The sequence below is a fragment of the Nitrosospira multiformis genome (assembly GCF_003050865.1).
In the GTDB taxonomy this organism is placed as follows: domain Bacteria; phylum Pseudomonadota; class Gammaproteobacteria; order Burkholderiales; family Nitrosomonadaceae; genus Nitrosospira; species Nitrosospira multiformis_E.
This window is the reverse complement of the sequence record NZ_QAOK01000010.1, coordinates 57,672-104,533: the sequence shown is the minus strand read 5'-3', so window position 1 is coordinate 104,533 and position 46,862 is coordinate 57,672. Positions and strand designations below refer to the sequence as shown.

Here is a 46,862-nt window from a genome sequence, read left to right as displayed (position 1 = left end):
AAAAAATGGAGAGGTATCTTGCTGATGCCATAGGCTTCGGGGCTCCGGTTAGTGCATGAGGATCATGCAGGCTGCTTATAACAAAATAAAATGAATGGAATGTGACGGACGCCGGAATGCCCGATAAGGCAATGGAGTGGGTGCTCCCTTGGAGTCCCAGTATGTCAATCAGCATCTGTCAGCATCTGGGAAGCGAAGCGTTTTTTGCGGGAAAAGTTGTTTCAGCGGTTCCTTAGGTTACTCGTGCGGTTCGGCCAATGCCATAAACTCGGCACGCTGCGCCGCATTTGTTTTCAGGTCGCCGAGCATGGCTGACGTTACCGTTTCTTCCCCGGCAACGGCGATCCCTCTCGATTCCATGCACATGTGGCGGCAGCGGATAATGACGCCGACCGCTTTGGGTTGCAGGTGCTCGATCAGGGATTGTGCAATCTGTTGGGTCAGGCGTTCCTGTACCTGCAGGCGAGCGGCAAAACAATTGACCAGTCGCGTCAATTTGGACAACCCGACGATATGACCGCTCGGTAGATACCCGATGGTTGCATGGCCAAAAAAGGGGGCGAGGTGGTGTTCGCAGTGCGAGTAGACGGGTATCTGTCTCACCACAATCAATTCGTCGTAGCTTTCACCGCCATCTGCGAACGTCTTGAGGATCGTCGCGGGATCCTGCTTGTACCCGCGCGTCCAGTGAGTCCACGCACGTGCCACACGCCCCGGCGTTTCGCGCAGACCCTGGCGACTGGGGTCTTCGCCGAGGGAGCGCAACAGTCGCTGCCAATCGCCGATCCCGAATTCTGAATCACTTGAGTCCATGTTCACCCTGCCTTTATTCTATCGAGAGGGGATATGTATAAACCAGATATCGATCCCATATCACTGTCGGCAAATCGAGCTGAAGTGCCCTGCGAGTGCCGGAAGAGCCGGACACGGGGTCTGGATTCACGTCAGAAATCGATACCGAAACGTTGAACCCGCGTTGCAACACGTTTTCATGATAGCACAAGGCGAATTGATAACTGTTCAGTATTTTGAATAATGGATATACTTCAGCCCAGCAGCTTCAGACCAAAGAACATGAAGATAGCCACCTGGAACGTAAATTCTCTTAAAGTTCGCCTTCCGCAGGTTCTGGAATGGCTGGCATTGAATCAGCCGGACGTGTTGTGCCTCCAGGAGACCAAGCTGCAGGATGAGCATTTCCCCGTAAGCGAGATTGCGGCTGCGGGCTATCAGACGATCTATTCCGGCCAGAAAACATACAATGGCGTCGCGTTGCTCAGCAGGCAGCCGGTGAGCGAAGTCATTACCGGCATGCCCGGCTTTGAGGATCCACAAAAACGTCTTCTTGGTGGCGTTCACGACGACGTTTGCATCGTTTGCATCTATGTTCCCAATGGGGAGCACGTTACGTCCGAGAAGTATCAATACAAGTTGAGATGGCTTGCAGCGCTGCGGGAATGGCTGCGCGAGATGCTGAGCAGGCACCGGAAGCTGGTGGTACTGGGGGATTTCAATATCGCTCCGGAAGACTGCGATGTACACGACAGCAAGTTATGGGAAGGAAAAGTCCTGTTCAGCGAGCTGGAGCGCGCGGCCTTCCAGGAAGTGCTGGATCTCGGCTTTATTGACAGCTTCCGCCTGTTCGATCAGCCTGAGAAATCATTTACCTGGTGGGATTATCGAATGATGGCTTTCCGCCGCAACATGGGTTTGCGGATAGATCACATCCTGCTGAGCCGCGAGCTTGTGAGCATGTGCACGGCTTGTGTCATAGATAAGGCTACGCGCAGACTGGAGCGGCCGTCCGATCATGCGCCCGTGATTGTGGAGCTTGGCGGGATCGGGCAGGAAAAGGAAAGAAGGCCGGGATCAGAAGCTCTCATCCGCGTCCTGGCAAACGAGTCATGACAAGCGCCAGTTCCAGCTCTTCGCAGATCATCTTCGATGAGAAGGGGAAGGCTGACTGTCAGGCGGCGTCAGCCAGTGTCAGGCAGCAACGCGCACTAGCGAATTGTACGGGGCTCGATCAGACCCATGGAAAGCGCACGCGATATGGCTTGCTGGCGATTGACAACGCCCAGTTTCTGGATGGCATTCTGCAGGTGAAAAGTTACTGTCCGCTCCGAAATCTTGACGATGTTGGCGATTTCCCATCCGGTTTTACCCTCGGCGGCCCAGAGCAGGCATTCCTGTTCCCTTTCCGTCAGGTTGGTCTTCTTCACGGGTAGCGGACCTTTACTGAGGACAATGCGCTGCACCGCCTCATGCAGATAGCAGGTTAACAGTTGTGCTTTACCCATTGTGGCGAGAATGTCATTCTGCGCCTCACGCGACTCCCTGGAGGTAGCCAGGCTCAACATGGCGGCTTCACCGCGTCCGCCATGAACCGAAAAACTCGCTCCGCTGACCAGCCCGCAATCCTTGGCCTCGTTTCTTACCCGTGTCTCTTTGCATCCCTTGAAAATCTCTTTCTTCCATACGATCGGAATAGACGTTCTGGCGCAATGCGAAACCGTAGGATCGAAATTGGCATAACCTTCCTTGTCATAATGTTTACGCCACTCCTCCGGATAACAACTGAGGATGAAGCGATAAGGACGGGTAAGAGAAGTGTTCACCTGAACACCATACAGAAAATGCTCGAATCCCATTGCGCGGGCAATGGTTGTGGTAGCGCTGTGCAATTCGTCCACCGAATCGCAATTCATCAATGATTCGAATAAGGCCAAATTATCCATGATTTCCCTCTCATGATACTCTGCGTTATGAGCTGAGATATTGTATGTGAAGCCTTTACCAACCGTTCCCGCTCATTCCTGCCCATGGCATGCCCGCTACCGGGTCTGGCAACGCTTCCGTTATCCCTGCACTTTCCTGTTTAATGGCAAATGGAACTGAGCCGGAGAAAATGCCCCTATGCGTAAATCATCTAACGTATCCTGACTTGACAATAATAGTATAGGGTGAGCTCGTTTCCAAACTATGACAACTATCTATGCTGAACGCTTGCCGTGTTGAACCTTCGCTGCAGGGCGAGGACTCTTCCAGGAACTTTCAGGAATATTGTGCAGAAAATCAGTATTTTATTTTCCGGCAGATTAAGACATTATGCGTGATACTGGCTTTTTCGAAAGGAGGAAAAGAGGGTAAAAAGAGGCACATTTCGGCGTATTCCGTGTCACTTTCCATAAGCCAGTATGGGTCTGGGCCTGCGCCAGAATTTCCGCGAATCGCTGCGCTTCGCGGTGAAACTTTTGTCGCTGCTCTCACCAGGCGCCGTCAGCGTTATCTCATCGAATTGTCCGCGCCTGAGCATCCTCCATAGTGGATCAAACCACCGCCGCTCCATTTCTTTGATGCTTTCGCGCCAGCCGTACGCGTCCCGATATTGGGCTCTTCCCTGCAATTCATCCAGCACCACCAGATGCCTCCCCGTCCTGACAGAGGTCTCCCACACCGTTGCATCGACAGGAAGGGGCGCGTAATCGATATTACACGCCGAGGCCAGCGAAACTGCAAGAACCTCGTTGCTCCAGACATGCGTATACGGCGAAACTAGCGATTCAGGCAGCGTCCCCCCTCCCCAGAACCAGACGCTGTTGATTGCAAGTTCTCCACGCGCCTCGCGAGTCTGATTCAGAGGGTGCTCGTGCAGCAACATCTGAACTTCATTGATCAGGCTGCGCCAGAAGGTATTGTTCGCGCCGAAGGGCAGCTTGTTCCGGATATCCCGATTTACAGCTTCACTGAGTAAATGGGTATGCGGCAAGGCCGGTTCCAGCAGGCGAAGATACCAGCGGTCCGGTCTTAGCGGGAAGAGGTTTATCCCCTGATTTGCGGAGAAATGGCGGTTCAACAGCCCGGTGAATTGCCTGGCTTCTTCCAGTGAAATGTGAAAAACATGGCTGTCGGCTAACAGGATATGGTCGCGCTCAAGGCGTAAATGCACCGGATCAGCTCGGATCCAGTGATTTTTTTCCGTTTTTATCGCTTCTCCGTCCTCTCCGCCATCGGTTTGCAGGGTAATGGGTGCAACCGGCCAATCCTGCTGTTTTGTGGCGCCGAAAGCGCGGCAAAGCCACGCCTCCATCCCCTCCGGTTTATCTTCTGTGACGGAACATTTTGCCAGCAGGTTCTCCAGGCCGGGCAGGGGTAGATCGCGGTAGATTTCAGGAAGCGCCGGGTCCGGCCAGAAGAGCGCCGGTACCAGCAAATGCAGATTCATTATTCAGGCAATTCAGGGCAACTTAGGTGAATAATATCAAACGTGCGGAAAGCGTCGCAGAAACAGCACAGAAACAGCACATAGAAAGGCGAAAAAGAGGCAGGCAGCAGCATTCGACCGAAACCAAGGGATGGAAGGCCAATCAGGAGCCCCCGTTCAACTTGAACGCCTAGCCGCCGGCAATCATCATCCGATCTATGAGCAATGAACCACATTGCTTGGAACCCCGCACGATTACATCGTTCCCTACTGCGGAGATGCCAGGCAACATGTCTTTCAGATTTCCTGCAATCGTTATTTCCTCAACCGGATAGCGGATTTCTCCGTCTTCCACCCAGTATCCCGCTGCCCCTCTGGAGTAATCGCCGGTAACGTTGTTTACACCGTGGCCGAGCAATTCGGTCACAAGCACGCCTTTATCCATTTTCCTGAGGAGTTCGGCAAAAGTCGCCCCAGCGCCATTGTCCAGCAGCAGGTTATGGCTGCCGCCGGCATTTCCGGTTGTGACAAGTCCCAGTTTGCGGGCGGAGTAACTGCCGAGAAAATAGCCCTGTACCACCCCATTTTCCACTATGTTACGGTCACGGGTCGCTACCCCTTCATTATCGAAAGGTCCGCTGCCCAGGCCTTTTTTCAGATGCGGCCGTTCGCGTATCTGGATGTCGGGCGCAAATACCTGTTTGCCGATACTGTCGAGGAGAAATGAGGACTTACGGTAAAGACTGCCTCCGCTCACTGCCCCGACGAAATGCCCGATCAGGCTGGGTGCAATCGGAGCCTCGAACAGGACGGGAACTTCGCAGGTAGCGATTTTCTTCGCACCCAGGCGCCCGACACTACGTGTTCCGGCTTTCTTCCCGACTGCATCGGCATGCTCCAGGTCGGAAGCATCACGTGCCACGCTGTACCAATAGTCACGCTGCATGCTGTCACCGTGGCTTGCAATCATCGCACAGCTGATGCTGTGGCGGGAAGAAGGATAGCCGCCCATGAATCCCAGGCTGTTTGCGTAGACAAACTGTGATTCGCCCAGCGAGACACTGGCCCCTTCAGAATTGGTAATGCGCTTGTCGATTGCAAATGCGGCCGCTTCGCAGGTTTGCGCCAGTTCTATTGCCTGTTCGACCGGCAAGTCCCAGGGAAAATACAATTCGAGATCAGGAAATTCTCGCGCCAGCAAGTCGGGATCGGCCAGTCCCGCGCAATCGTCCACCGCTGTATGTCGGGCAATCGAGAGCGCCGCCGTGACCGTATCACTTATCGCCTGCGGCGAAAAATCCGAGGTGCTGGCATTCCCGCGTTTCTGCCCGACATAAACTGTTACTGACAGTCCCTTGTCGCGGTTGTATTCTATCGTTTCCACCTCTCCCCGCCGCACCGTGACATTCTGGCCAAAACCATCTGAGACATCGGTTTCGCAGGCGCTGGCGCCCCCCTTGCGCGCATGGTTCAGGACATCCTGCGCGATTTGCTGAAGCATTGAAAACGAATAGGAAAAACGTTGTGAAGGCATGGCGTTATCATTCATAGGCGGCGACTTCAGGGAATTCAGGGAGTTCAGGGGTTATAGGGATTATATTGGGTAACTATCCTGTACTGTAACTTGCCCAGGAGCCGGGAGGACAGCCCATGAGGAGTCAGATGATGTGTCAGTGGCGTATGATAGCAGTTTATTAATTTGGGAAGCGCCTTGGAAGAGAATCTGGCAGATAATTCTGAACGGGAAGCGCGGCCGAGCAAGACCAAACGCAAGAAGGAAATGCACGCGCTCCAGGATATAGGTGAGTCGCTCGTTCAACTTGATTCAAAGCGTCTGATCGAACTCGGTCTGTCTGACACCTTGATGGAGGCGGTACTGGAGGCGAAGCGCATACGGAAGCATGGCGCCCTCCGCCGGCAGATGCAGCTTATCGGCAAACTGATGCGCGATGTCGATGCAGAACTCATTCGGAAGAAACTCGATCTATGGGGAAATCCAAGCGCCGAAAGTACGGCGCGCCTGCATCAGCTGGAACGCTGGCGCGAGCGCTTGATGGCGGACGAGCAGATGCAGGCCCTCAATGAACTGGGGCAGAAATACCCCACCGCGGATTTGCAGCAGTTGCGCACACTCGCTCGCAACGCTGCGAAGGAGAAGCTCGCAAACAAGGCTCCTAAAAGCTTTCGCGCATTATTCCACGAATTGCAGAAGATCATTCCTGCTACAGACGAAAGACGTAGCGAAGGAATCGACTAATTGCAGGTGCAATTTTCCGGGGGGCGGCGCGACAGATATTTTCGGAGCTAGAATTTGATCCCCGTACCCACCAAGCGGGATGAGGTTATCTTGTAAGCAAACTCCGCTGGTTCAAGGCTATCCCGCTCGTGCCCCGCTACTTCGGCCTGAGGGTACATGAAAAATGGCAGTTCGCCCAATACGCTGTCTCGCGCCAGCCTGATATCCCGGCTGTGGTTGAACGCCACCCAGTTCATTTCCCATGAGCCAAAAAGTTTTTCGCGTAATTCGACCACTCGCGGGTGTTCAATGGGGAGTCCCTCATCCAACGCAAGTTGACGCACATCCGCGGGATCCACAGGTACCCAGCCAAGGCCGGCCAGATAAAATTCAGGGCGGCAATGCTGGGCTGTAGTGATATCTTCTGCCTGGCCAAGCGTTTTGTGCGCAATCGATTCGTCAATGCGGATGCCATAATTATCTCTCGCGGGAATGCCCACCGCGCGCGCCAGTCCTACAAACAACGCGTTCAGATCGGCGCACTTGCCGCCAAGATGACCGCTTTCCAGCATGGCTTTGATGTTACCCCGGCCGCAGCCGCGTGTGGCCGGGTCGCGATAGGAATTTTCGACTACCCAGTCATATATCGCGCGCGCTTTCTGCAACTGCGATTGGGCTTTGGCCTCCTGGGTAATGGATAACGCAGTTTTGCGGACGATGCCGTCCAGCGGAATAAATCTGGTGGACTGCAGATAACGCTTCACGTCCGCGGAAAGTGCGCTCGATTTACCTTCCCTATAGCGCTCCAGGTTGACAGCGCGATCCGATGTTTTGATCACGCTGCTCACCGTTACGCTGCGGGGGCCGCCACGGTTCCATTCAGCGTAAAACATGGGCGAGGTTGTTCCAGGAACATTCTCGAATCTGGCCATGCTTGCGGTCCCGCTCCAGACACTTCCCTGGGAAAATTGGTGGGGAGAATCCTCCGTATCCGGCAGTGGTAGCCACAAACGTGCTTTTTTTCCATCCTCCGGAAGATCAATTTTATAAGTTACACGATAAGTGTAGCGTCGCGGCGGAAAAACCGGTTGACCAGTCTGCTGGCCGAATACTGATGGCGCGACGGGAAATAATGCGGCGCTCACCCCCGCCAGTTTGATAAAATCCCTGCGTTTCATAATCCTCTCCCTGCCATGGCCTTGCATATCAGAATCGAAAAGTACGAATCTAATCCGGTGTCCCACCCAAGTCAACGGGTCGGACTTCATTTTCTCTCATGATTTCCGGTTCCATCGATCTGCTTCCTTCCATCGAACTGGAAACGGCCGTTCATCCTGCTCGTACGATCATCTGGATGCATGGACTGGGGGCCGATGGCAGCGATTTTGTACCCATTGTGGATGAGCTTGCGCTGCCTTCCATTCCGGCCGTCCGTTTCGTGTTTCCCCATGCATCCATGAGACCGGTCAGCATCAACCGGGGAATGGTCATGCGCGCATGGTATGACTATGATATTGCCGATGGAAGCGCGGCGCTTCAGGAGAATATGGCAAGCCTGCGGGAGTCACAGCGGGCCATCGAAGCCTTGGTGAGCCACGAAGTGCAGCGGGGGGTCAAGCCAGAGAATATCGTTCTGGCGGGCTTCTCTCAGGGAGGTGCCCTTGCGCTGTTCGCCGGTTTGCGCTATCCGGAAAAACTGGCGGGAATCATGGCGCTTTCATGTTATCTGCCAGTACCGCAGACTCTTGCGGAGGAGGCGCACCATGCCAATTTCGCCGTGCCAATCTTCATGGCGCACGGTGTGGCCGACAATGTCATTCCGATAACCCTGGCTGCTGCCTCGCGCGAGCAACTGCTGGAATCGGGTTATCCAGTAGAATGGCGCGAGTATGGAATGGCGCACACTGTCTGCAGGGAAGAGATACAGGATATCCGTAACTGGCTGCAACGCGTGCTGGCCTGAGCAGAATTACTTTCCGTAATCCATCCAGGTACAGCAAGTGCAGCAAGTGCAATTGCAGGCGATGTCTCCCGCTTTATCCTCCTGGCCTTTCGATGGCCAGGTTACCCTCTTCACAAAATTTTAACACCTACCTGAAACATTCTTCACACAGGCTTGCTCTATACTGAATAATGTGGGGCATCTGCAAGTATTTTAATTGTGACTGGAGGAAGTGCCATGCATGCGTCTATCCAACAACAGAACGCTGACAAACTCCCGGGCCAGGCACCGGGATCGGCATCAGCTCAAGGAAGCACAGGGGCGCAAAGGATCGCGCATATCGATGATGATCCGGATATTCGGGATACTGTCAGGCGAATCCTGGAAGCAAACGGGTATGCAGTCGAAAGTTACCAGACCATGAATGATTTCATGGTGTCGCTATGGAATTCAACCAATCCCCCTGATCTGGCAATTCTCGACGTGATGGTTGAAACAATGGATATAGGTCTGGAAGCGTATGTGGAAATACACAAACGTTTCCCCGAGCTTCACCTGATATTCATGACTTCACTCGGCGAGGAAATTCGCCCTTATTTCACTGGCCTCTCTGATGAATGGATTCTGATCATGGAAAAACCGGTCGAGCCGATCAGTTTTTTATCGATCATTCGTAGCCGGCTGGAGAATAACGAACCCTGAAGCAAAATTTTCCCGGAGACTTTAACCATGGCGGTTGTCAAGTTTTCCTGGAATCTGTCCGACAAAAATCGCTTCGCGCTTCCCGGAGTGGGGACAAACGGCGCCAAGCTCAGCGATGAAGTATTAATCAATAATGCCCGATGGTTTATTATCTTTCGGTGGGGCGTTATCGGAGTTCTTCTGCTTTTTCAGGTGCTCGCGCTCATTGCCTCGGACGAGCTTACGAAAATCGGCATTACCCACCAGCAAGGGTGGCCGCTTGCGGTAACGCTGGTATTATTCATTGCAAATGTCATCTACATTCAAGCTCTGGATTTTCAGCGGCACACAAAATATAACTCGCCCGTCATAAATATCTGGGCTCAGATCATTGTCGATCTTCTATGTCTGTCGGTAGTCGTGCATTTTATCGGCAGCATCGCGACTCCGGCTCCCTTCTTTTACGTGCTGCATATAACGCTGGCGTGCATCTTTTTCTCGACCCTGGAAAGCCTGGTGGTGACTGCTCTGGTATGCGTCATGTATGCCACTGTTTTGCTGGATGAACATCCGCTTATTTTTATGGCGCCGCAAGCGCTGACAATCGATCCTGGCATATCCGTTCTGAGTCCGCTCAAGATCAATATTTTCCTGTGGATGTTTACGCTCGATGTGCTCTTTATCATTGTCTGGTATGTCGTCTCAAGACTGGCGATTGTAGTGCGCATTCATGAGCACAATCTTGTCGATGCCTACGAAGTAATCAGGCGTGCGCAAGTGGAGAAAGACCGGTATGCGGTGCTGATGACACATCAGCTTAAAGCCCCGCTCGATGCTATCCGCAGCAAGATAAGCCTCATAAAAGGAGGATATTGCGGCGAGGTATCACCCGAAATAAGAGAAGTGATATCGAAGATCGATCATCGCGCTTCCGGCATGGCCGCCCTCATTCTGGATGTTCTCAAGCTGGAACGGTTGAAAGCCGCGGCGCGTGACAATAATGCAAGAGAGCAGGTCAGCATTGAAACAGTGATCCACAAATGCATCGATAAACTAGGGCCGATCGCCAGTTCCCGCCATATCGACGTAAAGGTATCGCTCCAGGACTTCGCCGTTGAAGGCATTCCCAATCAGCTTGAAATACTGCTTGAAAATGTCATTTCAAACGCTATCGCTTATTCATATGACAACACAACGGTAGAAATTGTAGCTGCCCTTGAAGGCGCAGGTTCATACGATACAGTAACCGTTACCGATCATGGGATAGGAATCGGCGAAAAAGACCTGCCGCATATTTTCGATGAATATTTTTACACTCCGCGAGCGGCACTGCATAACAGGACTTCGAGCGGAATAGGCTTATCGATCGTCAAGACCGTAGCCGAAAACAACAAACTACAGATCAGGATTTCCAGCGAACAGAATGTCGGGACAGCTTTTTCCGTTATTTTTCCCACGATAATATCGGTATCCATTCCCAAAACGGAGGTGCATCCGGGAGTACGAGGTTCGCATCTTGTAAGCTCACAAAGCCGCCCACTTGACTCGGACAAAGACGGAAACGAACTGGCCTCCACTCATTGAAACATGCCGAGAAGAAGCTTCGGATACCATCACGACACCGGCTCCGACACCCATTTCTTTCTCATGATCTTGATCTGGCCTTTGTGTGTCTTGCTATCCAGCCGCTTTTTCTGGGAGCTCGGCGTCGGTCTGGTCGGCTTGCGCTTTCGCGGCAACTCAACGATGCTGTCGACAAGTTCGTGCAGGCGTCTTAAGGCCTCCTCCCGGTTTTTCTCCTGGCTGCGATACTGCTGAGCCTTGATAATGATCACGCCTTCCCGGGTGATACGCTGATCGTGGAGCTTCAGCAAGCGCTCCTTATGAATATCGGATAGCGATGAAGCGGTAATGTCGAAGCGCAGATGAACGGCACTCGATACCTTGTTTACATTCTGCCCGCCTGCGCCCTGCGCGCGAATTGCCTTTATTTCGATCTCGTGGTCGGGAATATCTATTTTTCCTATTTTTCCGAGAGCTGCCATCACTTTTCCTGCCTGCTGCCCCATTCAGGTGAGAACGCTCTTGGCGCGAAACCGAAATCGCCGGTCGCTTCCGTATGGTCAAAACAGAGGTCGACATTCATTCGTGTTGCCATTTCGGTTGTGATCTCTTGCTTGCCGGGGAGCAGCATGGCTGAACGTATCGCCAGCCGGTAGAGCCACAGGGGGGCGATCAGGAAATGTGCGGGCTTGCCGAGTGAACTGAAAATTTTCTCCACCATCTGGCGGTAGCTTAAAGTCTCGCCGCCGCTCAGGTTGTAGGCTTTATTGAAAGTCAGAGGCTGGAAGAGCGCGGTCATGCACGCCTCCGCGAGATCTGCCGCATGGATCGGTTGCCGCAGCCCGGCAGCTTGTCCGATTAATGGAAAAAAGCCGTAACGACGGATAAAGCCTGCAATTCTCGTAATATTCTTGTCGCGAACACAATCATAAACCAGTGTTGGACGAAATATTGTCCATTCAATTCTGGACGCACTGCAAAAGTGGCGGACAGCCTCTTCCGCTTCCGCCAGCAGGATTGCCACCTTTCTTTCTGCCGCATGGGCGGAATGCGATTTGCTGAACACGCTGGTGGAACCAAAGCCGATCACGCGTTTGAGTTGAAGCGTATTCAGTACCGGCAGCAGCGGTGGAAGGAGCCAGAGCGGGGCGAGATGAATGAGAATTTGTGCGTTTACGTCAGGTATCTGTTCTGGCTGGCTAATGTCTGCCTGATGCCAGATCAATTTTTTATTGGAGGGCACTACTTTCGCCCCCCGACGACTGATCGCATGAACCTCATAGCCCGCATCCAGCAGGCTCGGCAGCAGGAATCCGCCGATGATACTGGTAGCGCCTGTGACCATGATTGTATGGTTGGAGCCCGGATCAGCCATTTGATTTGTCAGCGCGGGAAGCAATGCCGTGGATTCCACAGGATCGGAACCGGAGATCAGAAAAGGTCCCGGAAGCAGGCTGCTGATTTCACCTCGATTGCGCCAGCCTCCCCACATGCTGCATGCAATGAACTGTGGCTATCGCCCCGAAACGCAACCATATTCCCACTGCCACCAGCCACATCAGAGCGCCGGGATATTCCTGCCGGAAGAACTTGCGATAGAAGCGCATCATTCCCCTGTGCTTGTGCCATTCCACGAATATCGGCCGGGATTTGCTGCATGTTCCCTTATGATGCACTACCGGCGCATCAGGCACGAAAAGTATCTTCCAGCCTTTTTCCCGGAAGCGCATGCACCAGTCGAGATCCTCGCAGTGAAGAAAATAACCCTCATCCCAAGGGCCAACTTCCCGGATTGCCTCCTGCCGCACCAGCATGAGTGCGCCGGAAATAGCCTCCACTTCTAGTGGCCCCAGTGGTAAAGACTGCTTATGCAGATGAAAATCAAAAAACAGCCGGGGCCAGTAACGTTCAAGACGATACAAACCAAAAGCGCGCACAAGCGAGCGCCATGGTGTCGGCACGGCACGACGCCCTCCTGCCTGCTCGGTCCCATCCTGATTGATTAAAAGCCCACCCACCATGCCGGCTTGGGGGGTCATTTCCAATACATGGAGCAGGCGTGGCACCGAATTTTTACTCAGGATGCAATCGGGGTTGAGAAACAGAACATGAGGCTCGCAAGCAGTTTTGGCCCCGAGGTTGCAGGCTGCGGCAAAACCGAGATTGGCTGCGTTGCGCATGATTTTAAGCTTTACTTCGCTGGGAAAGCGCTCGGCGCAGAGCTCGAGGCTTCGATCCGAGGAGGCGTTGTCCACTATCAGCACTTCAGTCACCTGTGGCAGTGCTGATTCAATACAATCCACCAAGGTTTGCCCGGCATTGTAATTGACGATTACAACCGAGACGCAAAGGGGATTCGAATTATCATCCATCTCGCCTGACAGTTCTTCCGCGTAAAACGCTTCTTCTTCCAAAACATAAGCCGCACAAATCCTTTATCTGTTTTATTGAAGGGAAGTTATTATGTGTGCGACACAAGCAACCACGAGGGTGATTATGCTCCTGAAGTGCGGTTTTTGGATCGAGCTTCAAATGGGTTAATCACATCCACACCTGCCGGGACAAAATGTTGAACATTCCTGGTAGCAACCTTCAGACCATGAGTCAGCGCTGTCGCAGCAATCAATAAATCTGATCACCAGTCGTATTCGCTCCAGATCCACTCTGCGAATGCTGTTTTTGCGTCTACAACTCCTGGTCCCGGTGTTGGTGCGTGACATCGCGTAGTGGGAGGTCTGGGCATCCAAGCGTGAATTTGGGGAAGCTGGCGTTTTTCTTGTGGATGAGAATCTTTTCTTTCAATAACTGATTACTGGCTTTGATAAGATCAGTATAGTGGGTATTTTCAACGCCCCAGATCGTGGATTGCTGAGACTCCTTGTGCCCGACCAGAAACGGATCGACCGTCAGTATGTTGAGTGTCCCTTGCCTTTCAAGATAGCGATCTATCGTGTTCGTTGTCACGTCGTGGTTATTTTGATCCCACCGCGCAATCGTATCGTAGACGCGTTCACTGTAAACATTGAAAACCATGCTCATCAGCTTATTGATGACTGCCAACTGCTGACCCCGGAATTTGTATAGACCCAACACATCAACGTCCTTATCCAGATCGGCTATCAAACCTGCGAATATATCCCAGGTAATGTCAGCCTCATTCAGGCATTCTCGGATGTCTCGCCACCGCATCTCAAAATCGGATGGAAACTCGACATCGTCTTCACAGATCATGATTTGCCGCAGACCTTGCTCGCGCGCTAGCATGATGAGGTACTTGTAGCTCAGCGCGCAACCGATCCAGCTTTGGGTATGCCTTAGTCCAGGAAAACATGAAAACCCGAAACGATTTTCTTCGTTAAATGCTGCGGCGCGTTCTACATATTCAGGCAAGCTAAGACAGACGGTGTCACTTGGCAGTTCGGCTTTGTGCCCCGCCAAGTGCCAGAACTCCTCGAACGAAATATTATCCGTTGCCAACAGGAATCGGTAGAAGAAGTAATCCGTGTTGTCCGGGTAGCTATCCAGGGGAAGATAGAAAATCCGGCGTGGATCGAGGCCCTTGCGCGAAACAAAGGCAATGTTTGCGGTTGAGTAGTCGAGAATGGCAGACGCATTTTGCAGGATTTGCAGGTAGGCTTCAGTAAACATGTCCGCCTTGCTTGAATCCTCCACCTGGACGGCAATATAAGAAGCGGGAAGATGCACAAACGCTGGAGCGTTGATGACAAAATGGGTACGCTCATCATACCTCTCTATGGATGATCCTTGCACGATCCTCGAAGCGATTCCAGCGCGGGATAATGCATTCGCGATGCGGTTGGCTGCACTGAGTTGGCATGGCATGGCCAGGATAATGACGGGATCACTGGAACTTAGCCGCAACCGCAATTGCGTAGTTCCAACCTGCGGCGCAAGTATACGGCGAGCTCCACCTCGTCTGAGGCTCTTGCTAAAGCGCGATAAGGCGTTCAGCAGGCCCAGTTTTCGAGCGAACGAGAAATATCCCTTTAGAACTTCAGGATGCTGCCGAAAATATTTTGCTGCCGCGGCGATACGAGCGTAGCTATTCGCTAATTTTCGAATTTTAGTGCTTGGTGCGCGCAAAAGTTCTGCTTATCCTATGGATACAGTGACATCAAAAGTATTTCCAGAAATTGTAAAGGAATGCCTCTTTACGTCTCATTGCGTACGTCTCACTGCGCGTCGCGAACCTTCACCTATATCATGCAAGGTTTCTCTTGTTCACAATTCCTTTCAGCTTGCACGCCTTAAAGGCCGCCCAGTATCCCCGATAGACGAGATTGCGGGTTTCATCATCGAGATCGAAACCTGCCGCCAATTTCAGGTTGGCAATTGAATCGAGATGACGGGCTGATCTGACGATGGCGTCATAGTGCCTGTTTATCATCGCCCAGTTTTTATCCAGGTCGATGATTTCTGCCCATCGCTGGATTTCCGGTTCAGGGTGAAGCCTACTCATGACGTAATTGGAGGACCCCTGGCGTTCCAGCCGATGGCAGAAAGCATCGAAACTTATCTTCCTGACCATGATGGACACAGCGTTCTTGTTGTAAATCACCCGCAATCCGTGCTTCGAGAGCCGATAGCCCAGTTCGAGATCCTCTGCGCCAAAGCGGAAAACAGGATTGAATACGCCATGCTCCAGCAGGAAGGAGCGCTTGCAGGAGGAACGCCCACCCCAGAAATAAGAGTAATCGAGAATATCTCCATGCTTTAGAGACGGATAGGAGAATAAAAAAGAACCTACTTCGGTGACGAAATGCATGAGCGGATTCTCGCTGATTTCCGGGTCGAGAGCGGTGTAACCCAGTACTGCGTAATGTTCAGCTGGAAATTTCAGGTGCGTTTTGACATGCTCTTCCAGGAGGATTTCGGAAGCAATGTCGTCGTCATCCAGAAAAAATACGAGATCACCCCGGCTGGCAAAAAGGCCGTGATTCTTCGCACTAGCCAATCCGGCATTACGCTGATAGAGATAGCGCAGAGGGAGTTTTTTAGCATAGGCATCCGCCACAGCCTTCGTGTCGTCGGTTGATCCGTCGTTTATTATTACAACTTCGAAACGCTCTGCAGGCAGCGTTTGTTCGCACAAGCTCTCCAGCACCTGAGCCAATAGCGATGCACGGTTGTAGGTACAGATTACTACGCTCAGTAACGGTACTGCCAAACTATGTTCTGGGAAAAGGGAGCGGTCAGGCATAGGATTCGAGTATGAAGAACGCATCTTTTTTGGATAGATGCTGTTTCCTTGAGAGATAATCGTTCATGGTCTTTGCGGTTGACGCATAGTCGTAATACGCCACCGGTTTGCGCAAGCTGTGGGCAACCGGTACGGCATCGACAATTCCCATTTTAAGACTGTGTTTCTCAGCCAAAACTGGCCATACAAAATCATTGCCCCAGCCCATGGGACTTGCCTCATCAAAAGGCAGAATGTAATCAAAGGCACTACGATGTAAAGAGAATAAAGGCCCGATTTCGACAAAACGAGTCCAGCGGGCGTCGATTCCATCGAGTTGCTCCACAAATGGATGATCGATATAGCTTTCATGAGTTCTTGCAGGCTGCGCGATCGCGAAATTATGGTGCGATACCAGCGCAAGATAGGAATCGAGGAAATTAACTGGTAGAACGATGTCGTCATCACTGACAATGATGTATTCGAAATCGTACAGATTGATTGTTTTTAATAGTCGATTCAGCAACAGGAATTTGGGTGCGGGAGTCTCCAGTCTTTGTACGGTGAGAGATGTGATTTCCGGTTTTGGCAGGTTTTTTCCCAATGAGACCCATTGCTGCTCGACTGCCCAGTCCTTGCTGCCAGCAAATTCCTGGCTGATGTCAACAGCAAGGTTCTCCTTGTCGGCAAGACATATTCCGGCTATGAGTACCCGTAACATCTGCGGGGGCGTTTCTCCCGAACTGCTCATATTGCGCTTCCCGAAGGGGTGGAATTGTGCTCTCCATCCCTTGGAAAAACTGGAAATTTGGCTTCGTTGTTTTCAAGACTCCAATCAAGGAGCGGCGTATCGGGTGCTGAAAAGATATTGGCCCATTGTTTTCTGATTCTGTCATCAGAATGAAGAGTTGGGAAACCTGGCACCAAGGCGATTTTTGTTTCAGGTTGCACCGCAAAAAGATTATTTTTTTCCTTATCACCGGCTACGAGTACGAGGTCCGCGCACGTGGTGTTGAAAAGTTCGAGTCGATGAAGTTCGATGCTGTCATCGGGAAAAGAAGGATCGGCGGGACGAACGGCCGCTTGCGCATTGACCATCCAATAGATGACCCTTGAATAGGGCGCGTATGCCCGCACGTAGGGTAAGTGCCGGAACGCTGTCACAGGTCCATGTAACAGTACATGATGATATTTCCCCCCTTCGGTCCTCAGATGGAGGGGGACCGCATCGAGTCCGCGGAGAAGATGAATACCTTGTTTTTCAAGTGCTTCCTCGCGAAGCAGCTCGGTTGAATCCGGAACAAAGGTCATATGAAACCCCATCTCTCGCAGCAGATGAAGGAGCGTCAGCATGGGATGAGCGCCGTTATCCTCGTCGGTCGAAAGCACTGACGAATCCACCACCAATATCCACCGCTGCGCCGGATCATACTGGTATGTGCTCGCGGCTACAGAAGGCAGGGCATCAGGATTACGGTCAAACCGGGAAACATTTTTGATGAAGACCTTCCACGCACCGGGCCGACCCAGATATATGTCCTTAAGCCGATGCTTGAAATACCAGGGTAGCGGTAGATTCCTGTATATCTGGCGCAACAGTTTGTTAGACCAAATGGAATGAATTAATTCTGGCAGTCTCTGTTCTTTCACTGAGCTTCTTGATCTTAGAATACCTTAAGGACAGAATTCATATTACATACTAGACGAGTAACGGGTATTAGCTCAATGTCTTGCTAATGAAACTAATTACGCGTTCGGTGGGCAACTCCATCAGGGTGTGTGGACCCTGACTTAACTGGATTGCTTTATTAGTTGAAAATTTAACAAATCAAATAAGTGTCGTAGAGTCTTCAACGTTGTTTCACAAACTTGCGCTGCGTTAGGTTTGATTCAACCCAATTTTGATTTATCTTCCCGCTTCCATTTGTAACTGCGGATTCAGATGAGAGTACGATATCGATAAAGTCGCTAAGCGATTGCGTGTTGTGGCCGGAATACAGTCTGTCGTTAAACGACTTCTTCCCTTTTGGCATGGTTAGCGCTACTTCAATGATTTCTAAAAGATCTTCCCGAATAGGGTCATAGGGTAGGATATTTTCTGAGATTTGCTTCAATAGACTTGCATCTCTGTTTTCAAACACGTTTGTGATAGTAGGTATTCCAGATGCGGCAGATTGAAACGCTATTACGCCGGGGTGAGCAGAATAAATCATTGAGACCACTAGGTCACAGGAAGAAATTAGCTGAATATAATCTTTCCTCGGTAGTTTATTAATAACATACACTGGTGTTCCATTTATCTTATAGGAGTAGCGAGTGTCGACTGATCCCACCAAAAATATTTCATATCCAATATGTTTCCTGCAAAAGTTCTCGACAGCTTCCATAATAGTTTGTGGAAGATTTCTTCGATGAAAAGACTCGGGGCGAAAATAAAAGAACAGGCGCTTTGTTTTTTCTGCCCGCACGTCAAGAGGCTCAATTTTAGGACTAGTAGTGAAAACTCTTTGTTTGTCTAATAATTGTCTACTGATGAAAAAGCTCTTAAGGAGTTCTGTGGATACAATGATATTATGCGATGAGGCAATTGCTCTCTCAGCTTCTACATATTCTGCCCCATAGGGAAAAAATCCAGACTCGAAATCTTGGCAATAATAAACGGTTCTATTTGGATTATTGCAAATTTGCAACGCCTTAATGAAAAGTTGACTATTGAAAGCAATTATAAGATCGGGTTGATATTTAAGTCTCTCAAGTTCTTTTGCCTGAACTACTTCAATCTGGTCTGAATACCGCTTCGCAAGGCGAGGATCGAATCTATCACTTTCTACAGAAAGGACGACTTTAGAAAACTTTCCAAAAAGGGGCTTAAAATCCTGGAAAAATGCGGTGTAGCCTGCGAAAAAAAGATCGTCTTGTAAATGAGAAAAAAATATTAATAAAAATGTTCCTTGACTTCTAGGCAAATGGCTTAGGTCGATGTTGGACTGTGGAAGTGGACGAATATAGACGGGTGCAGTGAAGCCTTCGGGAAAATTCGGTGAGATGGAAAATCTCCGTTTTAACTGATTGTCACTCCAGATTCTTCCTTCATCTTGGCCTCTTAAGCAATAATGTATGAAACCGCAAGAGAAAACGCCATTAGCTACAGTCGCTGCCACGTCTAGATTGACGTTAAGGTAAAAATCATCGTCAAAATCAATTAAGCTGTCTTTTTTTTCCATATGGAGCTTCAGCTGACGTTGGAACTGTGGAAAATCTATAAATTTGTAACTAGACCTCTCGTAAGCGAGCAACTCCAAGTCTCTTTTCCTATCCAGAGAACTGTTTCTGGAGGTTATGAAGGGTAATTTAAGGACTTGTGACTTCCTGGATTTTAGAAGCCCGTACTGAGTGTCCTTGATAAAGTTTAATAGTTCCTTCTGATTTTGGACATTTTTCATTCCTTCTGTTCGGCCCATCAAAGATGGTTGAGCTATTTTTATCCAGCGGTAGCCTGCACGCTCGGACACAAAGAAATATAGACGTTCGATGATGTGACCTAGAGTTCCATCTTCTTGGTCGGCTTCACTTGGAAATTCGTCTAGGCAAAGATTACAATCTAGCAGAGGCTTTAGTGCAGCTGATCTAGCCCAAAACATTGAACCTGACGGAAAGTCTAGTCTTCCATTCAACGATATTTTTATATCTAATCTGCGAGCAAACCTTTCCGCGTTCTTGAAATTCCAGCCCCACCCGATTGAATGCCTTACCGGTTCAAAATGCTGTGGCGCCACCATTCCAAGCTTGGAATCGCTTCTGAACGCTTCAAATATGCTTTCCACGATTTTTTTCGATCCAAGAAGCGTTTCAAATAGATAAGAGCGCCATCCTCGCAATAGCTCATAATGCGGCGACTTTTTGGTGTGGATATGGAGAATAAATTCATATCTGTCATATACATCTCTACATGCAATCAATTTTGGTGCTATGTCTCTACCTCGATTTGGAGCAATCCGAATCTCGATTGCTCCTTTGTTCCAATCATTAAAATGGCTCTCAATTGCTAATTGCTTTTCTTGCGAATCAGTTGTGATGAATAAATCAAATGGAAACGGAATCTTTGTAAGATATCGCTTGATTTCCTCAGCCAATTCCACGTAGTACATATGACATATAACCGCTATGCTAGGTACAGCATCCCAATTACCTATGGAATAATCTAAAGGAACAACCAAACAATAATCATCAGTGGGAGGTGCAAGGTGGGGTGTTTCAGCACGTGTAATGGCGGGTGTATTCAATTCTCGCAGTTTCTTTCCTAGCTCCAGTTTTTTCGTCCACCAGATAAGCTCAGCAGCATGTCTTCCAAACTTTCTCAGGGTAGGCTTCCTCGTCAGCGCTCGTCGTAGGGGGGACGTCATCCTCCAAAACGTGCTATTTTCTATAGCCGTAATTCGTGCGTTAATTCGAAGATGAGCTTGACTGAGGTCCGCTAGCCGTCTATCGCGCTCGATTATAGATTGTTCAAGGTTAGCGATTTGCTCATCGCGATTAGTTACAGAGTTGGCAGGTAACGGCTGTTCTGACCACTGGTTCAAAAATTCTTGAGAGTTGCGTCCCGTTACCAGTCGATGAACAGTAAACTCTAGCTCTATGAATCTTCGGCACTCTTCGTTTTGTGAGGGGAAACCCCGCGGCTTCCAGCGCGGATTTAACAAAACCGCCTCGTGAAAAGGTTTGCCCTGTCGAATTCTCGGCAAAACGCACTGACTCTATTATCGGTAATAAGGAACGGAACAGGAGCCAGCCGAGTTCAATGCCTCCATTCATTGACCACTCGTCATCTATGATATTGGGTTGCCCATTATGATCGATGATAATATTCTGAGGGGTAATATCAAAAAATTCAGGAGGCAGCTTATCGGTCAATTGTGACATGCTCACTGCATATTTTTTTTGTTCGGCAATGAGGGAAAGCATATTAATATAGCGCTGAATAAATGCCGCCACTTCTTCAATTGACCAACCTTCTCTGGTAACTATTTTTACAAACTCCAGAGACAGAGTCGTGCCTCTCACATATGCTGCTTTCTGAGGATACTTAAAACGTATAAGTTGATCTACCGCCTCAATATGAGGTTTACTGCTTAACATATGATAATTAACAACTACCATATTTCCGTCAGTACGTTCAAATACCGTTTCTTTACAATATTGGGGAGCTCTGTCAGTAGTATAGTGATATGCAAGGACTCCCGGTTTAACAATGGGTTCTGGCAATAACGATGCGCCGACTAGGAAGGAGTTTGCCATATCGAGGGCCAGCCTATTCTTGAATATCTCTGGCCAAGCGATCTCAAGTGAGAAGTTCGTGCTTAACGGGAGTTGGGGGTCGCGCCTTACGCTCTGACAAGCTAACGCAGCACCGTCAAACCGTTTATCGCCAATACCCTCGGTTGTAAGTATCGAAACAGGAAGCTTGTAATCGGGGAATGGGGCTAGAAATTCAACAGTGGAAAAGCCTGCTTCTTCGAGTAAGCTAGCAAGCATTGCACGGCCAAAAGTTTGTGGTTGGTTTCGGTTGTATCGCCCCTCAATACCATACATGGGTTGACCGATATGGTCCTCAGGAGCGCCGGCAAAATATTTCAACCCTAACTGATTCTCAATGGCGATTATCAGCTTGCCTTCCGGTTTCATTAAAGATCGGACGCGCTGAAGCATGGCAAGTGGCGGATTGCGACCAGGCGTGAAGAGATTGGCGTACTCGAGCACACCAATTAGAGTAATTACATCGAACTGATGGTCACACTCAAACTGGTCGAATTTTTCCGCCAGCACGGTAACGTTTTCGAGATCACGAGTTCTGGAGCGAACAATAGTCGCGCGCCGTGGACTCCCTTCAAGAGCCAGAATGTTTGCACCGGACTCGCCTAAGTAGCGGGTGATTGCGCCGCAACCAGCGCCGATCTCAAGAATATCGCCAGTGAGAGCGGCTGCGAACGGACGCAAAATGTTGGCACGAGTACCAAATAGATGATAGAGCGTGGGCCAATCTATGCAATGTTGTCGTAGCTCTGGAGATAAAACTGTAATATCGGATACACGATTGATTATTTCTGCAATATGAAGCTCTACTTCATCCCCGTCACTGTACGCTATGCCTGAGTAATTTGGTCTTGACCAGATGCTTTTTTCTACGTCAAACACATAGTCCGGGTTAAGAGTTAAATTTTTCATCGGAATCTTTTAAATAACAAATAAATCTTCTACTTTATCGATATTTACTTAATTGGAATAACACAACACATCCACCTTTTACAAACTCCGCTTGCTCGGTATGGTACAAGGAGCTTGTACACTCTTTTTTATGCTCGGAGTTCAACGAGCATGAAGGTTTTGTGCAGCTTTGGATCACTTTTAAACCAAATTCGGCTCTGTTATTTGGGAAATCGATAAGTCAAGAGCGAGGTCAGCCAATCCATGGAATTTGATATGTGGCTCGACGATAAAATGTATCGAGTCGTAACGCCGATCATGGGGGATGATTTCTTCATTCTCCCGTGTCGCAAGGCCGAGCGAAATAAAGTAATCACCTGCACCCAGTCCGCAGCGGAAACTGCATTTGCCAACCAGGGTTGCCCCTTTCTTTACAAGCACTCGCAGGTCTGCTACATCCGCCATCTCAGAATTAGAGCCAGAAATGGTTACGCCATCCTTCGTTTTGATGGTGATACCTAATATCGGTCGCAGCATATCACTATGGAATTTGACGGACACTGCAAGCGTGACAGTCTGTCCCACGGTAATTGCTGAGGGATAGGGTTCCCCGTCAGCCGCAAGGTGGAAATCCAGAATGGAGGCAGTCCCATCACCCCAACGATACTCGTGCATGTTATACCCATTGCGGGTTTGAAAGACATCGTCGCCAGTGCTTAGCTGATATGCAGCCTCAGCATATCCTGTGTCTTCCTGAGATATATCTCCTGGCTGAGCTTGGGGGGAGTCGATGTTGCGTCTTTCCTTGCCGAACAGCAGATCCAGGTAGCGGTTTACAACGCGCCGGGGCTCACCATTTTCAAGCTTCATGCCATTATTCAGCAAGATCGCACTGGAGCAATGGGTGACGATTTGTTCACTTGAATGGGTGACCAGCAATACGCTCGTGCCGTTATCTTTCAGTTGCTGCAGGCGCGCGAAACACTTTGCCTGGAATCTTACATCTCCTACGGAGAGTGCTTCGTCCACGATTAGAATATCCGGATCAACCTGGGCCTGCACTGCAAAGGCAAGGCGCACAGACATACCGCTTGAATAGGTCTTGACCGGCTGGTCGATGAACTGGCCGATGTCGGCAAACGATACGATCGAGTCGAATCGTCCGTCGATTTCCTCGCGAGTCAGTCCAAGTACCGCGCCATTCATGTAGATGTTTTCACGCCCCGTAAATTCTGGATTGAAGCCTGAACCCAACTCCAGCAGGGCGGCGATGCGGCCTCTGGTTTCTACACCTCCTGCAGTCGGTGCCAGCGTGCCGCAGATTATCTGCAATAGTGTTGATTTGCCTGATCCATTGCGGCCGATAATGCCTACGGTTTCACCTTTCCTTACTTCAAAAGAAATATTCTTGAGCGCCCAAAACTCGCGGAAATACTGTCGAACTTGTCGCCCCATCAGATGCTGAAGGCGAGGGATGATGAACTGCTTTAGCCGATCCCGAGGGGTGTCATAGATTTGGTAGCATTTTGAAATGCCGCGAACGCTGATGGCGATATCGCTGGAGCTTGCCCCTGCCTCTTTATTTTCCCTGTTTGTTTCGAGATTCTTTTCCGCTGTTTCACGAGCGAGCGGGGTCGCCGATTTGGCGACGTTTTCTCCTTTAGAGAACATCGGCAAATCCCTTGCGGGTTTTTTGGAACCAGGCAAATCCTGCCCACGCCACCAGCAAGGAGGCAACCATCATGACGCTCCAGTGCTCGAAGTCTGGCAGTTGTCCGAAGACGAGCACCTTTCTTCCTTCCTCGATGATAAATGCAAGCGGGTTAAGCTGTAATAAACCCTGATATTCTTTGGGCAGGATGCTCAAGGGATAAAACACGGGGGAAAGAAACAGTAATACCGTGGTAAACATTCCCGTAAGCTGCCCGATATCGCGTACAAACACGCCAAATGCTGCCAGAAACCAGGCAAAGCCCATCGAAATAAAAATGAGAGGAAGCAGGACCAAGGGGAAAAGGATCACGGTCCAGGGCAATTGATGGCTGATGAGGAGCTGTGCAAGCAACAGCACGCCAACACTGATGACCGTGTGAAACAGCGCAGAGCCGAATGCTACCCACGGGAGTATCTCCAGCGGGAAAATGACTTTCTTCACGTAATTGACATTCGACAGGATCAATGCGGGCGCGCGGTTGACGCATTCGGCGAACAGGCCGTGCACGATCATGCCGACGAAAAGAATAATCGCGAAATCCGTTTTGCTTTCTTCTCCACCCACTCCCCAGCGCGCCTTGAATACCACTGAAAATATGAACGTGTAAATCACGAGCATGAGCAGGGGATTGAAGAAGGACCACGCCATGCCCATGACAGAGCCGCGGTAGCGGCCGATGACTTCACGTTTGGTAAGCGCAGTAATCAAGTCTCTGTTGCGCCAGAGACTTGCGGCCATTTCATGTGGAAGAACGGAAAATTTTTGCATTTAGCGCAGGGGATAGCTTTGCGCGGGTGTTCTACGGATGACGGGAAGTATCCATGCGAGCATGCAGGATGCGAATAATGGTGATGTTGTAGGGTGTGATGCGAAAATAAATCATATGCCGACCGGTATTATACCGGCGATAACCTGGCCGGATATGAGTATCTGACTCTACACTTGAAGTCAACGCAAATCGCTTGCGATCCTTCGATCGATCTGTTGAAAAATATCAAGAAAATTTTTTATTCACTCCTTGCATTTCACCCAAAGTCGCCTATAATACGAATCATTCTCATTAATAACTGCGGAAACGGCGCCATGGATAAGTTACTCACAGTTCCGGAAACCAACGCGGATAAACAGAAGTTCGCCATGCTGGATCGGACTCGACGCATCTACAGCGATGCGCTGTTTTCACACGGTGATGAGGTGTTTATTCAGCATCAGGGCGAGCAATACCGCTTGCGGCGTACCCGTAACGGTAAGCTCATTTTAACCAAATAGCAGAAATACTGGACGAATAGCAGGGAATAGTAGACTTAGGGCGCTCATCATGTATATTTGTGTCTGCAAAGGTGTAACCGATACCGCAATCCGCGAAGCCGTCATTCATCGAGGTGCCGACCGGATGCGGGATTTAAAGACTTGCCTGGGTGTGAGCGAGCAGTGCGGAATATGCGCATGCCACGCGAAGGAGGTCCTGGAAAAGGCACTGATGCAGAAAAACGTGGTTCAACACCATTCCACATAAACCCACTCGTTAATTCGAGATCTCGCCTGAGGAGGCATACATGAAGAGCAACGCAGACATTATCCAGTGGCTTAACCGCCAGTTGCAGCATGAATTGACGGCCATCAATCAGTATTTCCTTCATGCCCGCATGTACGAAAACTGGGGCTTCGACAAGCTTGGCAAGCTGGAATATGAGGAATCCATAGAAGAGATGAAGCATGCCGATATGCTCATCAAGCGTATCCTGTTTCTGGAAGGGTTGCCCAACCTGCAGGAACTGGGCAAGCTCTTGATTGGTGAGAAAGCGGAGGAATGCGTTGACTGCGACCTCAGGCTTGAAATGATTTCACGCGAGACGCTGCTTGGTGGAATCGCCGTGTGTGAAGCAGCGAAGGATTACGTTTCGCGGGAGCTTCTGAAAGAAATCCTGGAAGATACTGAAGAGCATATCGACTGGCTGGAAACGCAGTTGGATGTGATGCAGAAGGTGGGTATCCAGAACTGGCTGCAGAGCCAGATGTAGATTTGTTCATGATGCCGCTGGATTGCTTTTTCCAGCGGCGGCCCTTATTCGAGTTTGTTCAATCTTTTTACCTTTTTTGACTTTTAGCCAGCCAGCCCATACAGGGCAAGCCAGCTTTCTGACCTGTCCGGAGTATGGGCTGTGCAACAGCTTAAGGCAACATCCCTGGCTAATCTCTGTGTTCCCGCTTCTGCCCTGATTGAACCGGAGCACCGCGATCCCGCAGCCTCCGGCCAGGGTAATTCCTCTCCTTCCCCGAATTTACCCCTCCGCCGTGGACAGCCTTCGCATATATTGCAGGCGTTGCTCGGAAAAAATCTGGTCGCGGTTATCAGGCAATTTTTCAGGGGGCAGGACAGCAACCCTTTTTTTACCCCTGCAAGGCTGACGCGGGTAGCGCGACTGGGGCGATCGTCGCCTGCGATTGAGAGATCGAAACCAGTACCTGCCGACAAGCTGCCGCCAGATAGCAAGTTTGTTCCTTCACTCTCATCCGATCGAGTCGATCCCGAAAATCGTGTCGGACGGGAGGTCGCCGAAACGGATGGGTTTCCACTGATCAGGGAATGCGCTCCGCCTGCGTCGTTTTCTTTTGAGCATTCACCTTCTGCCGCTTCCAGTGAAAAAGGAGACGGCGCGTGCGAGGGATCCGGTATCGGAGGGCGCTGCGTTCTCTGTGTAGGGGGACGCGCTGCTCTGTACCCGGAATATCGCCGTGTAGTGGAGGCTTCCGGCGGTAAGCTGGTCATCTACAGGAACATGCCTCAGGGCCCCGGACATCACTTGCCCGTATTGTTGGACCATGCTGACATGGTTGTGTGTCCCATGGATTGCGTAAACCATACTGCTTTTTTCACCGTCAAGCGTTACTGCCGGCGTTCAGGCAAGCCCTGCGTCTTGTTGGATCGCTCAAGTCTTTCCACTTTTCGTAAAGGTATCGCAACCCTGGCGGCGTTGAGTGCCTCCCCCGCACCGGGTAGATTCGATCAATCGAAGAGGTGTTGGCCAGCTTCTCCCGAAGAGGGACCCGCTTAAGGACACTCAGACCTGACGGTGTAGAAACCGGTAGGGGTTAGTAGGGGTCGGGTCGTGATTTTTATGATATCTTGCAGTGATTATCATTCGTATTATAAAAACATGAATATTTGCAATGCAGGCCGGGTTATGGCGCTGCTTGGTCTTCTTGCGCTTTTCGGTATGGGACAGGCAGTGGCCGCGGAAAGGGAATATTGGGTTGCGGCGGAAAAAGCCACCTGGAACTACGCGCCATCGGGGAAGAATCTGATCAAGCCGGATGATGGATTGGGAGTGTGGGGCAAAACGCTGACATATCCCAAATACCGCTATTTTGGCTACAAGGATGGGCGCTACAAGGAGCGGTTGGTGCAGCCGGAGTGGGCGGGAATTCTGGGCCCCCAGCTTCGGGCAGAGGTGGGCGACACCCTCAAGGTTCATTTTCTGAACAAGACCGACCGGCCGCTTTCCATGCACCCGCATGGCGTATTCTATGACAAGAAAAGCGAGGGGGCCGATGCCGCCAGCGCGGGAGCAGGTATCGGGGCCGCAGTGCCGCCAGGGAAATCCTTCACTTATACCTGGGTTGTGGATGAGGCTTCCGGTCCCGGGCCAACCGATCCTTCATCGATCGTCTGGCTGTATCACTCGCATGTAATGGAAGAGGAAGAGGCGAATCTCGGCCTGGTCGGTACCATCATTGTGACCCGGCAAGGCATGGCAAGATCGGGGCGCGATCCGTCGCCGAATGATGTGGACCAGGAGTTCACCACCTTGTTCATGATCTTCAATGAGGAGAACGGGGAAGAAAGCGGAATGAAGCATACGATCAACGGCCGTATCTTTGGTAACCTCAAGGGTTACGATACAGGTATTGGAAAGCGTGTGCGCTGGCACGTCGTGGCACTCGGCAATGAGACGGATAACCACACCGTGCACTGGCATGCCCAGACAGTACTCGATCACGGCCGCCGCACCGATGTGGTGGAAGTGCTCCCCGCAAGCATGACCTCGGTCGATATGATTCCGCGTTCGCCCGGTAACTGGCTACTGCACTGCCACGTCGACGATCACATGATGGCCGGGATGTCTACCCGGTGGAACGTGGCACCGGCAAAATGATGCAAGATAAATACTTATAACAACTCATCATTTCCAATCCCTGATAAATAATAGAAAAGGAAAAGCTCGATGAAACTCGTGCAATTTATCCATGCCACAAGTATGGGCATTATCGGCTGCGTGCTCAGTCTGGATGTCGCAGCTCATGCGCTGTGGCTTGAGAAAGAAGCTGTAGCCATCCGGCTTTATTTCGGTGAATACGCGGAAAATCTGCGTGAGCCTTCGCCGGGCAGGCTCGATAGCATTATCGAACCGAAGGTGACGGTGGTAAACGCGAAAGGCATTGAAAAGCCTGTCGAAATCAGGCGCGAGAATAATTATTTTGCGATACCGGCAGGTAAGGAGGCTCAGGACGGCGCCGTACTGGTGCAGGCGCTCAAGCAATCCATACGCGAGCCGCAAGGGCAGATCCCGTCTCCTACCTACAGAAGATTTCTCTATACACGTCTCGGCAGTGGGGGCAGCCTGCCGCTCGATATCCAGGAATCCGGCAACACGTTGCGCCTCACCTATTTAGGAAAGCCCGTTCCCAAGGCCGAAATCGTGGTTATCGCACCCAATGGTTGGGAGAAACATCTGCAGACGGATGAGAAAGGGGAGGTGACCTACTCGTTGCTCGAGCCGGGCCTGTACGTGATCGAAGCGAAATACGAGATGCACAAACCCGGCGAGTTCGAGGGCAAGGCATACGCGGTCGAGAGCCACAAGGTCACACGCAGCCTGTACAAATGAGCACTGTTCAACCCGGCGTGCAAGCAACCCCCAAATCTTCTACAGCTTCAGCAACTGCGCAGAGCATGGGGCAGTCTCAAGTTGCAAGCCAGGGCGCACGTCCCATAGTGACGGAGCCACGCGGCTACCTCTTTTTATCACAGGGGATGAAGCGCGGCCGCTTTCTGGTGTGGCTGCGCCGCACTCATGCCTGGATGGGACTCTGGGGCGCGGCGCTTGGCCTGCTATTCGGGGTATCCGGGATTCTGCTGAACCACCGCAGTGAAATGAAGATTCCCCTCGCGGCGCAGCATGAAATCCGCGAAATACTCACTCCCCCGGCCAGCAGCGTCGAGTCACCGGAGGCGCTGGAATCATGGCTGCGCGAGAAATTCAAAATGCCCGATGCAAAATCGCGCACACAGAAAAAACCGGCGGGGCCGGTGCCATGGGGAGGGGGCCAGGTCATACAGCCGGAAAACTGGCGTATTACGCTCATTGCGCCCAATCACAGCGTGATCGCCGAATATTGGAAAGGGGATGCCGAGACGCATATCGAGCGGAAAGAAGCCAATGCCTGGGCGACCCTGGCAAACTTCCACAAGGGAAGCGGGATGTCCAATGTCTGGATATTGCTCACTGATACGCTGGCAGGCGGCCTGCTGGTGCTGGCAATTACCGGGACCCTATTGTGGAGTCGCCTGCATGGTCCGCGCTTGATGGCAGCGGGGTTGATTGGTACGACCCTGACGACCGCTGCGATCCTCATGCTGACGACGCTATCGCTGGCATGATCGTTATTTTTGAAAAAATACCCTGCCCTGCGATAAAAGAATGTCCAATTGATTATAATTTCCCGCCCAATTTCATTGGGAAAAAGAATCCACAGCCAGCCAACGCCTTCGTGCTTGTAGCCAGCCAGCAGTAAAAAAATTAAAAGAGGCTATAAGTGAAACAGTTATCCAGAGTCAAGCCCATATCCCGCTTTTTGGTCCCTATAACCCTGTTTTGTTCATGGTCATCCGTGCCATTGTCCGCAACGGCTCAGGATGCGACGGTCCAAAATGCAGTGACGCCTCAAGACGCAGCGACAGCCCAAAATGCAGTGACGTCTCAAGACGGAGAGAAAGAGAAGGAAAAAAATGCGACCCTGCCGGAGATCAAAGTGACTACCGGGCGGGTCCGTCCAGGAACGATCGAGGATGTCGCCCGCACTGGCAGCAAGACAGATACACCCTTGCGCGACATCCCTGCGACAGTCAATGTCGTGCCGGCGTCCGTTCTTAAGGAGCAGGGTGTCATCGAGATGAATGACGCCATGCGCAATGTCAGCAGCGTGCAGCCACTGATGGGCGGTGGGTACGGATTTGCCAACAGCTTTACGTCGCGCGGCTTGGCGCTCAGTTTTTTCCGTGACTATATTCCGGATGGGAACCTCCAGAACAACTATTTCCGCACCATGTACGACATCGAGCGTATCGAAGTACTGAAAGGCCCCGGCTCCGCGCTGTTCGGAGTCGCCGGTCCCGGAGGGAGTCTCAATTTGGTGACGAAGCAACCGCGATATAACTTCGGACTGTCCGCGGGCACCATGCTGGGCAGCTTCGGTACACGGAACGGCTATGTGGACGTGACAGGCGCCATCCCTTACTTGCCGAATGTGGCGGGACGTCTCATTGCGGATATGGAGCACACAGACGGGTTCCGCGGCCTGGAGCGCAATATTGTGGAGGCTTCCCCCAGCTTCACCTGGAGACTGGCGGACGACAAGACGCTCCATGTCGACTATGATCACCGCGAGCTCAAAATCAAGCCCGATAATTTCGGCATACTCTTTGATGCCAATTCCAATATCGCCAATGTATCCCGCGACACGCGCTATTACAGCCGCTTCAACAAGACAGACCATACCATCAACCGGCTTGGCCTGACGCACCACTGGACCATATCGGACACTTTGAGCATGCGCACCGCGTTCGTCTACGATGCGCGGACGCTCGAGCTATTGCGCAATGCCGGCGGCAATCAGGGTAATTCGAGCGGGTTTAGCACGGGACGCACCGCGTACCAGCAGTTCGATAATGCCGGTTACACCACCCTGCAAAATGAGTTCGTTTGGAAAACGAGCACAGGGCCTGTCAAGCATACCTTTCTGGGAGGCTTCGAATACAAGAATGTAGACATCAATGCGGCTCGCTCGACCTACGTCTTGCGTGACATAAACATTTTTAACCCGATGGTGGAAACGTCACTCAACGAAGCAGTCAGGAGTGCGCCTACTTTCGATCGACGTATCAGCAGCGACCAGGTCTCGTTTTATGCGCAGGACCAGATCGACTTGACCGAGCAATTCAAGATTCGCCTCGGAATCCGCAACGACCTGGTGAAATACAGCGATAAAGGCTTGCAAAGGGCAAACCCGACAGCACCTGTATCAACCACCCGATATCGCGAAATCGTGCAAACGAGGTCCATGACCACCTATTCTACAGGCGGCGTGTATCAGCCCACCCAGAATCTGGCGTTCTACGCGGGTTACAGCACTGGCGCCTTCATCAATCTGTCCACCGAGCCGCAGGCGCTCTCCACAGCACCCGAGACGTCGGATCAGGTTGAAGTGGGTGCAAAAATGATGCTTTTCGACGGAAAGGCCGATCTCAACGTGGCACTGTTTCAATCCAGCCGCAATAATTATTTCGTCACCTTGCCCGGTTCCGGCAATATCCCGACTCCAGATGGGAAGGATCGCACGCGAGGAGTGGAGGTATCGCTTGGCTTTCGCCCAATTGCCGGATGGAGCATCATCGGTAATGGCGTGGTGATGGACCCGGAAACACGAGCAGGCAATGTTGCCACCAACTCTGTGCTTGGCATTACGAGAAGTGTCTTTGGAACTCGGCCCGTCGGGGTCGCGACCACCATGGGCAATCTGTGGACGACGTACGAGATACAGAGCGGCCTGGCTCGTGGGTTGATGTTCGGGTTCGGGGTCACCTATAAAGGAGATTCCTATGCCGACTCGCTGAATCTTCTCAAGGTGCCGTCTTATGTCGTGTTTGACGCGGCTGCATCTTATCGCATCAAAAAAGTTGATCTCGCAGTCAACATAAAGAACCTTACGGATAAAACCTACTATACCAATCCGACATTTGCAGGGGCCTTGCCTGGAAATCCGCTCAGCGCCTTCGGTTCCATCCGGTTCAATTTCAACTGATGGTAGGAGAGGTTCAGCTCCCCTGCAGGAAATCATCCTTGCTGGGGAGAAAACATCTTTTCGCTTGAACATGCTTCTATAACAACTCCTTCAGCCAGCCCTTACTTCTGGTAAGGGCTCGCCAGCACAGCCGTATTCTCACTCCAGAGCCTGAGATCACCCGCTCTCATCCTGTTTACCACAACGTGCCAAGGATGTGAGCGGAAGTGCGGTCCGAGGTTCTGAGAGACCTTGCTGTACCCATCGGTCCGAGCGTTCGTGAGTGCCACCGGCATAAGTCTCCAAGTACTCCTGTAACAGCTAATCCAGTCTTCGGACGATGGAGAGATGGGAGATCCATCCTCCATCGTCCTCCTATACCCATTTTTCTTGCTTCCCTGCTGAGGAACAATCTTTGCGACCGCGCAAAGTTCCGTTTTATGATTTCGTCATTATGCGGCCGAGCCATCGGGTTGTGGTGGATTCGAACGGACACCTCGACAGAATGCTGCATTTCCCGCCCGTTTTCCCGTAAAAAACCCGCCTTGCACGCATCCTCTCCTATCCGCCGAAACCCGCATCAGGAAAGGATTACAGCCGATATGTCCCATCCAGTCCTGTAAGATTTTACAGCTATTCGGGGGTCCGGTTCCGTTGTTTCATAGCGTCGTTATCAACCAACGACGGGTGAAAAAATGGGACAGATCATGCTTGCACAACATGGCAATGGTTCTCTTGATAAACGGGCCGCAATGGGAATGTATCGGCTGAGGCACGAAGTTTTTCACGACAGGCTCGGCTGGGAAGTAACCACGGATAACGGGATGGAGCATGACGAGTTCGATCTTGCAGATCCCGTCTATGTTCTGGCGAAAGGGAGTGAGGGAGGCGAGGGGGATGAAGACGAGGTGCTCGGCTGCTGGCGATTGCTTCCCACCCAAGGACCCTACATGTTGAAGGATACTTTCCCGCAACTCCTGCACGGACAGTCTGCGCCCCAGCAACCGGATGTCTGGGAATTGAGCCGCTTTGCCGTCATGATCCCCAAATATGAGAGCGCCGGTTTCGGCTTTAGCGAAATTCCGGTAAAAATGATGCAGACTCTGTTTCTCTTCGCGCGCCACAACAAGATAAAGCGCTATGTAACCGTTACCACCGTCGCAGTGGAGAGACTGATACGCAAGCTTGGCGTCAACGTTTCGAGGTTGGGTGCACCGATCAAAATCGGTCGGGTTTTGACGGTCGCATGTTATATCGAAATCGATGCAATCACCGAATTCGCCCTTTTTGGGACACTCCCCGAAAACGCACAGAGGAAAGCCGCATGAATATTCTACTGGTTGGAGAGAGACAGGATACCCGGCAGCTCCTGCAGCTGTTGCTTGAAAAATCCAAGCACAGGCTGGAGCGAAAAACGCTGGACAGCTTCCCGGAGCCGGACCTGGAAGCCTATGACATGGTTCTGGTCGACGGCGCAGTAGACGACTGTACCCAGCAGGTGAACCTGGTGCAATGGGTACGGGAAGCGAGACGTCGCTATCCTCATTTGCCGGTAGCGGTCATGAATAACGTCGGACCACACGAGGCTTCCGAGAATGAACCGGCTTGCAGCACGATGCATACCTGCGGTGTATTCGAGTCGGGTAATGGCGTCCTGAACATGCGGTGCAGGCTGCGTGAAATCGCACTGGGAGAAACTGCCGCATTGATGCGCGACGATTTCCAGCGGCCCCTGTTGGAGCCGGTTACTTTTGAATATTCGGGAAGGGGATGAAATGCGGGTAGGTTGCCAGTAGAACGGGGAAAGGAGGCAAAAGCTTTCGAGAAGTTTAATAATTCATAAAATTTTCATCGTACTGCCATCTGTTGCAGGTAGCCTGTACGAGCTGACAAAGGTTTCACGAGCTGACAAAGGTTTCAAATGATATTGGCTGGATTGCTCAAAAGGAGGCAAATCATGAAATCCCGGCTACCTGCATTTATGAAGTCAATCTCACAACCAGCCAGGAGGAGTGTATGAGTCTGGCTGAGGTAATGTTGCAACCATTCCTTTCCCTGACATCCGCCAATGTGGCGGAGGACGATCCGCTTTCTTCATTGACCGAGTTTTACCAATTCGATCAAGACGATCAGGACCGGGATGAGGACGAAAGCGAAATTGACCTGATGATTCAGCTAAGCGGAATGGTTTACAGCCCTAAGGCAGGCGAAGAGTAAGGCAATCTGTATCGCTTTTAACGTAACCGGCATCTTGCATGCCTAACTCTTGGGCGTTTCGTATACGCCTGTCTTTCCCGTTCTCCGCAACATCTTGTTGACTTCGTCTGCATGCATTTCCTCTTCGACGACAAGGCCGCGCGCATAATCCTCCAGCAGCACTGACTTGCCCTGGGTCAACTCCAGCAACTCATAGTAGGCGATGAGCGACTGGTTCTCATGCTCCAGCGATTCCCGCAGAATATCGCCGATGTCATGCACGTGCGTTTCCAGCAGAGACCCGATCCCAAGCGAAGGATAGCCTCCCAGCAAGGTGACGAGTTCGCCGGCTTTGTGGGCATGGAGCAGTCCTTCTTCAGCCTGCTTCTTGAGCCATTCCACCACTGGAATCCGGTTGTAGCCGAAGACCATCAATGAATAATGCGTGTATCGCACCACTCCGGCAAGCTCGAGCTCCATGATTCTGTTCAGCAGTGCAATCGCCTTGTCTTTATCGAAATCCATATGTTTCACCTTTAGGTTACAGGAGTTCAAGGAGGTGAGCACAGGCTTGTTGCATCAGAGCGCTTCGCCATGGCTTTCCAAGTATTCCGCCACACCCTCGGGACTGGCTTTCATCCCCGGCTCACCTGCTTTCCACCCAGCCGGACACACCTCTCCATGGCTTTCGTGGAATTGCAAGGCATCGACCATGCGCAGCATTTCGTCCACATCACGCCCCAGGGGCAGGTCATTAACGACTTCATGGCGCACGATGCCGTTTTTATCTATCAGGAAAGAGGCGCGGAGGGCAACGTGGTCCGGGTGAGCAATGCCGTAAGCATGCATGATATCTCCCCCTACATCGGATACCAGCGTGATTCCCACCGGGCCGATGCCGCCTTTATCGACCGGGGTGTTGCGCCAGGCGTAGTGGGTGAACTGGGAATCCACCGAGACTCCGATCACTTCCACATTGCGCTTGTGAAACTCCTCTGCGCGGTGCGAGTGCGCCAGGATTTCGGAAGGGCAGACAAAGGTGAAATCCAAGGGATAAAAGAACAATACGGCATATTTGCCAGCAATTTGCGCATGAAAGTTGAAGGTGTCATTGAAGGTGCCATCCGCCAGAACAGCAGGTTTGGTGAAGTCGGGCGCAGGGTGTGTAACGAGCACTGCCATCTTGAATCTCCTTATTGATCATGAACCATGAAAACTGCCACATTTTTCGCGGCCTTTCGTTGCGCTCTTCTATATATGCCGCCGCTATTACAGCGCGACGATTGACCGAGCCTTCTACTGTTGCTTCTGCCTTTTAAGAGCAAAGCAGAACAGCAGTAGTAGATATGAAGAACGACGAGGCGCTACGGCAAGAAAGCAAGACCCGAAATTGAGGACAGAGTGCCAATCCGGCTAATGGGACAGTGTTGCCCATAAATTCCATTTCTATCCAGGCGACCGACCTCGCCTCTATCCTCTTATCGATCAGGATCAACACAAACTTTATAGCTCTGTCTCTATTTTCTTTCTGTGCGGCATCCCGCATACATGGCAAATTCTCCATGACTGTAAAGGAAGAAAAAGTCGCACGTTCATCGGTGGTGAACCAAGCCACACTGATATATCAACTTGATCGCTAAGTGCGGTTGCGTGGAGTTGGGGAGTTGAGAAGTTGAACAGGAGTCCACTGCATGGGGCTCCGTGCCGAAACGTACAGAGCGGGACCAGCGAAATACGGAGGGTGATACTACAGAAGTGGCAGTATCTTTTTGGGTGACCGATTGCCTTGATGTAATTCCGGCTTCCACATGTCCTCAAGCGCCTGGTCAAATTCCTTCTTTATTGTTTCATAGCATTCGCACGCCCCTGTTTCCAGCCTGCTCCGATTAAGTATCGTAATATGGCCCCGATGGTAGCGAATGATTTCCTTTCGCTGTAATTTTCCCGCAACTCCCGCAACGCTTTCCCGGCTTACCCCAAGAGCATTGGCGATCAATTCCTGCGTCATGCTCAGTTTGCTGGAGTCAAGGCGATCCAGCGTTAACAGGAACCAGCGGCATAGCTGCTGCTCGATTGTATGATACCGGTTACACACTCCGATCTGGGCGATCTGTGTAATAAGTGCCTGACTGTAACGCAATAATATCCATTGCAGCAGTCCTCCCCTGTTGAGCCCCTGTAGCAGAAAGGGGGCCTTCAGGCGATAGGCAAAGCCAGGGATTTGAACCGTTGCCCGACTGCTGGTAGTTTCGCCTCCCATGAACAACGAGACTCCAAGCATGCCCTCCCTTCCTACGTTTGCGATTTCCGACGAGGCGCCATTTTCCAGGATGTAATGGAGGGAAATAATGGCAGAAGCGGGAAAGTAGGCATAAGGAAGCTGATCTCCTGCTTCGCAGAGAATATCTCCAGGCGACACGTGAATCAGCTCCAGATGCGGTATTAGCTTGTCAAGCTCCGTTGCCGGCAAAGCGGCGAGGAGATGGTTCTGGCTGGGGTGGTGCAGGGGAGAACTGAGCATGGGGCATATTATTTCTTTTTCCCCACTTTTCTCCATTGGACTGAAGTACACTCCGAAGCCTCGACCCGGTGCACAAGGACGAGGTCTATTCCTGTTACTCAGGCTCATTGACTGCGCAAGCGTCCGAAAAGTTTGGGGAAAAGCCGGGAGGGCGATAGGAGGTGAAAAGCAAGAGGCTAAGGGCGTCAGCACCTAATGTTTCAGAAAATCCTCAATGGGAAGAGGTTTTCCAAACAGATAACCTTGATAAGTGTAACATCCATTTCGCGCGAGAATGTCTCGCTGGTCTTCTGTTTCTACCCCCTCGGCAATGACTTTCATCCCAAGAGTGTTGCTCATCTCGATAATGGTGGGAACAATTACTTCATCGCTTAGATCGTGGGAGATGTCGCGCACGAAACTCCGGTCGATCTTGATCTTCTCCACAGGTAAACGCTTGAGGTAAGCCAGGGAAGAATATCCTATACCGAAGTCATCCAGTGCAAAACGTATACCAGTCCCCATAATACGTCCATTTTCTGGATGCTATCGTCAGTGTCTTTCAGAACCACATCTTTTTTACTTTGACTTGCTTTAACCTCCTTTAACCTGTCTATGTGAGAAAACGAACAGAATAGAACCGAGGAATGAGTAATAAATCATGCTCAAGGGGCTTAGTTCCATTTTGCTGAGAGAAGATCTCAAGGATAAAACCAAGAGATAAAATTTAAGGGATAAAACCAGGAAAACTGTCATGAAAGTAACCAACAAACCAATTCTCCTGGTTGAAGATGACCTGGTGGACATGATGTCCGTTACCCGCGCTCTCAAGCAGATTCACGTTAGCAACAAGGTCGTGCACCGGGAAAACGGCGAGGATGGATTGACCTACCTCGAGGACGAAACCAATGATAAACCCTGCATCATTCTGCTGGATTTGAACATGCCTATCATGAACGGCATCGAATTCCTGGAAGCGGTAAAGAGCGACGACAGGTTTAAGCGTATCCCGGTAGTGGTTCTGACGACATCAGATGAACAGCAGGACAAGGTGAACAGTTTCAATTTCGGGGTGGCTGGATATATGTCGAAGCCAGTCGACTACTGGCAATTCGTCGAAGTCATCAGGTCAATCGACGCGTATTGGACTCTCAGCGAAATGCCATAGCGCACTGGGGCCAGGTATACGCCTGAGACCGCGGCAAGTAGCAATGACAACTGAAGAGTCGGCAGGCCGAGGCAATCGCGGTATTTCGCAATGCAGGCGGAAAGGCACCCTGAATGGTGGCCCTTTAGGATTTTTTGGTGATCCTTTGGCGCCCTTAGCTGTTTAGCCTTCTTCCCGGTGAGGTGTCGAGGCAGAAGTAACGGCAATCCACTGATTCAAAAGGTTGCCGGCGGCATTGGGAATCTCGGATGCGGTCATTCCAATGCAGCCGCCGTGCTGCTTCTGCAATACGTCGGCAGCCGCACCATGAAGATATACGGCGGTGAGCAGCGCGTTTTCCGGATCCAGCCGCTGTGCCAAAAAGGCGCCAATCATCCCGGATAGGATATCGCCCGTCCCGGCACTGCTTAAGCCCGGATTTCCACTTGTGTTGATGAAGCGTCTGCCATCCGGCATCGCGCACACGCTGCCTGCGCCTTTCAACACGGCCCAGCAGTTATAACGCTGCACCAGTTCCGCAACGGCTGCCATACGATTCTGTTGCACGGAAGCCGTGCTGCTTTGCAAGAGGCGCGCGGCCTCAGCCGGATGCGGAGTGAGAATGGAAGGCGCATTGCGTTCGTGCAACCGTTTCCGCAGCAATTCCGCTATTTCGGAATGCGGGGCAGCAAGATTCAAGGCATCCGCATCGAGAACCAGTGGCAGGGTCGATTCCAGCGCACACTTGAGCCAGAAGCAGGCGGCGGTTTCTGTTCCCAGACCCGGGCCGACCACCAGACAGTTCAGCTGCTCCAGCCTGAACAGATCCTGGATGGGGTGCAGCATTAGCTCCAGCTGGACGGTATCGACCCCTGGCGCGTCCGGCGCCATCAACCCCAGGTAAACGCGTCCCGCACCCAGTTTCAGCGCCGCGGTACCAGCCAGAAGCGCGGCCCCGACCATGCCGGCTGACCCTCCGATTACCCCGATACTGCCAAACATGCCCTTGTGACTGTTGGCACGCCGGGGAGGTGGCAGGAGCCCGCGGATGTGAACCTGGTCCATCAGCCATGAATCGGGTTTCTTCAAGGATGAGACGTCGAGGCCGAGGTCGTGCAAAAAAACTTCCCCACAATAATCGGGGCCGTCATTCGTGAAGAGACCGGGTTTCAGGCCGATGAACGTTACCGTCATGGTTGCGATGACAGCCGCGCCGCACATGGCACCGGTATCGCTGCCCAGACCACTGGGAATGTCAATGGACAGTACCGGCAGCTTCATGGCATTGACGGTATTCACCATGGCCAGATATTTGCCATCCAGTTCCCGGCCCCCTTGCTGGTCCAGGCCGATGCCGAACAGGCCGTCGATCACGGCATCCCATGTCGCGTTTTCTGGAATTTCGGGGAGCATCTCAACGCCGGTGGCAACCCAGGCATCCAGCGCTCGTCGTGCATCCTCCGATAACTTTGCCTGCTCGCCGGTAAACACCAGCGTCACTTTGAACTGCCACTCCTGCAGGTGACGCGCCGCGACAAAGGCATCGCCCCCGTTGTTTCCGGGGCCCGCCAGTACCAGCAAGCGGGTTTTATGGGTGGAGAGCAGCCGGTCACGGACAGTTTCAGCGGTGGCCAGGCCCGCTGCTTCCATTAATTGAGGCCGATCAGGCAGGGCAGCCGCCAGATGCTCGATTTCCCTGATCTCAGCCGTGGAGTAAATGGCGGTGGATGGATTGTGCCTGAGCGTGCTCATGCGATCTGCCTATACCGTCTTGCCGGACTGGGGGCAGCCGGTCTTCTCGTGTAAAATCACGTTCTTTCCCATCATCATCTTTATCTTCCGGATGCTCAGACTTCGTGGCGGCAGTGCGCTTTCTTCTTTCCGGCAGAAAAAACTGGCCGCCGCTCTTAAGGTTTCAGTTCCCCAAGTTTCCCATATTTATGCCGAGTATTGGTATTTTTGCTCGGTTGCGCGCCCGTTGCAGGAAAACGAAATCTCCATTCTGGCAAGGTTGCTCAAGGCGGTACCCGAGGATATTTCGCTGGGCAGCGCAAGTATCCAGTCCAGCGCAAGTATCGGTTCGAGCCGGATACATCTGCCGTCATCGCAAGGCGAGTTGTTTCTGGTCGTGCCACGACCAGGCACCATCTCCCCATGGTCCACAAAGGCAACCGATATCGCACATAACTGTGGATTAGACGCTGTGGCACGGCTGGAGCGAGGGGTGGCTTATTACGTTGAAGCCAGCGAAAAGGTTTCCGGCGAATTTTCCGGCACTGCCAGGCAGTCATTGCTTGTGCTGATACACGACCGTATGACTGAGGCAGTATTCAATTCATTCGAGGACGCGGAGCAGTTGTTCAGGCATTTCGAACCCCTGCCATTCAATGTGGTGGATGTGCTGGAGGGGGGGCGGGACGCATTGCTGAAGGCGAACGGCGAAATGGGACTTGCACTGTCGCCGGAGGAAATCGACTATTTTGCGGACTATTTCCTGAGGGTCGGGCGTAATCCGACGGATGTCGAACTGATGATGTTTGCTCAGGCAAACTCGGAGCATTGTCGCCATAAGATTTTCAACGCGGACTGGGTCATCGATGGTGTGCCGCGGGAGGCTTCCCTGTTTTCGATGATACGTAATACCCACCGCGAGCATCCCGGCGGAACCGTGGTCGCTTACGCGGATAATTCCGCCATTATCGAAGGCGCTGAAATTGCCCGCTTCTATCCCGGGAACGACAACCTGTACGATTACGCGCAAGAGCAGACCCATATCCTGATGAAAGTGGAGACCCATAATCATCCGACTGCGATCTCACCCTTTCCAGGCGCAGCGACCGGCGTGGGAGGCGAAATTCGGGATGAGGGGGCTACTGGGCGGGGCGCCAAACCGAGAGCGGGCCTTTGCGGTTTCTCCGTTTCCAATCTGAATATCCCGGATTTTATTCAACCCTGGGAGTTGCAAGGACCCGCGCCGGAGGAACAAATCTACGGTAAACCGGGGCGCATCGCATCCGCCCTGCAGATCATGCTGGAAGGACCGATCGGGGGCGCTGCATTCAATAACGAATTCGGGCGTCCCAACCTGGCCGGCTATTTCCGCACCTTTGAAGAACGTGTGGCAGGCGAAATGCGCGGCTACCACAAGCCCATCATGCTCGCGGGCGGGATAGGTCACATCAGCGGCAGGCATGCGTTCAAGCAGGAATTTGCATCGGGCGCCCTGCTGGTTCAGCTGGGCGGACCGGGAATGCTGATCGGGCTTGGGGGAGGTGCCGCCTCCAGCATGGATACGGGAATAAATGCGGAGGCGCTCGATTTCGATTCCGTCCAGCGCGGCAATCCCGAAATGGAGCGGCGCGCGCAGGAGGTCATCGATTGTTGCTGGCAGATGGAAAGGCGCGGCCAACCCAACCCGATCCTGTCGATCCACGACGTCGGCGCGGGTGGTCTGTCGAACGCCCTGCCTGAGCTGTTGCATGGTTCCGGCCGCGGCGGACGTGTCGATCTGCGCGCGATTCCATCCGAAGAGCCGGGCATGTCACCCATGCAGATCTGGAGCAATGAGGCGCAGGAGCGCTATGTTCTTGCAATTAGACCGGATTCGCTGGAATTGTTCCGCGCCATTTGCGAGCGCGAGCGCTGTCCCTTCGCCGTAGTCGGCACGGCGACCGTGGAAGAACAACTTGTTGTCGCCGATCCGTTGTTCGGCAATCAGCCGGTCGGCATGGATCTTTCGGTGCTGCTGGGCAAGCCACCGAAGATGATGCGTGATGTTACGCACGTCAGGAAAGCGCTGCCGTCATTCGACGCCGCAGGATTGAATCTTCGGGAAGCGGCATACCGCGTGCTGCGGCTGCCCGCGGTGGCGGACAAGACTTTTCTGATCAGTATCGGGGACCGCACTGTCGGGGGCATGACTGCGCGCGACCAGATGGTGGGGCCATGGCAGGTGCCGGTAGCGGATGTGGCAGTTACCCTGATGGGGTACAGCACCTATCTGGGTGAAGCTTTCGCAGTGGGCGAGCGTACTCCCCTGGCACTGATCGATTCCGCCGCCTCTGCGCGCATGGCGGTGGGTGAAGCCATTACCAACATTGCCGCCGCGCAGATCGAGCACCTCGGAGAAATCAAGCTTTCCGCCAACTGGATGGCGGCAGCAGGACATCCTGGTGAGGACGCGGCCCTGTATGACGCAGTGCAGGCCGTCGGAATGGAATTCTGTCCTCAACTGGGAATCAGCATCCCCGTAGGGAAGGATTCGATGTCGATGAAGACTGTCTGGACTGTCTCGGAAGGCGAGGCCGGGCTTGGCCAATCGGTGCGAAAAGAGGTGATTGCACCGTTGTCCTTGATTGTCTCGGCGTTTGCGAGAGTAACGGATGCGCGCAAGACGCTGACGCCTCAGTTGCGCACAGACTGTGGCGAGACGGAACTCATCCTGATCGATCTGGGGGAAGGACGCAATCGTCTGGGCGGTTCTGCCCTTGCCCAGGTTTACAAGCAGGTGGGAGATGTCGGCCCCGATATAGCAGGCGTTGAGGGTGCGGAGCGGCTCAAAGGTTTTTTTGCCGCCATACAGCGCCTGAACCGTGAAGGCAGCATTATTGCCTACCACGATCGTTCTGACGGGGGGATGTTTGCCACCCTGTGCGAAATGGCTTTTGCCGGGCATGCCGGCATGACCATCAACCTGGACCAGTTGTGCTTTGATTCGATCGCTACCGATATCGATGGTAGCGAGATGCAGCCTGAAGCGCTGGGTCGAAGATTCACGGCAGGCCTCATGTCGGTTCTGTTCAATGAAGAGCTGGGGGCTGTCATCCAGACAAGAACCGATCAGCGCCGGGAAGTGCTGAGTGTTTTGGCGGATGCGGGCCTGGGTGAGGCGAGTTTTGTCATCGGCAGTGTCAATGACGGGGATGAGATCCGGTTTCTGCGCAATAATAAGCCGGTATTCGCGGAGAAACGCGTTGACTTGCATCGCGCCTGGTCGGAGACCACCTGTCAGATGCAAAAGCTCCGCGACAATCCGGAATACGCACAGCAGGAGTATGACCGCATTCTCGATCTGCATGATCCCGGCCTGCATGCGGAGCTCACCTTCGATGTAGATGAGGACATCTGCTCACCTTTCATTCAGGCAGGGGCGAAACCAAAAATAGCGGTGCTGCGCGAACAGGGCGTGAACGGTCACGTGGAAATGGCAGCCGCTTTCGATCGTGCAGGATTTGCCGTCGTTGATGTGCATATGAGCGATATCATCGAGGGGCGTGTCACCCTCAGGGATTACAAAGGCTTCACCGCGTGCGGAGGGTTTTCTTATGGGGATGTGCTGGGAGCAGGGGAAGGCTGGGCCAATTCGATCCTGTTCAATGCGCGCGCCCGCGATGAGTTTGAGGCTTTTTTTGCGCGTGCTGATACCTTTGCCCTTGGCGTATGCAATGGCTGCCAGATGATGAGCAACCTGCATCAGATTATTCCAGGCGCCGAACATTGGCCCAGATTTGTCAGAAACAGATCGGAGCAATTCGAGGCACGGTTTGTCATGGTCGAAGCGCAGCATAGTCCATCGCTGTTTTTCGATGGCATGGCGGGCAGTCGCATGCCCATCGCTGTTGCACATGGGGAAGGCTATGCAGAATTTGCGGATGAGAATGCTGCCTCAGCAGTTTCATCCCTGGTCGCATTGCGTTATGTGGATCATCGGGGTAAGCCGACCGAGCTCTATCCCTTGAATCCCAACGGCTCTCCACAAGGTATCGCCGGCATGACAACTGCGGATGGAAGATTCAGCGTTCTCATGCCGCATCCGGAGCGCGGGTTTCGGGCAGTGCAGCAGTCATGGCATCCCGGCTGGCGCGAGGATGCGCCGTGGATGAGAATGTTCCGCAATGCGCGCAAATGGGTAGATTAACCCGTAGGATTCCCGGTTCTTAATCCGGGATTCCTTTGCCCGGATGAGCAGTGCCTGTAGCGCAGCCACGGCGCACACGTGGGGGCTGCAGGGTCGATATCTGATAAGGAGTATCTGTTGAAAATTTTTAAGGCTGTACCGGTTGCGCCTATTTTCGTGTTTCTCGTTTCCACGTTATTCATGGGAGTTTTCCCGGATACTGCTTTCGCGCAGACCAAACCCGCTGCGGAAAAGTACAAGGAGGATGGAGGAGCCAACAAGGAGACGAGCAAGGAAGCAAACAAGGAAGCGAAAGGCGGTGAATGCGCCCCTGTCTCAGTATGGACCGTTCCCGGTTCTGTTTCCGGTTCAGGGAAAATATCCGTTACCGATGTTATTGGCCGTGCCGCGCGGCAGGAGGTGGTGTTGCTGGGAGAGGCGCACGACAATCCCGAGCACCACCGCTGGCAGTTGCAGACGTTGGCCGCGTTGCATGCGGAGCGGCCGGACATGGTGATCGGTTTCGAGATGTTTCCGCGCAGGGTGCAAAAGGCACTCGACCAGTGGGTTGCAGGCGAGCTCACTGAGGCCCAGTTTCTCGCTGCTTCCGAGTGGAATACGGTCTGGAGCACCGATGCAGCCATGTACATGCCCCTGTTCCACTTCGCGCGCATGAATCGCGTGCCTATGGTGGCATTGAACATCGATACGCGCCTGAGGCGATCGGTTGCGACAAAGGGATTCGCGGGAGTGCCGGAGAATGAACGAGAAGGTGTAACGGCGCCCGCTGAACCGAGCAATGCATACCTCGACTATCTGCTCCCGATCTACGGTGAGCACGATCGCGCAGGCAGGAAAAAGGGGGGCGCCAGTGCGGGCCGTGACGATCCTGATTTTCGCCGCTTCGTGGAAGGCCAGCAACTGTGGGACCGGGCGATGGCGCAAGGCATTCGTTCCGCATTGGAGCGGTCCCAGCGTCCCCTGGTTGTGGGGATCATGGGTTCGGGGCATATCAAATATGGCTACGGTGTTCCACACCAGTTGAAGCATCTGGGGGTGACGGATGTGGGAATGCTGCTTCCCTGGAACAGTGGTACTTCATGTGATCTGCTTACAGCGAACATAGCAGATGCCATATTCGGGACGGCACTGCCGCCACTGGCGGCGGATGAGCGTCCCCGGCAGCGGCTGGGAATCCGTTTCGAGATGGTCCAGGACGGCGGCGCGCGTGTGCTGCAAGTGGAGAAGGGCAGCATCGCCGAGAAAGCGGATATACGTGAAAGTGATTTGATCATCGAGGCCGCGGGCCTGCCTGTCAAGCAGCTCAACGATATCGTGGAAATCGTCAAACGGCAGGCGCCGGGAACATGGCTCCCGCTGAAACTCAAGCGTGGCAGTGATACGATGGAGGCCGTCGCAAAGTTTTCTCCGCCGTCCAAACGATGAACATGATGCAAATAATAATGTCTGCAACGAGGCCGATGATGGGAGGGATGCGAAACAGTCGTATTACAGATTCCGGAAGGAATGTCAGGACTGTTTCGTACGCGTCGCTCCTGATTGTTTGCATAGCAGCAATTTTGTTTTTTCCTGCTGCATTTGCCGCGGAAGCGGCGGAATCGGGTTCCGGTCAGGAGGCTTCTCATGTTGGTTCTCCGGTTGTCGATTCCCCGTTACGCTATGACATCAGCGTTCACATCGATCCGGTGGAGCGCACTCTCAGGGGACGCAGCGTGATCACCGCGAATACCCGAGAGGAGCTGACACTCGTGATAGGCCGCCGTTTCGAAGTGCTGAAGGCGCGGGTGGATGACGAGCAGATCGGGTCGTCTGCGACCGTAGGAGCGATGCGGGCCTGGCGTATTCCGGGGGAAGAGAAGCTTCCCCGTCGTATAGAAATAGAGTGGCGGGGGGAGCTGTCTCCGCTGGATACCTCACTCGATCACCGCCAGACACTGGGGCAGAACGAGCCTGTCAGTGGCGAATCGGGCACGTTCCTGCCTGATTCGAGCGGCTGGTACCCCTATCTTGCAGGTGAACTCGCCAGCTATGATCTGAGCATGGAGCTCCCGGCCGGCCAACGGGGCTTGGTCGCGGGACGCCTCATGGAGGAATCGGAATCGTCGCAGGGATATCGCGCACGTTTTGAATTTCCCGCTCCGACCGGCGGGATCGATCTCATGGCGGGTCCCTACATTGTCGAAACCCGGACGATCCGCAGCGCGGGGGGCAAGCCCATCGTGCTGAGAACCTATTTCCATCGGGAAGTCGGGGATCTTGCAGGAGAGTACCTCGATTCGGTCAAGGGGTATATCGATCTTTATGAATCCTGGATCGGCGCCTATCCATTCACGGAGTTCAGCATCGTCTCAAGCCCGACACCGACGGGTTTTGGCATGCCCACGCTCACCTATCTCGGTCTGGAGGTACTGCGGCTGCCTTTCATTCGCGCAACTTCCTTGGGCCATGAAGTATTGCACAACTGGTGGGGAAACGGCGTGTATCCTGATTATGCAAAAGGCAACTGGTCGGAAGGGTTGACTACCTTTATGGCCGATTATGCATATAAAGAACGGGAGAACGATGCGGCGGCGCGGGAAATGCGGCAGGGCTGGCTGCGTGATTTTGCCGCGCTATCACCCAGTCAGTATGCGCCGCTGACGAGCTTTACCTCCCGCACGCACGGGGCTTCGCAAATCGTCGGTTACAATAAGGCCGCCATGGTATTTTTGATGCTGCGCGACTTGCTCGGGCGGGAAACCTTCGATCGCGCACTCCAGGCATTCTGGCGCGAGCAGCGCTTTCGCGTTGCGTCGTGGGAAGATCTGCAGCGCGCCTTTGAGGCTGCTTCCGGCCGGAACCTGCACGCATTCTTCGATCAATGGCTCACCCGCCCCGGTGCGCCAGCCGTGCGATTGACGGAAGCGGTGCGAGTGAAGGCAGAGGGGGAAAACCGCCATGTTTCCGTCACGCTCGAGCAAACGGAGCCCGCGTATCGGCTGCGAGTACCGATTGCCGTTCGTACCCAGCAAGGGGAGGAAATTCGCACCGTCGATCTCGAGAACACGCGGCAGGTGTTTTCCATCGAGACTGATGCCCTCCCGCTGGAAGTGATACTCGATCCCGATCTCCGCCTGTTCCGGCATTTGATGCCACAGGAGGCGACCCCGATCCTGCGCCAGGTGATGGTGAACAAGACAACGGTAACCGTTTTACTGCCGGAAAGCGGACCCGTCCGCGATGCCGCGGAGGTCCTGGTGACCAAGCTTCAACATCGCGCACCGAAACTGATTCCAGGTACGGACAATATGCCGGCCGCGC

42 protein-coding genes (1 of these 42 only partly in view) are annotated in these 46,862 nt (G+C 52.5%); 20 read left to right on the top strand and 22 right to left on the bottom strand.

Annotation, left to right across the window (positions count from 1 at the left end; all coding sequences use genetic code 11):
• Window positions 1-237: 237 nt before the first annotated feature.
• Window positions 238-813, bottom strand: coding sequence for a GTP cyclohydrolase I FolE (gene folE, locus C8R21_RS07245; protein ID WP_074975927.1), 576 nt, complete (start codon window positions 811-813; stop codon window positions 238-240).
• A 261-nt stretch (window positions 814-1,074) separates the two neighbouring features.
• Here folE and xth point away from each other — a divergent pair, with 261 nt between their 5' ends.
• Window positions 1,075-1,908 (top strand): exodeoxyribonuclease III, encoded by an 834-nt coding sequence (gene xth / locus C8R21_RS07240; protein ID WP_074975936.1) that lies wholly within the window; start codon window positions 1,075-1,077, stop codon window positions 1,906-1,908.
• Window positions 1,909-2,003: 95 nt separating this feature from the next.
• Here xth and C8R21_RS07235 read toward each other — a convergent pair whose 3' ends face one another.
• The 3 genes from C8R21_RS07235 to pmbA all read right to left on the bottom strand — a co-directional run bounded on the left by C8R21_RS07235 (window position 2,004) and on the right by pmbA (window position 5,738).
• Window positions 2,004-2,738 (bottom strand): LuxR family transcriptional regulator, encoded by a 735-nt coding sequence (locus tag C8R21_RS07235; RefSeq protein ID WP_107762098.1) that lies wholly within the window; start codon window positions 2,736-2,738, stop codon window positions 2,004-2,006.
• Window positions 2,739-3,178: 440 nt separating this feature from the next.
• Window positions 3,179-4,225: a phosphoglycerate mutase gene (locus tag C8R21_RS07230; RefSeq protein WP_107762097.1), complete on the bottom strand. Its 1,047-nt coding sequence runs from the start codon at window positions 4,223-4,225 to the stop codon at window positions 3,179-3,181.
• A gap of 169 nt (window positions 4,226-4,394) precedes the next feature.
• Window positions 4,395-5,738, bottom strand: a complete 1,344-nt coding sequence (pmbA, locus tag C8R21_RS07225) for a metalloprotease PmbA (protein ID WP_375135999.1) — start codon at window positions 5,736-5,738, stop codon at window positions 4,395-4,397.
• A gap of 177 nt (window positions 5,739-5,915) precedes the next feature.
• Here pmbA and yjgA point away from each other — a divergent pair, with 177 nt between their 5' ends.
• A complete protein-coding gene (gene yjgA, locus C8R21_RS07220; RefSeq protein ID WP_107762095.1) occupies window positions 5,916-6,461 on the top strand; it encodes a ribosome biogenesis factor YjgA in 546 nt (181 codons plus the stop codon).
• 47 nt (window positions 6,462-6,508) lie between these two features.
• Here the strand turns inward: yjgA and C8R21_RS07215 are convergent, their stop codons facing one another.
• Entirely contained in the window at window positions 6,509-7,618 is a 1,110-nt protein-coding gene (locus C8R21_RS07215) for a transglutaminase-like domain-containing protein (protein ID WP_107762094.1), read from the bottom strand.
• 98 nt (window positions 7,619-7,716) lie between these two features.
• Here C8R21_RS07215 and C8R21_RS07210 point away from each other — a divergent pair, with 98 nt between their 5' ends.
• From C8R21_RS07210 to C8R21_RS07200, 3 genes are all read left to right on the top strand, one after another.
• A complete protein-coding gene (locus C8R21_RS07210) occupies window positions 7,717-8,403 on the top strand; it encodes an alpha/beta hydrolase (RefSeq protein WP_107762093.1) in 687 nt (228 codons plus the stop codon).
• Between the two features lie 216 nt (window positions 8,404-8,619).
• Entirely contained in the window at window positions 8,620-9,084 is a 465-nt protein-coding gene (locus tag C8R21_RS07205) for a response regulator transcription factor (RefSeq protein WP_107762092.1), read from the top strand.
• Between the two features lie 27 nt (window positions 9,085-9,111).
• Window positions 9,112-10,647 (top strand): sensor histidine kinase, encoded by a 1,536-nt coding sequence (locus C8R21_RS07200; RefSeq protein ID WP_107762091.1) that lies wholly within the window; start codon window positions 9,112-9,114, stop codon window positions 10,645-10,647.
• A 29-nt stretch (window positions 10,648-10,676) separates the two neighbouring features.
• On the opposite strand, the gene arfB is transcribed toward C8R21_RS07200, so the two are convergent.
• The 12 genes from arfB to C8R21_RS07135 all read right to left on the bottom strand — a co-directional run bounded on the left by arfB (window position 10,677) and on the right by C8R21_RS07135 (window position 24,693).
• A complete protein-coding gene (gene arfB / locus C8R21_RS07195) occupies window positions 10,677-11,108 on the bottom strand; it encodes an alternative ribosome rescue aminoacyl-tRNA hydrolase ArfB (RefSeq protein WP_107762090.1) in 432 nt (143 codons plus the stop codon).
• Window positions 11,108-12,118: an SDR family oxidoreductase gene (locus C8R21_RS07190; RefSeq protein ID WP_258192303.1), complete on the bottom strand. Its 1,011-nt coding sequence runs from the start codon at window positions 12,116-12,118 to the stop codon at window positions 11,108-11,110. The genes arfB and C8R21_RS07190 overlap by 1 nt, the downstream gene beginning before the upstream one ends.
• Window positions 12,090-13,040 carry a glycosyltransferase family 2 protein gene (locus C8R21_RS07185; protein ID WP_258192302.1) on the bottom strand — a complete coding sequence of 317 codons (951 nt, stop codon included), beginning with the start codon at window positions 13,038-13,040 and terminating at the stop codon, window positions 12,090-12,092. Before C8R21_RS07185 ends, C8R21_RS07190 begins: the two co-directional genes overlap by 29 nt.
• A 271-nt stretch (window positions 13,041-13,311) precedes the next feature.
• On the bottom strand, window positions 13,312-14,469 hold the full coding sequence (locus C8R21_RS07175) for a glycosyltransferase family 25 protein (protein WP_219906623.1): 1,158 nt from the start codon (window positions 14,467-14,469) through the stop codon (window positions 13,312-13,314).
• Between the two features lie 379 nt (window positions 14,470-14,848).
• Window positions 14,849-15,814, bottom strand: a complete 966-nt coding sequence (locus tag C8R21_RS07170) for a glycosyltransferase (protein ID WP_181258876.1) — start codon at window positions 15,812-15,814, stop codon at window positions 14,849-14,851.
• 25 nt (window positions 15,815-15,839) lie between these two features.
• Window positions 15,840-16,577: a hypothetical protein gene (locus C8R21_RS07165; RefSeq protein ID WP_107762086.1), complete on the bottom strand. Its 738-nt coding sequence runs from the start codon at window positions 16,575-16,577 to the stop codon at window positions 15,840-15,842.
• Window positions 16,574-17,422, bottom strand: coding sequence for a hypothetical protein (locus C8R21_RS07160; protein WP_146162457.1), 849 nt, complete (start codon window positions 17,420-17,422; stop codon window positions 16,574-16,576). Before C8R21_RS07160 ends, C8R21_RS07165 begins: the two co-directional genes overlap by 4 nt.
• A 254-nt stretch (window positions 17,423-17,676) precedes the next feature.
• Window positions 17,677-20,109, bottom strand: a complete 2,433-nt coding sequence (locus C8R21_RS07155; RefSeq protein ID WP_181258875.1) for a rhamnosyltransferase WsaF family glycosyltransferase — start codon at window positions 20,107-20,109, stop codon at window positions 17,677-17,679.
• 250 nt (window positions 20,110-20,359) lie between these two features.
• Window positions 20,360-22,048 carry a class I SAM-dependent methyltransferase gene (locus C8R21_RS07150; protein WP_107762083.1) on the bottom strand — a complete coding sequence of 563 codons (1,689 nt, stop codon included), beginning with the start codon at window positions 22,046-22,048 and terminating at the stop codon, window positions 20,360-20,362.
• Between the two features lie 180 nt (window positions 22,049-22,228).
• Entirely contained in the window at window positions 22,229-23,698 is a 1,470-nt protein-coding gene (locus C8R21_RS07145; RefSeq protein WP_107762082.1) for an ABC transporter ATP-binding protein, read from the bottom strand.
• A complete protein-coding gene (locus C8R21_RS07140) occupies window positions 23,688-24,509 on the bottom strand; it encodes an ABC transporter permease (protein ID WP_107762081.1) in 822 nt (273 codons plus the stop codon). Before C8R21_RS07140 ends, C8R21_RS07145 begins: the two co-directional genes overlap by 11 nt.
• Window positions 24,510-24,540: 31 nt before the next feature.
• Window positions 24,541-24,693, bottom strand: coding sequence for a type II toxin-antitoxin system RelE/ParE family toxin (locus tag C8R21_RS07135; protein ID WP_107762080.1), 153 nt, complete (start codon window positions 24,691-24,693; stop codon window positions 24,541-24,543).
• A gap of 131 nt (window positions 24,694-24,824) precedes the next feature.
• Between C8R21_RS07135 and hemP the strand changes: the two genes are divergently transcribed.
• The 11 genes from hemP to C8R21_RS07080 all read left to right on the top strand — a co-directional run bounded on the left by hemP (window position 24,825) and on the right by C8R21_RS07080 (window position 34,019).
• On the top strand, window positions 24,825-25,010 hold the full coding sequence (gene hemP / locus C8R21_RS07130) for a hemin uptake protein HemP (RefSeq protein ID WP_081363630.1): 186 nt from the start codon (window positions 24,825-24,827) through the stop codon (window positions 25,008-25,010).
• A 49-nt stretch (window positions 25,011-25,059) separates the two neighbouring features.
• Window positions 25,060-25,257, top strand: coding sequence for a (2Fe-2S)-binding protein (locus C8R21_RS07125; RefSeq protein WP_074746923.1), 198 nt, complete (start codon window positions 25,060-25,062; stop codon window positions 25,255-25,257).
• A gap of 40 nt (window positions 25,258-25,297) precedes the next feature.
• On the top strand, window positions 25,298-25,762 hold the full coding sequence (gene bfr, locus C8R21_RS07120) for a bacterioferritin (protein WP_107762079.1): 465 nt from the start codon (window positions 25,298-25,300) through the stop codon (window positions 25,760-25,762).
• 141 nt (window positions 25,763-25,903) lie between these two features.
• Window positions 25,904-26,797, top strand: coding sequence for a DUF2325 domain-containing protein (locus C8R21_RS07115; RefSeq protein WP_181258874.1), 894 nt, complete (start codon window positions 25,904-25,906; stop codon window positions 26,795-26,797).
• Between the two features lie 102 nt (window positions 26,798-26,899).
• Entirely contained in the window at window positions 26,900-27,898 is a 999-nt protein-coding gene (locus C8R21_RS07110) for a multicopper oxidase domain-containing protein (RefSeq protein WP_258192301.1), read from the top strand.
• A 69-nt stretch (window positions 27,899-27,967) separates the two neighbouring features.
• Window positions 27,968-28,630, top strand: coding sequence for a hypothetical protein (locus C8R21_RS07105; RefSeq protein WP_107762076.1), 663 nt, complete (start codon window positions 27,968-27,970; stop codon window positions 28,628-28,630).
• The gene (locus C8R21_RS07100) at window positions 28,627-29,403 is read left to right on the top strand and encodes a PepSY-associated TM helix domain-containing protein (protein ID WP_107762075.1); all 777 of its coding nucleotides are present in this window, start codon (window positions 28,627-28,629) and stop codon (window positions 29,401-29,403) included. Before C8R21_RS07105 ends, C8R21_RS07100 begins: the two co-directional genes overlap by 4 nt.
• A gap of 311 nt (window positions 29,404-29,714) precedes the next feature.
• Window positions 29,715-31,823 carry a TonB-dependent receptor gene (locus C8R21_RS07095; protein ID WP_258192300.1) on the top strand — a complete coding sequence of 703 codons (2,109 nt, stop codon included), beginning with the start codon at window positions 29,715-29,717 and terminating at the stop codon, window positions 31,821-31,823.
• Between the two features lie 674 nt (window positions 31,824-32,497).
• Window positions 32,498-33,130 carry an acyl-homoserine-lactone synthase gene (locus tag C8R21_RS07090; RefSeq protein WP_258192299.1) on the top strand — a complete coding sequence of 211 codons (633 nt, stop codon included), beginning with the start codon at window positions 32,498-32,500 and terminating at the stop codon, window positions 33,128-33,130.
• Window positions 33,127-33,576: a hypothetical protein gene (locus C8R21_RS07085; RefSeq protein ID WP_107762073.1), complete on the top strand. Its 450-nt coding sequence runs from the start codon at window positions 33,127-33,129 to the stop codon at window positions 33,574-33,576. The genes C8R21_RS07090 and C8R21_RS07085 overlap by 4 nt, the downstream gene beginning before the upstream one ends.
• A 242-nt stretch (window positions 33,577-33,818) precedes the next feature.
• Window positions 33,819-34,019: a hypothetical protein gene (locus tag C8R21_RS07080; protein ID WP_107762072.1), complete on the top strand. Its 201-nt coding sequence runs from the start codon at window positions 33,819-33,821 to the stop codon at window positions 34,017-34,019.
• 42 nt (window positions 34,020-34,061) lie between these two features.
• On the opposite strand, the gene C8R21_RS07075 is transcribed toward C8R21_RS07080, so the two are convergent.
• From C8R21_RS07075 to C8R21_RS07055, 4 genes are all read right to left on the bottom strand, one after another.
• On the bottom strand, window positions 34,062-34,523 hold the full coding sequence (locus C8R21_RS07075) for a ferritin-like domain-containing protein (protein WP_074975454.1): 462 nt from the start codon (window positions 34,521-34,523) through the stop codon (window positions 34,062-34,064).
• Window positions 34,524-34,577: 54 nt separating this feature from the next.
• A complete protein-coding gene (locus C8R21_RS07070; RefSeq protein WP_107762071.1) occupies window positions 34,578-35,180 on the bottom strand; it encodes a peroxiredoxin in 603 nt (200 codons plus the stop codon).
• Window positions 35,181-35,745: 565 nt separating this feature from the next.
• On the bottom strand, window positions 35,746-36,519 hold the full coding sequence (locus C8R21_RS07060) for a Crp/Fnr family transcriptional regulator (protein WP_258192298.1): 774 nt from the start codon (window positions 36,517-36,519) through the stop codon (window positions 35,746-35,748).
• 192 nt (window positions 36,520-36,711) lie between these two features.
• Window positions 36,712-37,023, bottom strand: a complete 312-nt coding sequence (locus tag C8R21_RS07055; RefSeq protein WP_219906622.1) for an EAL domain-containing protein — start codon at window positions 37,021-37,023, stop codon at window positions 36,712-36,714.
• A 229-nt stretch (window positions 37,024-37,252) separates the two neighbouring features.
• Here C8R21_RS07055 and C8R21_RS07050 point away from each other — a divergent pair, with 229 nt between their 5' ends.
• Window positions 37,253-37,666: a response regulator gene (locus tag C8R21_RS07050; RefSeq protein WP_107762068.1), complete on the top strand. Its 414-nt coding sequence runs from the start codon at window positions 37,253-37,255 to the stop codon at window positions 37,664-37,666.
• A gap of 162 nt (window positions 37,667-37,828) precedes the next feature.
• On the opposite strand, the gene C8R21_RS07045 is transcribed toward C8R21_RS07050, so the two are convergent.
• On the bottom strand, window positions 37,829-39,397 hold the full coding sequence (locus C8R21_RS07045) for an NAD(P)H-hydrate dehydratase (RefSeq protein ID WP_107762067.1): 1,569 nt from the start codon (window positions 39,395-39,397) through the stop codon (window positions 37,829-37,831).
• Between the two features lie 91 nt (window positions 39,398-39,488).
• Here C8R21_RS07045 and purL point away from each other — a divergent pair, with 91 nt between their 5' ends.
• From purL to C8R21_RS07030, 3 genes are all read left to right on the top strand, one after another.
• Window positions 39,489-43,562, top strand: a complete 4,074-nt coding sequence (purL, locus tag C8R21_RS07040; RefSeq protein WP_107762103.1) for a phosphoribosylformylglycinamidine synthase — start codon at window positions 39,489-39,491, stop codon at window positions 43,560-43,562.
• Window positions 43,563-43,679: 117 nt separating this feature from the next.
• Window positions 43,680-44,987, top strand: a complete 1,308-nt coding sequence (locus C8R21_RS07035; RefSeq protein ID WP_107762066.1) for a ChaN family lipoprotein — start codon at window positions 43,680-43,682, stop codon at window positions 44,985-44,987.
• Between the two features lie 134 nt (window positions 44,988-45,121).
• On the top strand, window positions 45,122-46,862 hold the 5' portion of the coding sequence (locus C8R21_RS07030; protein ID WP_258192297.1) for a M1 family metallopeptidase. 287 nt of this gene lie beyond the right edge of the window; 1,741 of the gene's 2,028 nt are visible here — the first part of the coding sequence; the start codon lies at window positions 45,122-45,124; its stop codon lies beyond the right edge, outside the window.

Bases quoted from the DNA above. Each gene is read 5' to 3' on its own strand.
- folE (WP_074975927.1), bottom strand. From the start codon at position 813: ATGGACTCAAGTGATTCAGAATTCGGGATCGGCGATTGGCAGCGACTG.
- xth (WP_074975936.1), top strand. From the start codon at position 1,075: ATGAAGATAGCCACCTGGAACGTAAATTCTCTTAAAGTTCGCCTTCCG.
- C8R21_RS07235 (WP_107762098.1), bottom strand. From the start codon at position 2,738: ATGGATAATTTGGCCTTATTCGAATCATTGATGAATTGCGATTCGGTG.
- C8R21_RS07230 (WP_107762097.1), bottom strand. From the start codon at position 4,225: ATGAATCTGCATTTGCTGGTACCGGCGCTCTTCTGGCCGGACCCGGCG.
- pmbA (WP_375135999.1), bottom strand. From the start codon at position 5,738: ATGCCTTCACAACGTTTTTCCTATTCGTTTTCAATGCTTCAGCAAATC.
- C8R21_RS07215 (WP_107762094.1), bottom strand. From the start codon at position 7,618: ATGAAACGCAGGGATTTTATCAAACTGGCGGGGGTGAGCGCCGCATTA.
- C8R21_RS07210 (WP_107762093.1), top strand. From the start codon at position 7,717: ATGATTTCCGGTTCCATCGATCTGCTTCCTTCCATCGAACTGGAAACG.
- C8R21_RS07205 (WP_107762092.1), top strand. From the start codon at position 8,620: ATGCATGCGTCTATCCAACAACAGAACGCTGACAAACTCCCGGGCCAG.
- C8R21_RS07200 (WP_107762091.1), top strand. From the start codon at position 9,112: ATGGCGGTTGTCAAGTTTTCCTGGAATCTGTCCGACAAAAATCGCTTC.
- arfB (WP_107762090.1), bottom strand. From the start codon at position 11,108: ATGGCAGCTCTCGGAAAAATAGGAAAAATAGATATTCCCGACCACGAG.
- C8R21_RS07190 (WP_258192303.1), bottom strand. From the start codon at position 12,118: ATGTGGGGAGGCTGGCGCAATCGAGGTGAAATCAGCAGCCTGCTTCCG.
- C8R21_RS07175 (WP_219906623.1), bottom strand. From the start codon at position 14,469: ATGCCATGCCAACTCAGTGCAGCCAACCGCATCGCGAATGCATTATCC.
- C8R21_RS07165 (WP_107762086.1), bottom strand. From the start codon at position 16,577: ATGAGCAGTTCGGGAGAAACGCCCCCGCAGATGTTACGGGTACTCATA.
- C8R21_RS07150 (WP_107762083.1), bottom strand. From the start codon at position 22,048: ATGAAAAATTTAACTCTTAACCCGGACTATGTGTTTGACGTAGAAAAA.
- C8R21_RS07145 (WP_107762082.1), bottom strand. From the start codon at position 23,698: ATGTTCTCTAAAGGAGAAAACGTCGCCAAATCGGCGACCCCGCTCGCT.
- C8R21_RS07140 (WP_107762081.1), bottom strand. From the start codon at position 24,509: ATGCAAAAATTTTCCGTTCTTCCACATGAAATGGCCGCAAGTCTCTGG.
- hemP (WP_081363630.1), top strand. From the start codon at position 24,825: ATGGATAAGTTACTCACAGTTCCGGAAACCAACGCGGATAAACAGAAG.
- C8R21_RS07125 (WP_074746923.1), top strand. From the start codon at position 25,060: ATGTATATTTGTGTCTGCAAAGGTGTAACCGATACCGCAATCCGCGAA.
- bfr (WP_107762079.1), top strand. From the start codon at position 25,298: ATGAAGAGCAACGCAGACATTATCCAGTGGCTTAACCGCCAGTTGCAG.
- C8R21_RS07110 (WP_258192301.1), top strand. From the start codon at position 26,900: ATGAATATTTGCAATGCAGGCCGGGTTATGGCGCTGCTTGGTCTTCTT.
- C8R21_RS07105 (WP_107762076.1), top strand. From the start codon at position 27,968: ATGAAACTCGTGCAATTTATCCATGCCACAAGTATGGGCATTATCGGC.
- C8R21_RS07100 (WP_107762075.1), top strand. From the start codon at position 28,627: ATGAGCACTGTTCAACCCGGCGTGCAAGCAACCCCCAAATCTTCTACA.
- C8R21_RS07090 (WP_258192299.1), top strand. From the start codon at position 32,498: ATGGGACAGATCATGCTTGCACAACATGGCAATGGTTCTCTTGATAAA.
- C8R21_RS07085 (WP_107762073.1), top strand. From the start codon at position 33,127: ATGAATATTCTACTGGTTGGAGAGAGACAGGATACCCGGCAGCTCCTG.
- C8R21_RS07080 (WP_107762072.1), top strand. From the start codon at position 33,819: ATGAGTCTGGCTGAGGTAATGTTGCAACCATTCCTTTCCCTGACATCC.
- C8R21_RS07075 (WP_074975454.1), bottom strand. From the start codon at position 34,523: ATGGATTTCGATAAAGACAAGGCGATTGCACTGCTGAACAGAATCATG.
- C8R21_RS07070 (WP_107762071.1), bottom strand. From the start codon at position 35,180: ATGGCAGTGCTCGTTACACACCCTGCGCCCGACTTCACCAAACCTGCT.
- C8R21_RS07060 (WP_258192298.1), bottom strand. From the start codon at position 36,519: ATGCTCAGTTCTCCCCTGCACCACCCCAGCCAGAACCATCTCCTCGCC.
- C8R21_RS07055 (WP_219906622.1), bottom strand. From the start codon at position 37,023: ATGGGGACTGGTATACGTTTTGCACTGGATGACTTCGGTATAGGATAT.
- C8R21_RS07050 (WP_107762068.1), top strand. From the start codon at position 37,253: ATGAAAGTAACCAACAAACCAATTCTCCTGGTTGAAGATGACCTGGTG.
- C8R21_RS07045 (WP_107762067.1), bottom strand. From the start codon at position 39,397: ATGAGCACGCTCAGGCACAATCCATCCACCGCCATTTACTCCACGGCT.
- purL (WP_107762103.1), top strand. From the start codon at position 39,489: ATGCTCAGACTTCGTGGCGGCAGTGCGCTTTCTTCTTTCCGGCAGAAA.